Below are 57,671 nucleotides of genomic sequence, written 5' to 3' on the forward strand. Positions count from 1 at the left end.
CATATCTAGCTAAATAGATTTTAAAAAAAATCTTTCTGTAAATAAGATAATAAATACCTAGATTTCGATTATTTTGTTACCTCTCAATTAATTACGTCTTCAATAATTTTCTTCTGTTTAATAGCTTCAACGCTATCTTTATTTTCTATATTGCATAGGACAAACGTTGCTTTCCATAAAGCCCAGGCGCAAGCTCTTAGCCAGGTATCTTTATCTATATTCATTGCATTTATAAATATTTCTTGGGCTTTTCCTTCAAAATAAGTCCATGCTATTACCAGGTCACATGCAGGGTCACCGGTTGCAGTAGAGCCAAAGTCAATTACAGCTGAAAGCTTCCCTTCTTGTATCAAAATATTACCACTTGCAAAATCACCATGAACCCATACCGGGTTATTATTCCATTTAGTGTTACAGGCTCTTTCCCATAAATTCATGACTTTTTCATCGTCTATAATACCAGCTAGCTTTGCTATTTGCTCACGAACATTTTTATCATAAACACTAATGTGGTCACCTCGCCACCAGTTATGTTGACCTGGCACTAAACCTGCTACATTTTTAATAGCATGTAGTTCTTGTAGAAATCTAGCTAGATCAAAAGCTAGAATCTCTTTTTCTTTTGTACTTAAATTTATGAGGTTTAGGCTTTTGCCAGGAAGCCATTTGTATATAGAAAATGGGTATGAATAATCATTAGATGGCTTTCCCATTTTAATAGGCGCAGGAATACTTATGCTTAAGAATGGCGCAAGCTTTGGTAACAATTCTTGCTCTATACTGACTTTTAATGCATATTCATCTGCTGTTGGCATACGGATGAGTATATCATCGCCAAGTCTATATGTGCGGTTATCATGACCTTGCTTCTCTACTTCAGTTATTGGTAAGTGTGAGAATTCTGGAAACTGTTCTTGAATAAGCTTTTTAGCAGTTTGAATTGTTATTTGATTGCTATTCATAATGTTATTTCCATAACCGTTACAGAATGTGATTTAAATTCATCAATGCCAATTTTTTTCCATCCAAGTTTTTCATAATAATCTGGTATTGTAGGCTCCAAAGCAAATAAGTACAACTTTTTAAAGCCCAGTTCTTTTGCTTTTAGGGATGCGACATCAACCAGCATTTTCCCGATTCCTTGATTTTGATATTTCGGATCAACGACTACATCTGCAAGCCAGGGGCCTAAATCTGGACGAAACTCTTCCTTAAGTTTAAATGTGCAGAATCCTATTGGAATATTATTACACAGCGCAATGAATGAAGTTGTTTCATCTGCATAATTGAGCTCATCATATGTTAATGATTCTATCTCCCCAATTGTAAGTTCTGGAAACCAAATTTTACCTAAAACTTCATGCCAGATATTTGCAAGTACTGGTATTGCTTGAGGGTGGTTTTTTAAAAGATCGATTTTAATCATTAAACTTCCCCTACAAACCATTCAGAAGCTATATTTAGTTTTTGGCTTATTAAGAACCTGCGTTTAGACTCATCATGGGCGCCGCATACGACAACTATCTGCACAGCAGCTTTAAATTTTGCCTCGGTCTTAATTTTTTCAAGTAAAGCTCTACCTACTGTTTTCCATAAAGTTTCTGACTTAACACAAAAATCATCAATCATAAGTGTTAGTCCGCCTGGGTTATACACTTCAGGAGCTGACATAAGCCTACCAATAATAAAGCCTATAATTTCTTTATCTTTACTTTCTGCTGTAAATATCAAATAATCTTGCATTTCTAGAAGATCTGCAAACCATTCTTTTTGCGCCTTATCCCCACTTTCACCAGCATAACGCCAGAATATAGGCTGCACCTTTTCATAATCAAGGCGTTTTGCTCTTGATAGTTTTACAAGACTTTCAACGTCTGATTTAATAGAACTTCTAACTGTAAATTTATCAATCTCTAGAATTATATCGTCATTTAGTATTTTTGCTGCTATTTGTTCAGCATTTAATTTTGAGCTATCAAACCAATTATCATATACATCTTTATTCAATTCAAAGACATTATAAACTTCGGTTTGTTGTCTTACGAAGTCTTCTGTTAAATGTAGATTATCAGTTCTGGTTTTAAGTCTTTTAAGTCTTTCTTCTAAAGGACAATAAATTCCTATAAATTTAGTATCATAGTTTTTAAGATATTCTAGATAATATTTCGCTAATTCTTTAGCATCAGGGCCATCTAAAGCTGTATCAATTACTACGCTTATACCTTGATTTAATAATTCTTTACTAGATGCAAGTAATATTGATGCCACCACTTTTCTTCTAGCGAACCGGTTATTATTAAATAAACTTTGGCCATCATCATTACTTTCGGTACCAACTTCATTTTTAGCAAACTCAAAACCTTGCGGAAAAATTGTGCCAGAATATTCAGCAGTTTTATCTATTTGTAGATGGGCAAATTTATTACCAGATTGCTTACATATTTCTTTAGCTATGGTTGTTTTGCCAGCACAAGACGGTCCATTTATGATAATTACTTTATTCATATTGTCTCTCCACTTATGACAGTTCCTTGATGATAGAGTATTTTCCATCTGCCATTAACTTTTCGCCAAATAGTGGATCTTCTAGTACGTCTTGTATGATTTTGGACAAGTATATATGTAAGCAGATAATTACCTTCTGATATTTCCGTAACTTTGAAATCCGAAGTTTCCCATATATCTTCATAATTTGGGTCGTTATAACGCTCTAATAATGTACCAATAGCATCATCTATAGTATATACAGTTCCGGAAGCGCCGACTTCCCAAAATTCATCACATATTTGGTTAAGTATATCCTCTTTAGTTTTCCCAAATTTATCTGGATGGTGGAATATAGGTTCTCTAGCTTTTAATTCATTTAAAATATATTGCATTTATATAAGCACTCCAAGTTTATTTAGCTCAGTTTTTGCAAAAGTCGCATCGGTAAAATGGATGCCATGAAGACCAACTGCTTTTGCTCCTTCAATATTATGTATAGCATCATCCAAGAATACAGATTCAGAAGGTACTAAATTATGTTTATTAATAAGATGGTTATATATTTTGCTATCAGGTTTAAGAACTCCTATATCTGCTGAAACAATAACATCTAAAAAGTAGTCTAGAAGCTGAGAGTTTTTAAGATGATATACTATAAATTCTTTTATATTATCTGTAATTGAATATAGTTTATATCCAGATTGATGAAGCTTATCGAGTAGAGCAACGCTTTCTGGAAGATGAACTTGGTGAGTTTTCAGCCTACCCATCAATTCTTCTATTTTTTGCTTAGGAAAATTAAACTGATTAGCATAGAGTTCTATAGCATTCTCTTCTGTTAGTTTACCTAAGTTTAAATCAATCCATATAGGGCGAAACTTTTGGAATAATTCTGCGGGATTTTCTTCAGGAAAAACATCACTAATCGCTTCATGGGGTGCCCATTTAACCAAAACATTTCCCATATCAAAAATTATATTTTTTATCATATTGTTACCATTTATCTGTTATTTTATTTATACCTTGATATTCTTTAATTCGGCGCAAAGTAGCTGGACTCACGCTTTCAGGAAGATTATCAAGCGCAAACCAACGTTTTTCTTTTATTTCAGCTTTAGAGAAATGTTCTGTTTCGATAAAATCCTTACAAATGTAAAATACAATATAATCATCTCTTTTTTCATTATAACTATAATACACATTAAATAAATCAAGTGAATGTACAGAAATGCCTACTTCTTCAGAAAGCTCTCTTATTATTGCTTCTTTTGGGGATTCTCCCTTTTCAACTGCCCCACCGATAGTATACCATCCAGGCATATATGTATGCTCTACAAGAAGTACTTTTTCATCTTTAATAACTAAAACTCTGGCCCCAATTGTTCTACGGGCTAAAACAGATAAAATAATATTTTTAATAATGCGATAAATTTTCATAACTTAAACCTCTTCTGGGTATGCTTCTTTATTATTAAGATAATACTTAATAAACGGGTTATTTGCCTCAATTTCAACACATTTGTTATATGTCCTCTTATCAAAGCCACCTTTATGCTCTTTCTTATTTATTCTAGCTTTTTCAACAGCTTCAAAATCTATATTTTGCGCCTTACATAAACTTAATAATACCTCACATACATCCGCAAGTTCTTCGGTAATTTCCTCTAAGCTTTTGGCATTAAAAACCTCAGTTGCTTCCTCCACAAGCTTGAGTTTCAGTAAACTTATATATTCATCAACATCTACCGTTCTTTCATCTACCATAAGCCCCATGGATCTCATAATTTCAGGCATTTTATCTCTTATAAGCTTATCTATCTTAAATCTTCGCCATTTTTGCATATCATCCATATATTTTGATCCATATTTTTTATTGTAATAAAACCTGTTTTTTCATACGTTTTTATAGCCCTAACATTATCGGCATCAACATCAACAAAACAAGCATCAAACTCTTTCCAAATATAATCTATAAGCAGTTTTTTTATAATCTCGGACCCTATACCTTTGCCAATGTATTCCTCTTCGCCTATAAATATATCAAAAGCTGCTAGTTTTTCTGGCAATCTTGTTATCATAATGCCGTCATCTCGGGGAAAGTCATATGCATTGTAATATTGGACATAACCTATTTGCTGAGTATCTAAATATACAATAAATGCATAAATTGGTTTTTTAACTCCTGATTCCAGCTTATATCCTTTAGTATAGCTTTCATATTTTTGCTGAACTTTTTCTAAGGTATATTCTATTTCCTTATCATACCATGCTTTAACATGGGGCTTGGAAAGCCACCCGAGAAGTATCTGAAAATCTTGTTTTTCTAGTAGTTTAAAGGTTAAATTCATAAAATTTCATAGCTTTTACGTTAATAAATATGTAATATCATGTAAAACTTAATAAAACCAGATAAAAACCATGAAAGTAATAGATAACCCTCAGCCTCAGAAGCTTTACCCGTTTATATGGCATTTCTTAGAGTCATACAAGCCTATAGTATTTACCTGTATATTTCTTAGCATAGCTGCTGGTTTTTGGGGACCTTTTAATAGTATATTAATCAAGAACCTTATTAACCTTTTAGCTGAAGCAAATAATGGAGATACTTCAGCTTTAATACTTCCTGCAAGTTTGGTGGTGATAAACTTTATAATATTCGACAATTTTACTTGGCGAGGTGTAGGTTATATGTGGGCAAAATATGTACCAATTATCCAGAACAAAATTATTTCTGAAACAATGGATTATGCCCTTTCGCATTCACACAGCTTCTACCAAAATAATCTATCTGGTAAAATTGCAAAGCAAATTACAAGTTTAGTAGATGGTATTACTAAGATAATAACGTCTTGTGCATCTAATTTCCTTAGGGGTGCGTCTTTATTGATTATGGGTTTTATAGCTGCCTATTTTGTAAATCCTATATTTAGTGTAATTTTAATAACCTGGTTTATATTTTTCGCTGGGTTTAGTATTTTTATGTCAAAAAAGCTTGTATCATTATCAGACGTGCAGGCAAAAGAGGAGTCTATTGTTGTAGGTGAGTTGGTGGATAGTTTATCTAACCATACAAATGTAAGAATTTTTGCACGTAAAGTATATGAAAACTCAAGGATGGTGCCATTTTTTGATAGGCAACAAAAAGCTTACACAGCAACTTATATGTATTCGACTATACTTTCATGCATTCAGGGTGGTTTAATAGCTATAATGATGGGATGTTCTACATTTTTCCTTGTCCATTTTTATGGAAAAGGTTTAGTGACAATTGGTGACTTCGCTCTAATTTTAGGGTTATCAATGGAATTAGGACACATGATGTGGTATACAATGAGCGAAGTTGATGAATTCAACAAGGCTGTTGGCAGGTGTAAGCAAAGTTTAATATCGTTAATGATACCGCTAGAAATAATCAATAAACCAAATGCTACTGAATTAAATTGCACTCATGGGCAAATTAATTTTAAGAACGTTAAATTCCATTACAAGGGTACTGAGCCACTTTTTGAAAATAAATCTATTGAAATTAGATCTGGGCAAAAAGTAGGCCTTGTTGGCTATTCTGGTGGAGGCAAGTCCCCCTTTGTTAATCTAATACTTAGGTTTTACGATGTTACAGATGGTTCTATTTTAATTGATGGAGAGGACATACGTGAAGTTACCCAGGAATCATTACGTAAAAATATTGCCATGATTCCACAAGATCCGTCTCTATTTAATAGAAGCTTGATGGAGAATATCCGTTATGGCAGAGCTGATGCAAGCGATAGAGAAGTTATAGAGGCAGCTAAAAAAGCCAATGCACATGAATTTATAGAAAATTTACCTGATGGCTATAATTCACTAGTTGGTGAGCGAGGCGTGAAGCTTTCTGGTGGGCAGCGTCAGCGTATCGCAATAGCCAGAGCAATACTCAAAAACGCCCCAATCCTTATTTTAGATGAAGCAACAAGCCAGCTTGATTCACTGACCGAGAATGTAATTCAGGAAAGTATGTGGGAGCTGATGCAAAACAAAACTACAATTGTAATTGCTCATAGGTTATCTACTTTACTGCATATGGATAGAATACTAGTGTTTGATAAAGGCAAGATAGTAGAGGATGGAACCCATAATGAACTACTTGCCAAATCAGGGCTTTATAAAAAACTCTGGTACGCTCAGGTTGGTGGCTTCTTGGGAGATGAAAGACAGGAGAGTTAAAGTATGAAGAAAACTATTTCAATTCTTCCATATGACCCAAATTGGCCAAATATTTTTGAACAAGAAGCTTTACGTATTAAAGAGGTATTAGCCGAAAATTGTTTAGAAATTCATCATATTGGCTCAACATCTGTACCTGGCTTGGCTAGCAAGCCCATAATTGATATAATAGTTGTGGTTAAAGATTTAAATAACGCAGTAAATCCTTTGGAAGATATAGGCTATATTTATAAAGGTGAATATAATATCCCTATGCGTTATTATTTTAAAGATACAAAAAATTCTATACATATTCATATGTATGAAGAGGGTCATCCAGAAATTGAACTAAACTTAATGTTTAGAGAGTACTTAAGGTCAAATTCTGATGCAAGAGAGGCTTATGCAAAGCTTAAGCATAATATTTTAAAGGATAAGACATCATTTATAAAAGAATCATACCAGTTTGTGAATTATACTCTCTACAAAGGTGATTTTATTAGAAACATTTTGAAAATTGCTGAGTTTAACCGTCTTAGAATTCTTAAGTGCAGCGATGAGACCGAATGGAAAGCTGCTAAATATTTTCGTGACACCTATTTTTTTGGCCCTTATGGTATAGTAGATCCATATACATGGACATTTAATCATAAAAAGCATGCTCATCTGGTTTTCAATTTTGGCCAGATAAAAGGGCAGCTATGAGAATTATTGTTATAGATGAAAATAAACGTGATCAGAATTCTGGAAGTAAGTTTTTAGCATTTATTGAAAAATGGCTTAAAAATTTGGGTATAAAGAGTATACATGCTGAATCGAGAAAAAGTTCATTAAACTTTTATCTTAAAAATGGTTATATAAATATGCCATTTGACGACCCGGAAGAACATGAAACCGATGAAAATGATGTACCTGTAGGTAAAATGCTTAGCTAAGGATAATATTATGGTTGATTTAATTGAACTAGAACCGTTTTTGGATCAATATTTCGGTAGTAATTATAAGAAAAAAGATGTTTTAATTACCCCTTTAAAAAGTGGTCTAAGTTCCACATCCACATACATTTTGCAAGTAAACCAGCAAAAATTTGTTATAAGAGAATTTAACAAAAAATATGATAAAGAAAGAAAACTAAATGAAATTGTTGCACATAAATATGCATCTGATGAAATTCAGATTAGTCCAAAAATTTTGTATATTCATCCCGATGTGAAATTTATGATTATTGAATATATTGATGGTAGAGCAATTACACGTAATGATCTTAAAAACCCAGATATTATTAGAATATTAGCTAAACTCATACGTAACTTACATAATTACAAAGGAGAATTTATCCAATATAGACCACAGTCAGCTAGGGCGGAAAAAGATTATAACAAAGCTTTGAGTAATGACATAGCATTTCCTATGGTCTTCACTGAATTATACAAAGAGTATATTCAAGAAGGGCAAAAAATGTTGTTACAAAAGAAAGATATAGTATTGTGTCACTCAGATCTGAGTCCTGAAAATATCATGATTTCTAACGACAATAAAATATATATTATTGATTTTACTGCTGCATCATGGGATTACAGATATAATGATTTAGGATATTTTGCTCTTTTAAATGGATTAAATGAGAAACAAAAACAGTTATTGTTATCAGAATATTTTGATAATAAAATAGATTCACACAATTTAGAAAATTTTAACAAGGCAATTAGCCGCACATATTTTCTAACCTCTCTGGTATGGTTTGTATTTTCTGAAAAACCAGAAGATAAAGAAGTATCTAAAGAATTAAGAATACAAGTACTAGACGATTTACTACAAAATAATTCTATAAAAGAAGGTGCCGAGTACATAGAAAATAATGAAATTGTTCCTTTATATTCAGAAGATAAAGAATCACTTAGACTATATGCTTTAGGTTTTTTAAAGACATATATTAAAACTAGAACACTTACTCATAATCTCATGCACCTATACTCAAAAAACCCAGCAAGTTAAAGAGATTTATTCTTTTAAAGAAGCAAATTTTGATTTACCTAAAAATACGCTGGTTATATTTGACGTTGATGAAACGCTTATTCAGCCGTTAGATTCCTATTTAATTAATGAACATACTAAGCAAGGTAAGGAATTTCGTAGCAACCTAATAAAGTCTCATCCCGAAGTTAGAGATTGGGACTATTTGGTTTCAATAATCTTGCGAGATGCTAAAAGGCCATTAATTGAGCCATATGTTATAGATATAATAAATAGCCTTAAAAATATCAAGTTTATTGCACTTACCGGCATGAATACTGGTAGGCTAGGAATGTATAGTGAGTTAGCAGAATGGAGATATGAGCATCTTAAAAGTCTTGGGTTTCAAGGAAGTTTCGCTGATAAAGTCATAAAATTTAATGCCGATAATCGTAGCCCAATATTTTTCAAAGGAATATTAGCAACGGATCTTACTCCAAAAGGGCCAGTATTGATAAAGTTTTTAAAAGAGATTGATTACTACCCAAAAGCTATTGTAATGTTCGACGATGATTTGGAACATTTAAATTCAGTATCTGATGCATGCAAAAAGCTAGGTATAAATTTTATGGCATATTATTATAAAGGTGCAAAAAGTAAAGCTTGGAATCAAAATATAATTAATTATCAAACTGAGTATTTATTAAAACACAAAGGATGGCTTAGTGATGATGAGGTAAAAAATCTTAGGTAACTTATAAAATGAAAACAAATATAGAATTTCTAGATTATAGATATGTGGATATGCTCTATGAAGCATTTAATAAAAACAATTGGCATAAACCAAAGTCATTGTTTGAAAAATATCTAGACGAGCAAGAAGATGGAACTAGGAAGGTTCTAGTTGCGACTGTAAATTCTGAGGTTGCCGGATACGCTACACTTAATTTTGAATCACAATATAAACCTTTTCAAGAAGAGAATATCCCAGAAATTCAGGACTTAAATGTTTTGCCTGCCTTTAGAAATAATGGTATTGCTTCAGCTTTACTAGATAGCTTAGAAAACCAGGCTAAATTTTATTCAGATAGAGTTGGCATAGGTGTAGGACTTTATGCAGGAGAAGATGGTGGTTACGGTGCAGCGCAGAGACTTTATGTAAAACGTGGCTATATACCTGATTGTAGAGGCGTTACCTATAATTACAAGCCTGTAATTCCAGGAAATAGCTACCCTATTGATGATGATTTAATATTATGGTTTACGAAAAAGTTATGACTACCATCCCCCAAACTTTAAAAACTGAACGTTTAATCTTAGAATTATTAAAGCGTAGCGATGCTGTAGATATCCATACCAATATAGATGAGAATATTGTAAAGAATATTGGTGGAGGTGCCCCTTGGCCATATACTAAGCATGACGCTGATAATTTTATAAAAATATGCCAAGATAACCTTAAAAATAATTTGTGCTATGATTATGTTATAAGAAACTATAAGACTGTCTTTATTGGTATAATAAGTTTTTATACAAATGGTATGCTTGGATATTGGATAGCTGGTAAACATCAGCGCAACGGGTTTGCTTTTGAGGCGCTTATAAGCATAGAAAATGTAGCCAAAAGGCTAGAATTTAAAGAACTTTGGGCTACTGTGAAACCGAATAATACCCCATCTATTAATTTGCTTAAAAAATTTGGTATGATTATGACTAATGAGGTGTCAGAAGATAATGAAATTATTTTGAGAAAAATATTGTAGATTAATATATTGAAACCTTTTATTAAGTTTTTGCTATTTGTAAATTTAATACTTAGACAAAAATGATATAGTATAGCTAGTAGGAAGTTTTGTAGATAACTTATCATTTTTAAATTTTTATATTACTTAAGCTTTATATATTAATTACTATAATCAATTAAACTAAAAGACATTATTATACAAATAACTTAATAAATACTTTTTAGGCCTTAATTTTAATTCATTTCTTAATAAATCTAAAAATAAAAGTTGAAAATATTTTCTAATATGAGGATAAAACTTTATGTTTTTCCCCCTTTTAAAAATGTCGTTTCTTGTATCTACAGCCCACTTCCACTTTAATTTAATATCTACTTCTTTCTCCGCAAAACCATATATGTTTTGTAAGGTTTTATTAATAGCTAGTGTAGAAGTATCTTTAGTAACAATAGTAATAGCAGTCCAATATAAGTAAAAATTTGTAATGTCATTTGTATCACTTTTTACTTTTTGTATAAAATCCAATGCAAGTTCTATTCTTTGAGCTTTTTCAGTTTCAGCTTTATATAAGTTTTCAAGAGAATTACATAACTCTTTCCAATATTCCATTGACGTAAAAGGGCCATCAAATTCATATAGTAGGTCAATATATGGACCAATAAAATTAATTGTTCCATTTAAACATATCTCTCTTTCAAAGACTAATGAATGTATAGCATTATTACCTATGTATAAACAAAATAGTGCTTCTAATTGGTTTAATAAGCTAAAAATAGCCTTTTCTTCAATTTTTTTTCCATCAATTTGATAAGGACAAGTAAAGGTGATATATGAACTTTTGGGAAGCAAAACTTTTCCGGTTTTTAGAGATAACTGCATTGCCCCATCATCAGGGCTATTAAAAATGAAACTTTGATTTAAAATAGATAGCTCCATTTCTTCGTCTAAGAATATATAACATATTTTAATAGGTATATCATTATATAATAATTCTTTCATTCCGTACGGAAAGAATTCAGCTACTTTATTTGAAGCCATCGCCAAAGTGCTATATATTCTTAGCCAATAAGAAGAATTATCATGTTTAGTAAACCAGTTAATGTTAGCTAAATCATTGAAATTATTCTTGTTTATGATCATTATAAAACCTATAGAATATCTATTATAATTACTTTTCCCAATCCTTAAACATTAAGGCTGTAGCCTTTTCCATTGATTCTTTTACTGGATCATTGTGCAAGCGAGCATATATTTGAGTTGCCTGTTGGGATTTGTGGCCGAGCGACTTACCGATAATAGATAAACTTGAGCCAGCGATTGCTTGATAGCTTCCTAGCGTTCTTCTTATATCATGTATGCGTAAGTCTTCAATACCAGCCTTGGTCAGTACTCGTTTCCATGCTTTTTTAGGATCGGCGAAATGACCTGAGCTGCTAGTTTCACTGGGGAATACCCAGCCATTTATTGCTAAGGCTTTCCTGCGTTGCAACACTTCAATGGCGTCGCCAATGAGTGGTATTATAACACAATCACCATTTTTAGTCTCTGGAATACGCCAAGTATTATGATGCCAATCTATGTCTTTCCATTCCATAGCTAGAACGTTACTTTTTCTAGCTCCTGTAAATAACGATATTAATATAAAGTCCCTAGCGGTTTCATTATGTTCTTCTGATAATGCTTGAAAAAATTTTGGCAACTCATCAGGCATTAAAAACCTTTCTCTTTTTTTTTCTTTATACTTTTTTATACCACTGGTGGGATTTAATCCATTCCATCCCCATTCAATAGCTTTGTTATAAATAGCTCTTATTCGCTCTAGAATCCTGTTAGCTTGATAAATACCATTTTCTTCTGATATCTTCTCATGTAACTGCTGGATTTCTTGTTTAGTAATTCTGGAGATTTTCTTACCAAACCAGTGTGGTAAGAATTTATTTACCTCGCGTTCATCATACTCCCATGATTTTTTAAGCTTTTTACTATATCTCTCCATAAATTGATCAAAAAGCTCTTTGAAAGTCATCTCACTTCTAATCTTATTTTTTTCTTCATTAGGGTTAACGCCCTCTGCCACTTTAGCCTTTGCCTGTAAAGCAAGTTTTCTAGCATTTTCAACGCTTACTTCAGGAAAGTTTCCTAATATCAGCCTTTCATCTTTACCGTGAATTCTTTTGCGCACGAAAAACGTAACCACCCCATTTGAGGTTACATACAAGGAAAGCCCTTTCTCCTTGGTATCTTTATAATATTCCTTACCTTTAGCAGGGAGTTTAAGTTTTTTGATTTCAGTAGCTGTAAAGTTAAACTCTTTTGTCATATCAATCCTTGGTGCCGCACTGGTGCCGCAATATGGGTTAATTAAGATTAAATTTGATTTAATTGTTAAATGATGTATATATAGCAAGTAGTCTGAAAAGTAAAGCGATATTAAATCGCGTTAATCTACATTAAACGCTAGCCCATGAGGCTCATAACCTGAAGGTCGTCAGTTCAAATCTGGCCCCCGCAACCAAATTTTCTTATAAATAACCTCAGGAACCTATCTTTATGTTAGATTCTTCTTTCCTTGAAGAGTATAAGCTTGAGCTAATAGAAGATTTAACAAATTTCTTAAATAAAACAATTGTAAAATTTATTTTACATTCTGATCCATATCAATCTTTAAAAACATTTCCTGTAGAAATTCAGGCTAAAAAAACTACCGATTTATTACAAGGTTTTTTAAATGAATTAAGTTTAAATTTACCTACCCAAAAAAAATTTTCTAATAATTCAACCTCAAGTTATATATTTGAAGACTTTTTCTACAATTTAGTTATCAGATATGATTGCAGTAAAAATAATGAATTATATTTAATTACTCCTTTTGGAGAAATACCTATTACTTTTCTTTTTACTAACAATAAAAAAGAACAAATTAATAAGGAGTATTTAAAAGCCTTTAAGTACGAAAAAGCCTCAGGTTATAAAATATGCTCAAGTTCACGAGCTGAAGAAACAAATTGTGGGGAAATGCTTTTAAGTATTTTATCTGATTACTTTACAATAAATAACAGGGATCTTTACAACATTCACTTTCAAAACGAGAAAGAATTATATAAAACTCAAAGCGAATTATATTTTATAAATAGTGACGACTCTACTTTTTTATATTTAAAAAAAATAAAAACAATTAAATTACCAGCAGAAATTAGCCTCGAGGAAATATGGGAAGCTGCTTTAAAAGAAACTCTAATTTTTTCTCCATTTAAATCCCGAAGAATAAAAACTAGCGATACTTTAATTCCTGCACATGTTGTGAGTCCTCCTATCGTATGTTATAGAACTTTTGTCAAATCTTCCGAGGCAATAACCGATAATGAATTTCATCCAGGCAGCCCTCCTAAAAGTCCTAATATATATAAACAAATTTTACCTAGAGAAATTTAACTTATATATTAGATAAGTACCACTTTACTGTAAATTCGAGCCCTTGAGAAAAATTATACTGCAATTTATAGCCTAGTTCATTATATGCTTTACTATTGTTAATAGCATACCTGAAATCATGGCCTGGCCTATCAGTAACAAAGCTAATTTGCGATTTATAACTCTTTCCATCAGTTTTTGGCTTAATACTATCTAAAGCTTCACAAATTGCATTTACAACTTCAAGATTTTGTTTTTCAGCTTCACCACCAAAGCAATAGGTCTCCCCTATTCTTCCTTTAGTTAAAGCTAGATTTATACCATGGCAATGATCATTTACAAAAATCCAATCCCTAATATTTTTTCCATTACCATATACTGGTAAAGGTTTATTGCTTAAGGCACATTTTATCATATTAGGTATTAATTTTTCAGTATGCTGATTAGGTCCATAATTATTACTACAATTTGTTATAATAGTAGGTAAACCATAGGTATGAAACCATGCTCTAACTAAATGATCACTTGCAGCTTTTGAGGCAGAATATGGAGAATTTGGTTTATATTGAGAATTTTCAGTGAAAGCTTCTTCATCTAAATTTAATGAACCAAACACTTCATCGGTTGAAACATGCAAGAACCTAAATTCGGATTTATTAAAGTTTTTAAAGTAATCAAGGGCGCTATTTAATAAATTATAAGTTCCAACAATATTAGTGTTTATAAATTCCTTTGGCGAATTTATTGAATTATCAACATGCGACTCAGCAGCAAAATTTACAATGGCTTGAATATTATTTTCTTCTAGTAATTTAGTTACTAATGGAATATCTCCAATATCGCCTTTAATTATTTTGACATTTTTGGGTATAATATTTTTTTCATTAGCAGCATAAGTATATTTATCAAGTATAATAATATTATATTTATCACTAAATAAATTTACAAAGTTACTTCCAATGAAGCCTAAACCACCAGTTACTAAAAGATTTGAAATTTGCATTTGACAAAGACTCAAGTTTATTCGATAAATTTTAAAAAAACATATTAGGTAATTACCATGCGTTTCCTCGCCATAATATTTTTAATCCTTACTTCTTGTCAAACAATTAATATTAAAAAGTCACAAGAAGATCATTTGCAAAATGCTAGAACTATGGCTTTGAATCATCAATTTAAATTTGCTGTAGAAGAATATAAAAAAGCTAAGCATCAAAATAAATTTGATTACGAAACAAATTTTGAATACGCAAAAGTTTTACGTGCAGCAAGCGAATTTGATGAAGCTATTAAAGTTTGTAAAGAAATTTTAGCAAGTCTTCCTATAAAAGATTCAATGTATGCAGAAGTTGCAGAGGAAACTGCTCATAATTATTTAACTAAAGCTGATCTTGAAAATGCCGAAAAATATTTTAATGAAGTGATTACAATTGATGGTTATAGGTGGAGGGCAATTAGTCATTTAGGTTTAATTGCTGCGATGGAAGGAAGATACGCTGAGAGTGATAATTATTTTGAAATGGCATTAGACGCAAGTAATAGAAACTATGTTGTATTAAATAATTATGCTAATGCTAAGCTTTTAGCAAATAAATGCAAAGATGCTAAAAAACTCTTACAAGAAGCTTTAACTAAAAAAATTCCAAAAGATTTTAGACTAAAAATTGAGAGAAATTTAAAAGGCCTTAAAAATTGTAAATAATAGTAAACCTCTACAAATAGTAAGTTTCTCATTCGTAGAAGTTTATTATTATTTAGATATTATTTATAAATTGGTGAACGATCAGATGATGAAGAATTACTTTTTTCTTCGTATTTTGTCCTTTTAGATGAAGGTTCATCTTCACTAACTTCAATTTTACGCTTTTGACCTTTCTTCTGATTTTCTAATTGTTCTCTTCTAATAGCCTCAATTTTAATAGGAATAAAGAGACGTAAAAATCCTGCTTTATCGTAATCCATTGCAGCATTATTATTTAAGTCTTTAATTTCATATTTAATTCCATGTTTTGCTAAAACTTCAATTAAATACATTATATTTTGACTTACTATTTTATTATCTGCCTCTTCAACAATTGAATACAAAACTGTTTTTCCATATTTATTCTGAATATTAGGATCAACCCCTAGTTCAAGTAAATCGTTAAAAAGTTTTTTAAATTCATTTGAGTCTTCGGTTATATCTTCAAATAATTCGTGCAATAAACTACCATTATTATTGGTAATATTAATATCAGCTCCATTACTAACTAATTGTTTGATTATATCAATATGTCCCCTTGCTATGGCAGCATGTAAAAGAGAATCATCAACATAATCATCAGCATTTTTTAAATTAGGATTGCAGTCATGCTCTAAAAATATTTTTAAAACTTCTATTTTATTATTTAGTGCTGCTATATAGATAGCAGAGTGATTGTCGTTAGAAGAATAACTTTGTTCAGGATTAGCACCTTTGGAAAGTAAATTTTTTATAATATCTATGTTAAACTCATCCTGAGATAATTGAGCAATTAAACTATCATTTAACCCATTAAAATATTGGAGTACCGTTGCTACTTCTGTTCCTTCTATTTCCGGATTAGTAATATTATTCTCTGTAAAAGCCACCCTTCTTTCTTTAATTAAATGCTCTAATTTTGTAGCATCATTTTCCTTTATACATTTCAATAATTGGAATTGACCTGCAATTACACTTACAGGGTTTTTATGACTTGAAACACCCTTATAATTTTCTAAAAATTCTTTATATTTATCAAAGTAATCTGGGTTATTAGATAAAAATTCTTGAATATACTCAATTTCTCCATAGTACGCAGCACTTATAAGCTGCATAACTGCGTTATTTTTACCTACATAAATACCACTAATAATTTTTATAACTCTATTATTAATAGGTAATTTATTTAATTTTTCTAAATCTTTGCTTTCAATTGCTTCTTTATATAATTGAATAAGCGCTATATGATTAATAAGTGAGTCAACATAACCTTTGTTTAATATTATCTCTTTTGCTGTTTTAATAGCATTATCAAATAAACCTTTGAACTGACTATTGCTTTGCATTAAAGATAAAATATCCTTTGAGCTTAAGCCTTGTTCGTCTATGTAACTTAATTTATTCGAAAGACTTTTAATATAAGCAATGTTTGTATCTTTACTCATCTATTAACCCTAAAATATTATATACCTATATAATAGTTAAAAAAGAGTTAAAAGTCAAGTAAAAGTAAATATTTAAATAATTTATTAATAACTTATTGTAAAAGCGTAATTTTTATTTTTTATTTCTTAGTCTCTCTAAAATTCTTAGCTTCCTAACGTTTTCATTATGTTCTTTAAGTGTTTCTGAAAAATTGTGACCACCACTTCCTGAAGTTACAAAATATATATAATTAGTTTTAGCAGGGTTAAGAGTTGCAATTATTGATGCCTTTCCAGGATTACATATTGCGGTTGGTGGTAAGCCAGAATATTTATAAGTGTTGTATTTTGAATCAATCTGAAGATCAGATCTTAATAATTTTCTATCTAACTTCCCTTTACCATTTGTTAGAGCATAAATTATTGTAGGATCAGCTTGTAATATCATATTTTTCATTAATCTATTATGATAGACACTAGAGACTAAATCTCTTTCCACTCCAAAGCCGGTTTCTTTTTCAACAATTGAAGCAAATATAATAATTTCATCAAACGTTTTAAGAGTTGAAAGTGTAGGATTACGTTCCTTCCAAGCTATATTTAAAAATTCTTTCTGTTTTCTTTCCATTTTTTTAATAAGGTCATTTCTTTTCTCACCATACACATAATCATACGTCTCCGGCATTAAATATCCTTCTTTAGGATTATAAGTAATTTCGCCTTTTAGTTTAGGAAGCGATTCAAGTAATTTATAAATTTCATAATTCGTTAATCCTTCAGGAATAGTTACCATATTTATTTTAACTTTCCCTTCAATCAACTTAGTTATAACATTAAAAATGCTAATTTTATTTTCTGTAAATTCGTATTCACCAAATTTAAGGTACTTACCCTTTAAAGCAAAATAACCAGTTGCTAATTTCCCATGTAACTCTGAAAGAATAATATTTTCTTCTTTTAAAGTATGAACTATTTCACCTGTACTTTTACCAGGCTCAATTATTATAACTGTATTTGATATATTAAAAGGAATAAATATAAGGCTTATAAAAAGCATTATAAATATAAATATTGCTATGAAAAATCTCATCATAATTTAATTAATGAATAAAAATAATATTTATTAAAATTTATCAAATGAATGATTTAATATATTTTTCATGGCTTGCTCATCTAAACTACTGCGGTTTAACATTTCTTTATTAAAAAGCTTAGTAAACTTTGGGGCGCTTTGTAAAGTATTAGAAGAAGTAGATACACTTTCTCTAAATAATTTGCTGACAAGTGGAGCTATATTTTCAACCGCTCCCGTTTTTTTATGTAACATTTTTTACCTAAATTATATTTAAATAATAGCCAGCCTAGCTTAAGGGACAATTTTTAGAGCGTCAAATATTTATCTGGTTTTTAATAATTAAACCTTATTTTAGCTTTAATAAGTTAATAAAATATTTAACTAGATTATTTGTATTAAAAAATCATCAATACATTGTTGACGTCTTATATATCAAATGTTACGATTATTTTACTTGAGGGGAAAATATAACCATTTTTCCTTTGTAAAATCGTCATTTTATCTATTTCTTTTGTTAATAATATAAAACTCTAACTATAACTTTTTGAATTAATACCTCCGTAAAAAATTCTAATTGATTTTATAGTTTTATATTATTTTTAAATAGATATAAGGCAATTGGTTTTCCTCTCAAGTACAATTAAAAAATAGCTTTTTAAAATATACTTTTAATTTGGAACCAAAATTGATTCTTATTATTATCGCCAACAAACTTTTTAGTTCCAGCTTTTAAAGGCCTTGATTGAATTAATTCTAAATTTACATTTTTAAATAAATTAACATTAACTTTGGCCCCATATCCTGCCAAACTATAATCATTATATATATTTGTATCTAAACCTTGCCAACCTGTCCAAACGCTTTTATGTCTTTTAAGAGTTGCATAATCAACAAATGGACCCATTATTACATCTGCATGCTGATTTTTATAAATATTATATAATAATTCACCTTTAAAAAGAGTACCACTATCTACTAATCCTTGTTTAGTTTTAAATCCTCTTACTCCATCTGGACCACTCAAGGAAATTTTTTCAACTGGATCTAAATTATCAAAAGCATGTTGCCCTTTAACTTGTAAATATAAGCCAAATTTATCATTAAATTTTTGAAATTGTTCTGCTGAATAAATAATTTTTGAGAATTGACCTCCAGCTTTTGCTCCTGCATCATCTTGGATTCTATCCGAGTCATCTTTGAAACTTAGCTGACCTGCTGCTACTCCTAAACTCAAATTTGACTGTCCACCATATAATACTTTATTGTCAAATTTACCTGAAACATTTAGTTTTGCTAAATTAATATTTTTATTATTCAACGTGCCTAATGTTGTCACATTTTTAAGCTTTTTATAATCGTAACCAGTACTTATATTTACACTTTTGTTAAATTCAGTAATAATTGGCTGTGATATTCCTGCAGATATTGTATTTGCTTTACCTTCAGGTTGTAAAGAGTCAAAATATTCTTCTGGTAATTTATATTTTACGTGAGTAGCACCTAAATTTACTTTAGTTCCATAATTCCCTATAGGTAATTGATAACCAACTCTTCCATAAATCATTCCTTTATCGCTGCTACTTAAGTCTAAAGTAAAAACATCACCTCTTTTAAAAGGGCTATTAATTTGTACAAAACCATGGCCATTATATCTACCTACTTCATTGCTACCATAATTATTACCACTTAAACCTTTTACTATTTTTTGCGTAGGAGTAGCTTTTACAATAATATCAAATATATCCTTTTCACTGCCTTGCACTATGTCAGAAGTTATTTTTATTCCTGCCATTTCATTAGCTAATAATATAGCTTTCTCAATTTTTTTAACATTTATAAGTTCACCACTCTTGATATATGTTTCTAATATATCTCTTATAAGAGAAGTATTTATGTCTGATGATTCATTATTTATTATTATTTCACCAAATTTAGGTTCGTATATGGTTAAAGTTATGGTATCATCATCAACCATTTGCTTCTGAATATAAACCTTTGCAAAATTATATCCTTCATCGTGGTAAAGTTTGTTAAGTTTCTCAGTTAGTGCTTGTAAATTCTCAATCGTTAAGTCTTCTGTAAGATTATCATCAATTATTGATTGCAATCTTTCTTCAGGGAAAATTGGATTTCCTTCTATTAATAAATTAGTTACTTTAACTGTAGATAAATTTCCTGAGTTTATATTTTTTGTAGATTTTAGTTCATTTATTTCATTATCAAAAGCTAAGGTATTTTTATTATTAAGAATATTACATGCTAAGAAAAATAAAATATATTTAACATAAACTTTCACAAATTACCTGACCGTTTAATTTTTTTAATAAAATCATACACTTATAATTATTAATAATTTAACTAAAAATGTAAATAGTTAATTGTATTACAAAGAAATATTTTTTTTAACTATTTACTTTTAGATAAAAATATTTAATAATTAATATATTAATATTTTAACTTTTTTGAAATATAGTAGTGATATATAAAAAAATACTTTTTACAACGAGTTTATGGTTTTCGTTTTGCAGTAATGTGGTAGCGGATGAAATTCCTGCTCCTTTACCTAATGCCTTACCTACTGGCGCTGATATTGTTCAAGGTAACGCTACCCTTAACTACTCAGATAATAGACTAGATATTAATCAAAACACTCCTTCCCTTACTACTAACTGGAACTCTTTTAACATCGGTGAATCCGCAACTGTTACCTTCCATCAACCCTCTACTGACGCTATCGCTATTAATAAAGTCATTGGCTCAGATATGAGTAAAATATTCGGTAACCTCGAAGCTAATGGTAAAGTTTATCTTATTAACCCTAATGGCGTTATCTTCGGTGAAAATGCTTCTGTCAATGTCGGTAGTATAGTTGCTTCAACATTAGACATGTTAGAAAAAGATTCCTTTAAAGGCAAGGATGGTAAGATAATAAACTATGGCTCGATTAATGCTAAAGAAATAGTAGCATTACTTGGTAAAGAGGTTATCAACGAAGGATTCATTGTCGCTAAAATGGGCGTTGCTCTTGCTTCAGGCAGTAAAATAAAACTTGATTTTGATGGTAAAGGTTTAATCAATGTTGTTGTTGATGAGCCTATTTTAAATGGTTTAATTGAAAATAAGAAAGTCATCGTTGTTGACGGCGGTAAAATCATCATGCGTGCAAGCACTAAAGGTGAATTATTCGATGCCGCTATTAAAAACTCAGGTACCATCCAAGCTAACAGAGTTATGAAAAAAAACGGTAAAATTTATATTGATAGTGAAGATGGTAATTTTAAAAATGAAGGTACAATAGAAGCAAACGAAGGACATATTGAAATTACTAGCAATCGATTATTTAACTCTGGTGAAATTAATACAAATGGCACTAAAGGTGGTGACATTAAGGTTAATGCCAATACTATAATCCAACAAGGTAATATAAGTGCTGACGGTACAGAAGATGATGGCGGTAAAATCGATATTGATTATGAATATAAATATATTGAATCTTCTTATGGGCAAATTAGAGCAAGAGGTAAAAATAAGGGTGGTAAAGTTAAAATCAAAGGAAATGAGAATAGCCACTATTTTACTTCCGGAGAAATTGATGCAAGCGGTGAAAAAGAAGGTGGTACAATAGCAGTAACCGCTGAAGCCTTAAAATTATTCGGCGCAGATATTAAAGCTGAAGGAAAGAATAAAGGTGGCGACATAAAAATAGGTGGTGATTTTAAGGGTCATGGCGCTATTAGTCAGGCCAAAGAAACCATAGTTAATAATTCAACTAATATTTCTGCAAAAGCTACTGAAAATGGTAGTGGAGGTAACATAGTCGTTTGGTCAGATGAAAAAACTGAATTTACAGGTACAATAAACGCAAATGCTGGAATAAATGGTGGCAACGGTGGAAAAGTTGAGGTTTCATCTAAAAATAAATTTTATTATGGCGGTGAAGTTACAGCAAGTGCTCCTAACGGTGAAAAAGGTGAAGTAATTCTAGATCCTAAAAATATAACTATAAGTAATACAGGAGGAGGATTTCCTTATTACGAATTAATTGATCCTTCACCGAGTGGCGGTAACGCATTCGGTACGAATGTTAAAATATTAGGGAATGGGAATGTTGTGGTCGGAGTACCAAATGATGATGCAACAGCTTCTAATGCTGGAGCTGTTCATTTATTCCACGGAACAACTGGGTCATTAATAAGTACTTTTACAGGTGCAAGAGCTGGGGATGCTGTTGGCAGTAACTTATACACTCTTACCGGTAATAATAACTTTGTAACTCAAAGCTCAACTGTAGGTGACGGAATTAATACAAGCGTTGGAGCAGTAACTTGGATAGATGGCACACTTGGTAGGACTGGTTCTGTAAGTGCTGCAAATAGCCTTATGGGAAGCACTACAAACGATCAAATTGGAAATGCTGGGATTGAAACAGGAGTTGTAGCTTTAACTAACGGTAATTATGTAGTTGTAAGTCCAAATTGGGATAATGGTGCCACATCTGATGCTGGAGCAGTAACTTGGGCAGATGGAACTACAGGGAGAATAGGTTTAGTCTCAACTGCAAATAGTTTATATGGAACAACTGCAAGTGATAGAATAGGCTTTAGTGGAGTTACAGCCTTAACGAACGGACATTATGTTGTTGGTTCTCAAAATTGGAATAATGGTGGAGGTGTAGCTTTTGCTGGGGCAGCTACCTGGGGTAATGGTGGTACCGGTATAACCGGGGCTGTTTCTACTCTTAATAGCTTATATGGTAGCACCACTGGTGATTCTGTCGGTTATAAAACATATGCTTTAACTAATGGTAATTATGTTGTAGCCAGCCCATTCTGGGCGAATGGTGGTACATCTTTAGCTGGAGCAGTAACCTGGGGTAATGGTGCCACTGGTACAACCGGAGCTGTTTCTACACTTAATAGTTTATATGGAACAACTGCAAGTGACAGGATAGGTGGCAATGGAATCACAGCCTTAACAAATGGTCATTATGTAGTCGTAAGCTCGTTTTGGGATAATGGTGGAACTGCTGACGTTGGAGCCGTAACGTGGGGAGATGGGGCTACCGCAGGTGCTAGGCTTACTGGAGCAGTTTCTACAACTAATAGTTTATATGGAACAACCTCTAATGATAGAGTAGGTCAAACTGGTATAACTGCACTAACTAATGGCAACTATGTGGTAAGAAGTGCTGACTGGAGTGGTGGTGGAATTAGTTTAGGAGCAGCTACATGGATTAATGGTAGTAATGGACGTACAGTTAATGGAAACACTGGAGAAGCAATTGATAATACTAACAGTTTAGTAGGACAAGTAAATTATGACCAAGTAGGTGTTGATGGTGTTTATGCTCTTACTAACGGTAATTATATAGTAGCAAGTAGCATATGGGATGCCGGTTCTGGCATTTCTAATAGAGGCGCAGTTACTTGGGGAGATGGTACTACTGGTATATTTGGGAATATAACCGCATTAAATAGTTTACTAGGTAGTACGAATGGCGACCAACTTGGTCAATCCATAACTCCTTTAACAAATGGAAATTATGTAATATTAAGTAGAACTTGGCGGAATGGTGGGGTAAACTCATTTGGTGCTGTAACATGGGCTAATGGTAGCGCAGCAATTACAGGAAGCGTTGATACCACTAATAGTTTATATGGTACTACGCATAATGATTTATCAAATAGTAGTGTCGTAGCATTAAATAATGGAAATTATGTTGTAATAGCTCCAAATTGGGATAATGGCGCCACATCTGAAGCTGGAGCAGTTATCTGGGGAGATGGCGCAACAGCTGGAACAAGACTTACTGGCGCAATTTCTACAGCTAATAGTATTTATGGTTCAACCGCAAATGATCAAGTTGGAAGTAATGGTATAGTAGCTTTAGCTAATAATAATTATTTGATTAATAGTCCATTATGGAATAATGGCGCTATAGCTGATGCCGGAGCAGTAACTTGGGCAGATGGAAGTAGTGGTAGCACAGGAGCTGTTTCTTCATTGAATAGCATTATTGGTACAAGCGCAAGTGCAGGAAGCAGCTTAGGAAGTTTGGATAATAATACTGTAAGTAGTTTTTTAGCTCGGTTCCCAAATGATGGTACTGGTAAAGTTTATATTGGGTTTAAAGACCCTACCTTCCTTACTTTTAATAGAGGAAGAGTAGGAAATTTTAACATTCATCCTTCCTTTTTAACTAATATATTGAATGCTGGCACTGCAGTAACATTACAAGCGAATAATGATATTACAATTAATAGTCCTCTTACCGCTAATAATGGTGGTGGGAATGGTGGTAATTTAACCCTACAAGCAGGTAGAAGTGTTCTAATTAATGCAAATGTTACTAGTGATAATGGAAATATTACTATTATTGGTAATGAAACTACAGCTGATGGCGTCATTGATGCTCAACGTGATGCAGGTGCTGCTACTATTACTATGGCTACAGCAACTACTCTTGATGCAGGAGCAGGTAATATCTCTATTACCTTAAAAGATGGTGCAGGTAAAACTAATACTACTAGCGGTGATATAACTTTAAGCTCCCTTAATGCTGCACATGTTTTAGTTCAAAATGATGGGCCAACTAACGGTAGTAATATTTTGAAAAGCGCAGGCACACCTACAATTACCGCAACTTCTGCAGCTTTTGATATTTCTAATGCCACTAATATTATTGGTTCAGTTGGTACTTCCGGAAGTCATATTTCAACAAATATTTCTAATCTTGAAGCAAGTACTCAAGGTGGAAATGTTTATATTAATAATGGCTCAACTGATTTAACTATTGGGGGAGCCACACTTGGTGGATTAACCGGTATCAATACTAATGGCGGTGATTTATTTATTACTTCAGGCTTATTTAATAACACTGAAATTATTTCAGTAAATGATTTAACTATTAACAGTGATGATGATATTAATGATAGCGCAGTTATAACAACCACTGGAAATGCTTCATTTACGACTACTGGAGCTAATAAAAATATTACTCTAGATCAAGTAAGTTCTTATAATGGGGCTGTTAGTTTAAATACATCAGATGGAAATGCATCAATTATAAATTTAACTACCAATCTAGATTTAGGAAATTCTACAGTTAATGGAGATTTAACCATATCTACCGTAGGAAATATTACGGATTCAGGTAATATAAATGTTATAGGAACTAGTAGTTTTACTACTACAGGAATTGGTACCGATATTACTTTAGATAATGCTAGTAGCTATACAGGATCTGTTAGTTTAAATACTAATGACGGAAATGCTACTTTAACTAATGTTACTAGTGATTTAGACTTAGGATCTTCTACAGTAAACGGTGACCTAATTGTATCAACAATAGGTAATATTAGTGATTCTGGATCCTTAAATGTTAGTGGAAATTCTTCTTTTGCTACTACAGGTACAAATAAAAGAATATTACTTGATGATGTTGCAAGTAATTATGGAGGAAGTGTTACATTAACTAATAGATCCAATACGGTTGTCTATTCAAGTGTCACACCTGGAACAACGTTTGACATTACAGCACCATTAGAACCATCAGAACCAGAAACTCCTGCTGTTAACACTTTATTCAACTCTTTTATCTCATTTATTATGAAATTAGAAGACACTTTATTTTCTTCTAATTCAGAAGAAAATTTATATAAAAGCGATAAAAAAGATTTATTAAAAACTTCTAATACAATACAAAAGAAAATTGATAATAACTAATAGTCAAAATTTATAGAAGAATAATAAAAGAGAGAGTTAAAAAAAATACCGGATTATGTATATAAAACAATCCGGTATTTTGAAATAATTTAATGATTATATCTTTTTTAACACTAAAGCTGCGTTTGTCCCACCAAATCCGAATGAATTTGAAAGTGCATATTCAATTTTTCTTTCTTTAGCTTTATAAGGCACTAAATCAATATCACAGCCTTCCGAAGGGTTATCAAGATTTAAGGTTGGGGGTGCAATTTGATCTCTAATTGCTAACGCTGAAAAAATAGCCTCAACTGCTCCTGCCGCTCCTAATAAATGACCAATCGCTGATTTAGTTGAAGACATAGAAAGTTTATAGGCATGATCGCCAAATAATCTTTTAACTCCTCCTAATTCAATTTCATCACCTAGAGGTGTAGAAGTACCGTGGGCATTAATATAGTCAATTTTTTCAGGAGTAATTTTAGCACTTCTTAAAGCACCTTGCATAGCTCTAAAGCCACCTCTTCCTTCTGGATGAGGTGCAGTAATATGATAACCATCTCCAGTTAAACCATATCCTACTACTTCTGCATAAATTTTCGCACCACGCTTTTTAGCATGTTCATATTCTTCTAATACTACTATCCCGGCACCTTCTCCCATTACAAAACCATCACGATCTTTATCCCATGGGCGACTTGCTTTTTCAGGAGTATCATTGAAAGCAGTTGATAAAGCTCTTGCAGCTGCAAATCCGGCAAGACCGATTCTACATACCGCCCCTTCAGTACCACCTGCGACCATTACATCTGCATCATCAAATGCAATTAAACGTGCAGCATCACCAATTGCATGCGCACCTGTTGCACACGCAGTAACTACCGCATGATTTGGCCCTCTAAAGCCATATTTTATTGAGACATGTCCAGAAACTAAGTTTATTAAACTTGCAGGAATAAAAAATGGGCTAAGCCTTCTAGGACCATTTTCATGAACCATTATTGAATTATCTTCAATTGATGGTAATCCTCCAATACCAGAACCGATTAAAACCCCTGTTCTATCTAGACTTTCATCATCTGTAGGCATCCATCCAGAATCTTCAATAGCTTCCTGGGCTGCAGCCATTCCATAAATGATAAATTTATCCATTTTCTTTTGGTCTTTAAATGGCACAAATTTTTCGGCATCAAAACCATTAGGTTGATCTTTAGCTGGGATAACCCCTGCTACCTTTGCTGGTAAATCTGAAACATCAAAATGTTGAATATTTTTTAGGCCAGATTTACCACTAAGGATACCTTCCCATGAATTTTGAGCCCCACTTGCGATTGGGGATACCATACCTATTCCGGTAATTACAACTCGTCTCATTGGACTTACTATTTTAAATGTTAGCTATTTACTTTTTCACGAATGAAATTAATGGCATCAGAAACTCTTTGAATTTTTTCTGCTGCATCATCTGGAATTTCAATCTTAAACTCGTCTTCTAAAGCCATTACTAGCTCAACTTGGTCAAGACTATCAGCTCCTAAATCGTCTGTAAATGCAGATTTATCTTCGATTTTAGATTTATCTACACCTAAATGTTCAGAAACGATTGTAAGAACTTTTTCTCTAACTTCATCCATAATGATTTTCCTTGCTTAAGTTAAAAATGAAAAATTAAACCATGAGCATGCCACCATTCACATGAATGGTTTGGCCGGTAATATACCTAGCCTCATTGCTCGCTAAAAATAACACCGCAGCAGCTATGTCACTTGGTTCGCCCATAAATCCTGCTGGGATATTTTTTGATATTTTATCTTTTTGATCTTGAGTTAATACGTCTGTCATTCTAGTTGCTATAAAACCAGGAGCTACAGCATTTACTGTAATTCCTCTAGTAGCAGCTTCTTGAGCAATTGATTTAGTCATACCAATCATTCCTGCTTTAGAAGCGGAATAATTAGCTTGTCCTGCATTTCCTGACACACCAACAACTGAAGATATATTTATAATCCTTCCCCATTTTGATTTCATCATATATTTTATAGCACCACGATTCATAGCAAAAGCTGAAAACAAATTAACTTTTACTACTTCTTCAAAAGCTTCATCAGTCATACGCATTGCAAGGCCATCTTTAGTAACACCAGCATTACAAATTAATATATCGAGTCCACCCATTGCTTCATATGCTTTATCAATTAATTCACCGGAAGCTTTTGTATCACTTAAATTACAAGCAAAAACATGAGTTTTACCTTTTAAAGTTTTTTGAAACTCAGTTAATTTTTGCTCATTTGTACCAGAGAGGCTAACTTCTGCGTTATGTTCAAGGAGATAAGTAGCTATCTCTGAGCCAATTCCACCTGTGGCACCTGTTAATAATACTTTTTTTCCTGTTAAATCAAAATGCATAAATTTTAATTGTTTAGTTATTTAACACCTTTCAATTTGTCTAAACTAATATAAAAATTTGTCAAGTGATTAGTTATATACAATAAGTGAATATTTTTTTAGATATCCCTTATAACCGCTTGATTTTCTATAAATTATTTAAACAACTTAATCATATTAATGTATAATTTAAAATCTCTTAAGAAATTACTATAATATATGACTGCAATTTACGTCAATATGTATAACTAAAGAAAATATAGTCACTTTAAACCTACTATTTTTTCGGCTCTATTTTATCCATTCCCATAAATGGCCTTAGAACTTTTGGGATTTCAATTCCCCCATCAGCAGTTTGATGATTTTCCATAACTGATATTAAAGTCCTACTTAAGGCCATAGCAGTACCATTAAGAGTATGTACAAATGTATTGTTACCAGTAGAACTATCTTTAAAACGTATACCTAAACGACGAGATTGGAAATCTGTACAGTTACTTGCAGACGTTACTTCCCCATACCCTCCACTTTCACCTTTTCCAGGCATCCAAGCTTCTATATCATATTTTTTATAAGCAGGCGCTCCTAAATCGCCTGAACATACTTTTACTACTTGATAAGGTATTTCTAAATCGCTATAGATTTCCTCTTCCAAAGCTAACATTTCTTCTAAAGCTTGCTCGCTTTCAGAAGGCCTTCTAAATTGATATAATTCAACTTTTGTAAATTGATGAACTCTGTATAACCCTTTACTTTCTTTACCACCTGCTCCAGCTTCAGTTCTAAAGCAATGACTAATAGCTGCATATTTTAAAGGCAGATCATCTTCTTTTAAGATTTCTTCTGAATGTAAACCTCCAACAGCAATTTCAGCAGTTGCAATCAGGCTTAAATCTGTATCTTCAATTCGATAGGTGTTAGATTCATTTCCTCTTGGAGCAAATCCAGAGCCTTGTAAAATTTTATTTCTCGCTAAATCAGGGGTTAATAGTGGTTTATAACCGTTTTGTATAGCTTTTTTAATAGCAAATTGACTTAAAGCCATTTCTAATAGCACTAATTCATTTTTAAGGAAATAGAATTTTGCCCCAGCAACCTTAGCTCCCCCTTCAAAATCAATTAAATCTAAATCTTTTCCTAACTCTAAATGGTCTTTTGGTTTAAATGAAAATTGCCTTGGCGTTCCAACCTTTTTTGTTATAACATTATCTTCATCGGTATTACCTACAGGAGAATCAGAAGATAGCAAGTTAGGAATAGTAAGCAGCTCTTGATTAAGCTCATTTTCAACTTCAATAAATTTTTCATTTAAAGCATTAATTTGAGCTTTAAGGTTTTCACCTTCTTTTACCAAAGCTTGTTTTTCATCAAGGGTTGCTGTAGGAAATTTTTTAGCAATTTGATTAGAAGTTGCTCTTTTTTCTTCTATTTCTAGTTTTAGTTTTTTTGTATTTTGATAAAGATTAATTACTTTATCTACATCTGCTGTAACATTTCTATTTTTAATGCTTTCTTTAACTTTGTCAGGATTTTCAACAATAAACTTAATATCTAGCATTTTAGCGTCTCCTCATATTTATTAACTCCACCTATATTTACTATCTAAAAAAATAAATAGCAACTAGTAAGGTTAATTTTTAAGGACTAATAAAACTTATTTTTCAGAAGAATAAGGATTTTTAGTTTTTCTTAAATTAAATCTTAAAGGTACAGATTTAAGTCCAAAATCTTCTCGTAAATGCCGCATCATATATTTTTGATAAGGTTTACTTACAAGTTCAGGATGGTTTGTAAATAATAAGAAACTTGGAGGACGCGTTTTGATTTGCCTAATATATTTTATCCTAACTCTTTTTCCGCTAGGAGCTAAAGGTAAAGGATGTTCGCTTGTTATATAATCAAGCCATTGGTTAAGCCTTCTCTTATCAAGAGTAATGTTCCACTCCTTATGTAGCTCAATAGCCTTATCAATAAGCTTATAAATATTTATTTCATTTTGAGCAGAAAGAGTTATATAAGGTACAAAATCAAGATATTTATTAAATATCTCTATCCTTTTATCTACTAACTTTTGAATTTCATTATGGTCTTTTATATTGTCACATTTATTAAACCCTAAAATAAGACATCTACCCTCTTCTAGAACTTTTTCAGCAATTTGTAGATCTTGTACTTCAAGAGCATTATTAACGTCCATAAGTAAAATTACAATTTGCGCAAAATTAATAGCTCGTATTGAATCACTAACTGCAAGTTTTTCTAATTCATTTGTAATATTACTTTTTTTTCTCATCCCTGCAGTATCAACAAGCTTAATTTTTTGCCCTTTATACTGCCATTCTATAGCAATTGAGTCACGTGTAATCCCAGGTTCAGGACCAGTAAGCACTCTTTCTTGCTTTAAAAGAGCATTTATTAAAGTTGATTTACCTGCATTTGGCCTTCCCGCAATTGCAATGCTAATTACTTCTTCGTTATTTTCATTATTTTCTTTTGTAATTTCTCTCGATAGATAAGGGTCTATTACATCGAATAAACTCATTAGACCTTCACCATGTTCCGCCGAGATTACCGCATATTCCTTAAATCCAAGCGCAAAAAATTCACTTACATTTTCTTTAGCTTGTTTATTCTCAGCTTTATTAATAAGTAATACTACTGGCTTGTTTTTTTTATGTAACCATTTAGCGAAAGTTCTATCTTCAGGTAATAACCCGATTTGACCATCTACAATAAACAATACCAAATCACAAAAACTAATTGCTTGTTCTGTTTTTAAAGTCATTCTGCTCGCAAGCTCATTTTTAGCAGCTTCTTCAAGGCCTGCTGTATCATAAACAGTAAACTCTATAGGACCAAGTCTTGCGTGACCCTCTTTCCAATCTCGGGTGACACCTGGAGTATCTTCGACTATTGCATGTTTTGAACTTGTTAGCCTATTAAATAATGTGGATTTACCTACATTAGGTCTACCTACTAAGGCTACTTTAAAATTTTTCATTGTTATTATTTTATGGATAAAAATATTAATTTATTTTTGGCAGTTAAAATTATTTTATTATAATCTTTAAGCGCCCCTTTAATTTTGTGCTTTAAATTAATGGTAGTTTTAAGCTTACCATTTAAAGTATCAATTATATAAACCTTACCGCTATCAGCGATAATATTTGCACCTGCATTAGATAAATATAAACCAACCACTTTTTCTTTTTTATCTAATACTTTATTTACATTCCAATAAATTTCTCCCGTAAGAGCATTTAAAATATTTATATTATTGTTTACATCTGAAACTAAAGCTATATTTCCTGATACATCTAATTTGTTTATCATTTTTAATGCAACTTTCCATATAGTATTACCATTATATTTATTTATTGCAAAAAGTCCTGACGAAAAATTTGCAAGGTAAATTATATCTCCATACATTTGAGGGGTTAGAGAAAGATTATAAAAAACTAAACCCGTTGGATCAAATTTTGTTGCTGCAGTAAATTCCCACATTGGTTGTTGGGTCAAAATATTAACCGCCCTTAAAGTACCGTCTTTTGTTGAAAAAAAGGTTATTTCGCCATCATTGAGAAGATTTAAATTTGTTTTAGCAATAATTTCATTAGAAGAATCTTCAATTAAAAAACTTGGCATACCACTTTGTATATCTATGCATGAAACAGAGAAATTAATTAATTGAGTACATACATTCCTATTAATTTCCATCGGGCGTGAGCGAGCAGGATAGTCAAAATTATAAGACCATACCTCATGACCATTAAGAGTATAAGATTTTATGGAGTTTGCATTAGTCAAATAAATACTATTATTAACATAAATTCTAGGATTTTTAAGCTTACTAACTCCTTCTAAAGGAATTTCTGAAATTCCTTCTTGATTTACTAAAGCTATCCTTTTTCCTGCAATGACAAAAGTGTTTTCATATAAATTATGAATAGCTGTCACTTTACCAGAAAAATCGTTTATATTAAGAATTTTTAGGTTATCATAATCAATTGAATAACTCGGCAATTGGAGAGATGTTATATCCGATTTACTATTTTCTACCTCTTCTTCAAAAGGGCTGACTCTTTTTCCTTCTAATTTTTTAGGGGGCTTTGAAAAAAAATCTAATTCAGAAAAAGTAGAACATGCATTTAGCACTAAAATTAATAAAATTAATAATATATTATTTCTTTTTTGAATTCTCATAATTTTTAATTTCCAAAACTTTATTATACGCTTCTACTCTGTGAACAATTGAATTTGGAATTATCTCTTTATTCTTTAATTCGTTTAATTTAGCTGAAGCTTCTTTTATTCTATTAAAAGCTATGTCATTTAAAGCTTTAATTTCCAGATCTTTTAATTTTAAAATTTCATACGTATGATCACTATTAGCATCATGAATGCTTGATAATTCAGCGATTAACTGAAATTTACTATTTTTAAGTTTTTCAATTACTTCATTAGTAAAATTATTTAAGTGACTATTCTTATAATATAGTGCTAAGTCGGAAAGTGTTTTATGTTTAGCTTCAATTATTTCATCTAGAATTAAATTAGCTTCAACAATTTTATTACTTTCAATATGATCAATAGCCTTAATAAATTTATCCCCAAGCATCTCATTTTTTCTATGTTCTCTACTTTCGAACCATAAAAACAGCGCTACTAACAATAGAGAAACACCTATCGCCAATAAGAAACGCGACGCATTATTGATTATAAAGCTATATATCTTCTCTTGCTTAATTTCGTCTTCTAATTCTTTTATTAGGTCGCTCATAAAAGTTTTTAACCTTTGTACTTATGATTCATAAATATTAATTAAACATGTAAGTAGTGTTATGCTCTTAGTATATTTATCATTAATATTAAATGAACTCAACTGCAAAAAGCAAATAATATTAAATAATAGACATTAAGTATTCTCATTAACATATTGAAGAATATAAATAAGCATTATTTACTAAAAGTTAGTAGCTTTAATATTATTTACTATTTATATACCTTGCCATATAATTAAAGTATTAATACTTTAATTTTTATGAAACAATCATGCGCAATTCAAGACAGAAAAATGAAAATTCTGCTACTCCTGAAGAGAAAATTGCCGGTAAATCTTTAAAGGAAAAAATAAATGATATTTGCTTAAGATTTAAATATAAGAGCAATATATTAGATGAGAATATTAACGAAAGAACAAATCAAGAATTTAATAACTCTAACCCTTTTAATAAAAAGAAAATAAGTCATTACAAAATTATAAGTGAAAAAACAGAAGGCCATACCAAAGGAGCTTTTTGTTATGTAGACGATTTTAAAGAGTTCAATGGAATTTGGCTGGTAAAGGAAGCTCCAGACAGAGAAATTGTATGTGAAATTATTGGAAACTCTATTTATAAATATTTATTAAAAAATAAAGCTCCTGATTTAATATTACTCGAGAACGATTTACCTAATAGCAAAACATTTTCCAAAAAGGTAATTATAGGATCAAAATTATTTTATCCTTATATAATGCTTAAGGAATATATTGAAAAAACAAAAACAGGAGATGGTAAAGAAGAAAATAACAACCTTTTATATAATGAGTTCTATGAAATAATTGCCGCTTCATTAATTGGTGGAGATGATGACATACATTCAAAAAATATTTTACTAGTGAATAATCTAAATAATTTTCATTTTGTAAAAGTAGATCAAGGTAACTCTTTACAATTTTATGCCAATACTAACAGCACTCACCCTATGCAGTTACTTAAAAAAGCTATGATAAGATTTGACTATAAACCTAATTGGTTTTTAACGAATAATTTTATAAAAATATTAACTAAGAGCTTTAATATTGCACAGCAAATTGAGTTAAAACAAGGTATTAAGTTATCAATAGAAGAGCTTAAAAAAAACTTTGGGACCAGCTTATTTAATAATAGTGGCTTTAATTTATATGATTACCAAATCGAAAATTATACTGAATTAGAAAAACACGTTTTAAGCTGTTTTGAAAATAATTTAGCAAAAATAAAAGAAGTTATTTTAGTATTAAAATTAGAAATTTTAATTAAAGAAATATCTATTAATTCATCTTCGCAAGATTCGTTAAAAAGGATACAAGCATTAGAAAGTTTAGCTACATTATTGTCAGAATATCCAAATGTAATTGACGCAAAATTAATTTGGTTTTCTGATGAAAAAAACGAAATTATTGACCCACCTCTTGCTTCTAAAATAAGTGTTACAAGGTATAGTTTTTATCCTACCTTTGGTCATCAAATAAATAAAATGACTTTAGCAGAATACGTAGCAAAGTATTATCCACACTCAAAAAATGAAATAACATGTATAATAAACAACGCTCAAACGTTAAATAAAAATCAAAACAATCAAACAAATACTATATTACCTAAAGTCATGAAAAGAATATCATTAAATGAACAAATTGATGGTAGCAGCCTTAGGAGTACTGAAGATAAAAGAAGAGAATCTAAATTTACTAAACACTTATCTATTAGTCCTTATTCTAAAAACAAGAAATAATATATAAAAAGGTATTGATTTTTATATAGTTTACATACTAAGGTAAGTAATACTAACATAAAAATATAAATAGAAAGAATGTCTAAATCAGGTGAAGTAGTTACAGTAGATTTTAATCAAGCATTAAGTGAAAGATACCTTTCTTATGCAATGTCCACAATAATGTCTCGTTCGCTTCCTGATGTACGCGATGGCTTAAAACCTGTACATCGCAGATTATTATATGCAATGCTTCAATTAAAACTCGATCCGAAATCAGGTTATAAAAAATGCGCAAGAGTTGTTGGTGACGTAATAGGTAAGTACCATCCCCACGGAGATGTTGCAGTTTATGATACACTTGTAAGGCTTGCCCAAAGTTTTAGCGTCAGATATCCTCTTGTCGATGGACAAGGTAACTTTGGTTCTATTGATGGAGATAACGCAGCTGCTATGCGTTATACTGAAGCAAAATTAACTGAAGTTGCAATGATGTTACTCCAAGATATTGATAGAGAAACAGTTGATTTCAGACCAACTTATGATTCTTTAGAACAAGAACCTATATTATTTCCTGCTAATTTTCCTAATTTACTTGCAAATGGATCTGAAGGTATTGCTGTGGGTATGGCTACAAGCATTCCTCCACATAATGTTCATGAAATTTGCGATGCTTTACTGGCTTTATTAGATAAACCATCAATTACAATTGAGGAAATAGTTAAAGATATTAAGGGTCCTGATTTTCCTACAGGCGGCATTATAGTAGAGCCTATTGAAAATATAATACAAGCATATAAAACTGGACGCGGAAATTTTAGAGTAAGAGCAAAGTGGGAACAACAAGTTTTAGCACATGGCTTATATCAAATTGTTATCACTGAAATTCCTTATCAAGTACAAAAATCAAGACTTATTGAAAAACTAGCCGATTTATTTAGAGAAAAAAAGTTAGTTCTTATAAGCAATATTCGTGATGAATCTACTGAAACTGTTAGAATAATTATAGAACCTAAAAATCGTTCAGTTGACCCTGCAACGCTTATGGAAGCTTTGTTTAAATTAACTGAACTTGAAACAAAAATTTCACTAAATATGAATGTATTATCTAAGGATTTAGCTCCTAGGGTAATGAATTTAAAGGAAGTTCTTGAATCTTTTATTGAACATAGAAAAGAAGTTATAATACGAAGATCAAATTATAGATTAGGACTAATTAATCAACGTCTTCATATTCTTGAAGGTTTACTTATAGCCTATTTAAATATAGATGAAGTAATAAAAATCATTCGAGAAGAAGATGAGCCGAAAGCTATAATGATGAAAAAGTGGAAGCTAAGTGACATTCAAGTAGATTCCATTTTAAATATGCGTTTAAGGTCTTTAAGAAAGTTAGAAGAATTTGAAATTAAAAAAGAACAAGATAATTTATTAAAAGAAAAAACTGAATTAGAAGAAATTATAAATAAACCAAATACTCTTCTTAAAGTATTAAAAAATGAAATTAAAGATCTTCAAAAAAGATTTGGGAATAATACAGAAATAGGAAAAAGACGCACTGAAATTATTCATGAGCAAATTAATACACAAGTAATTGATATTAATGCATTCGTTGAAAAAGAACCTATAACAATAATCTATTCAAAAATGGGATGGATAAGAGCCGTAAAAGGTCATGGTGATGAGGTAATCGCTGATCTAAAATTTAAAGAAGGTGATGAATTAAGTTATATAGCAAAAGGACATACAACTGATAAACTATTAATGTTCTCAAGTAATGGCAGGTTTTACACTATTCCTTGCGACAAAATTCAAAGAGGTAAAGGTTTTGGCGAGCCTATAAGAATATCAATAGATTTGGAATCAGATCACGATATTGTTTATATGAATGTACATCAAACTGGAAACAAATTATTGCTAGTAGGCAATACTGCAAAAGGCTTTATAGTTGACGAAGATTCGGTTATAGCTCAAACCAAAAATGGTAAACAAGTGATGGACACCGGAAAAGATGGAGTATTTGCTTTAGGAGCACTTCCAATTTATGGAGATCATGTTGCGGTAATTGGAGAAAATAGAAAATTACTCATTTTCCCTGTCCATGAAATTCCTTCAATGCGGAAAGGTCAAGGTGTCACATTACAAAAATACAAACAAGGCACTGTTTCTGATGTAAAAATATTTAATATCAAGGATGGTTTAACTTGGATTAACAAAGGAAAAGAGTATAAAATTGCTGATCTTACACCTTGGATTGCACATAGAGCAACTGGTGGAAGAATGGCTCCTAATGGCTTTCCTATGAATAATAGATTCGAGTTGTAACATATATTAACGTCATCTTGACAATTAACAGATTATTAACTATATTAACAATTATTAATATAGTTAATATAGTTAAATACATATGTTCATAAAACTCTTAAAATCAAATTTTCTTAAACCTATTCTTTTTAAAGCTATAGGTAGTACCTTTTTGATGACTTTTTTAAATATTCGCGCTTCTTTAATGTTACAAAATAACTCTAAAGAACAGAATGAAAATTTTTCACTTTCAAAAATTATTTTATCTGAATTTACTATAAAACTATTATATAGTATAGGAATACAAATTTGCTGCGCGATTTCTTATAATTTATTTTTACTTAATAGTTTTTGGTGTACAGCTCCTTATTTATACGCTGCATTGCGTATAGGGTATGACACTTATAAAGATATAAATAAGGATAACGACACAAAATCGCATAAACCAATATTTCATACCACTAATTTATTTCTTGCGGTCGGTACAGGGATAGCCGTTATAGGTTACAGCCTTGATAATAATTTTAGAGATATTTTTAATGTTAATGATATAAAAAATGTAAGTAATGTAGTATCAATAAGTAATTAATACTACATTACTTACATTGTAATTTCTTTTTATTTATTCCACCTTTTTACTGCTTCAGCTACTCTTTTACCATATTCTTCAGCTGTTCTTATGTCACCTTGCGGAGGATTAGTTTCTGAAGCAGGCGCATTATCTGATTGAGCCATAACTCCAAGCCAACTACCCATTCTATTTAAGTTATTATCATTTTTTCCTTCAGTTAATAAATGATTACTTATCCAAAGCATACCGTGTTGGGAAGCAAATACCGAAAGATACTGAAGAGTTGTAAGCTTATCCCCGCTTAAAGATCCTGAATTTGTAAAACCTCCTGCAAGCTTATCCACCCATTTACGGTTAAACCATGCTTTTGAAGAACTATCTGCAAATATCTTAAATTGCGCTGAGGCACCACCCATATAAGTTGGAGTACCAAATATTATTCCTTGAGCATTTTCTAAATCTTGCCATTCATTTTCTTGAATTTTGCCTTCGGCAGAAATTTTTATTAATTGACCTTGAATTCCAGTTTGCTCCACCCCTCTAGCAACTGCCTTTGCTACAAATTCAGTATGACCAAATCCACTGTGGTATACGATACAGACTTTAGGCATAATAACATCCTTTTATAAAATTAATAATATAGTAATAATATAATCATACTAAAATTAATTTAAAAATCCATTAACACTTTTTACTACCATGGTAAATCTTTCCCATCTTCAACATTTATGAATCTACCACTATCTTTTAATGTGGACTTTTCAATTACAGCTATAATATTTTTTGCACTTTCACTCGGATTTGCACCAGCAAAATTTGTCATACCTGTAGTAACTTTACCAGGGTGCAGCATTAAAACTTCTATATTATATTTATTTAAATCTTGAGCCAGAGCAATCATTCCTGAATTTAAAGCGGCTTTTGAAGTTCTATAAGCGTATCTCCCTTCATATTTGTCAATTATATTTAAAGAATTGCTAGCTCTATTACTTGATATTGCAACTACCTTTTTTACTTGGCTTTTACTTAAATTATCTTGCAAAGCTAATGTTAATTTTATTGGTGCAATTGCATTAATATGGAATGATTCTAACCATTCTTTTGTATCCAAGTCTGGGGTTTTATTTGCTTTCCATGAATAAATGCTATCATTATGTATAATTACATCGATAGGAGTATCTTTAATAACTTTTAATACCCTTTTCTCTGAACCTTCCTTAGTATGATCTACGTTCATTGTTGTAAGTAAAGCATGTTTTAAGCTTAAGAGTTCTTTAGAGCTTTTAGTTGACCGGTAGGTAGTATAAACTTTATGGCCTTTAGCCAAATACTCTTTTACTAGAGCCAAACCAATCCCTTTATTTCCACCAGTAATAAGAACATTGTCAGCTAAAGAAATGTTAGAATTTATTATTGCTAATATTAAATATAAAAACTTTAATTGATTTTTCATCTGCTTACTATTATTAAAATTGCTAATACATTCTGCAATTTATAGTTAAATCTTATTATAAGCAATAATAAATGATAAAACTTAACTAATAGATAATTAATACAAATCAAATATTAGAAAAAAGTTTTATACCATTTCTCTTTTATAGATTTTAGAAGTAATATTTAATACTTGGCTAACAATACCACCTTTATCCAATTTTGCTTCCATTAACATTTCGGCTTGTGTGGCCTGTTCAATGAATTTATCCGGAAGATAAAGAGCGCGATAAATTAATTTACCTTGATCAAAGTAACCCTCATTTGAAAGTAATTCTAGTACTTGAGCAGAAAAACCTCCTATGGCCCCTTCTTCAAGGGTTATTAATACATCATGAGAATTTGCAAGTTTTCTAATTAAGTCTTTATCAATTGGCTTTGCAAATCTTGCATCAGCAATCGAACACATAACACCATATTCTTGTTCTAATTCTTGTGAAGCTTGAATAACATTTTCTAATAAAGTACCTAGTGAAATAAAACCTACCTTAATACTATCTTCCATATTTTCGGTTAGCTTAATAATTCTACCTTTGCCTATTGTAAACATTTCCTCATTTTTATCTAAAGATAGCAAGTTTGATTCACCACGGGGATATCTAAACGCTATAGGACCAAAATTATAATAAGCTGCAGTTTTAACCGCGGATGCAAGTTCATAAGCATCACTTGGTGCCATAACCACGAAATTTGGTAAGCTGCATAAATAAGTCAGATCAAAGCTCCCAGCATGTGTTGGTCCATCTGCCCCAACAAGTCCTGCCCTATCAATTGCAAATCTTACAGGTAGATTTTGTAAAGCAACATCATGCACTACTTGATCATAAGCTCTTTGTAAAAATGTAGAATAAAGAGTACAAAACGGCTTTAATCCTTCGCAAGCTAAACCTGCTGCAAACGTTACTGCGTGCTGCTCTGCGATTCCAACATCAAACATTCTGTCTGGAAAATGTTTAGCAAATGAATCTAACCCCGTACCAGAAGGCATAGCTGCGGTGATCGCTATAATCTTATCATCCTCTTTTGCTATTTTAACTAAGCTTTCAGCAAAAATATTAGTATATGTTAATTTAGAATTTGCGGATTTTTTTTGCTCTCCTGTTTCCAAATCAAATATATTAACTGCATGATATTTTTCTATAGAACCTTGTGATGATGTAAAACCTTTACCTTTTTCAGTTATAATGTGCACCAAAAATGGTGAAGAAACATTTTTATCTTCTTTAATATTAGTTAAAACTGTTATTAAATCTTCCAAATCATGCCCATTAAGTGGGCCAATTGAATAAAATCCCAAATCATCAAAAATATCATTTACTGTGCTTATATTTCTAAAATATTGTTCAGTCTTTTTAACAAAATTTTCTACTCCAGATGGTAAAAATTCTAGAGCCTGTTTCGCAAAATTTCTAAAGGTTAAATATGGCTTAGAAGAGCTAATTTTAGATAAATATTTACTCATAGCGCCAGTTGGTGGCGCAATCGACATATCATTATTATTTAATATAACTATAAGCTTATTTTTTGAATAACCAGCATTATTAAATGCTTCATAAGCCATACCAGCACTAATAGCACCATCACCAATCACTGCTACTACATGTTTATCTTCTTGTTTTAAATCTCTAGCAACGACCATACCAAGTGCTGCAGATACCGAAGTAGAGCTATGTCCTGCTCCAAAATGGTCATATTCACTTTCTAACCTTCTAGTAAAACCAGATAAACCACCCTTCTTCCTAAGGGTAAGCATTTTGTCTTTACGGCCAGTTAAAATTTTATGAGGATATGTTTGATGTCCTATATCCCAAATTACTTTATCAAAAGGTGTTTCAAAAACGTAGTGTAATGCTATAGTTAGTTCAATTACTCCAAGCCCTGCTCCTAAATGCCCACCAGTTTGCGACACTACCTCAATGGTTTTTTGACGTAATTCTTCAGCTAAAGCTTTAAGCTCATCTATACTTAAACCTTTTAAATCTTTAGGGTAATTTATATTATCTAAAATAGGATATTTCATTTTTTATCTTTAAATATAACGATACTATATAAGTAGTTTTGCCAGTAAGATAAAACATTATTTACCTACTTGCAAGTTTTGATATTATGAAATATTACATGTTATTGAAAAATGATATTTTTTGTGTTAATGTTTTAAATAAATAAGTTTAGAATCTTAAAAAATGTTAATAAAATTTACAAAAACCAATATTTTAACCACTCTTATCTTAGTACTATCATTGTACTTTATCTATCACACTATTATAGGCCAACGTGGTATCTTAGCTTTAATGGACCTAACTGGAGAAGTAGAGAATTTACAAAGGGAAATTGAAGATATTAGAGCAGAAAGATTACTTTTAGATCATAAAGTCAACCTTCTTAAGTCTGAATCATTAGATTTAGACTTAGTTGAACAACAAGCTAAAGAGGTTTTAGGGCTTGCAGATCCGAAAGAAGAAGTAATTTTATTAGAGAAAGACAAAAAATGAAGCATATCTTAATATCAGTAATAATTTTTTTATTAAGCACTCAGATCACTTTTGCTAAGGAAAAATTGCCTATACCAAGATTTGTAACTATTAAATCTAATGAAGCTAATGTAAGAACTGGCCCAAATGTTCGTTACCCTGTTAAATGGGTGTTTATTAGTAAAAATGAGCCAGTAGAAATTTTAGCTGAATTTGAGCAATGGAGAAAAATCAGAGATATTAGCGGTGAAGAAGGATGGGTGCATGAATCAATGTTAAGTGGCAAGCGATTTGTTGTAGTTAAAGCTTCCGACAACCAAATTTTATTTAAAAACTCCACTAATAATACTTATCCAGTTGTAATAGTTGAACCCGCTGTACGTGCAAAACTATTAGAATGCACTGGCGAATCGTGTCGAATCCAAGCTAAAGATTATAAAGGCTGGATAAAAAAAGACAAAATTTGGGGTGTCTATAAAAATGAGATATATAAATAATCTTTATTAAAAACTCTTGAATAATAAAGCCTATAAATATTTATAATCAAATAGTTATTTTTAACTATTTACAAATGATCATTTTTAATATTAGACTTCTCTACTAAACTATTTAAATAAACTTTAAGTAATGGTCACCATGGATAAAAATCAAGAAATTGCCGAATTACGAGCAAATACCGCTGAAACTCGTCGCGCTACAGTTCAAAGCTTAGAAGATGTTTTATATACTCCTTTCCCAGTTCTTGATCACGGCTTTGTGAGGGTTATTGATTATATGGGAGATGATAGCGCAATTGTACAGGCAGCTCGTGTATCTTATGGTAAAGGTACTAAAAAAATTAATGAAGATGCAGGCCTTATAAATTATTTAATGAGGCATAAACATACTACTCCTTTTGAGATGTGCGATATAAAATTGCATGTTAAATTACCATTTTTCGTGGCACGTCAATGGATTAGACACAGAACTGCAAGCGTAAATGAATATTCCGCTCGTTATTCTATTTTAAATAATGAATTTTATATCCCAGAAATGGATCATATGGCTGCTCAATCAGCAAGTAATAGACAAGGAAGAGACAAATTACTTCCTTCTGATCTAGCACAAAAATTTAGAGAACTTTTAATTGAAGATTCAGAGAGATGTTATAAAAACTATGAATTAATGTTAAATCAGGATGATCAAGGAAATACTATTGATGAAACAAGAGACGGTTTAGCTAGAGAATTAGCTAGAATGAATCTAACCTTAAATTACTATACAGAATGGTATTGGAAAACTAATTTACATAATTTATTGCATTTCATAAGATTACGCGCTGATTCTCATGCACAATATGAAATAAGAGTATATGCAGAAGTAATCGCAGATATCGTACAGAAATGGGTACCACATACCTTTAATGCTTTCGATGAGTATGCAGTTAATTCTTATAATATATCAAGAACAGGCCTTGATGTAGTTAGAAAAATGCTTAAAGGCGAAGAAGTCACACAAGAAACTAGTGGCATGTCAAAACGTGAATGGAATGAATTTAGTGAAGCATTAGAAATTAAAGAACATGCATGATGATAATGATAATAATTCAAAATATAATAACCCAGATTTAGTTAATGAGACTGAAAATGGAGAAGTAGAAGGTTCAATAAGTGATAGTAAAGCAGAAAAAGGCTTAAACATTGACCCTTCTCATCTCTCTGAGAATTTACAAAAAGCTCCCTTAATTGAGAAAAAAGATAAACTTAATTTATTCAATATGATTAAAAAGTTTTATCTGACTTTTCTCATTGGGTTACTCACAGCTATACTAATAACTAGTATTTGGGCATACCAAAATAGGTCTATTCTTATTGAAAGAGTTACAGAAAAAATTATAAGTCGCTTCTTTTTTCCTGGGAGTCAAACTGATGTTGAACACATAAAGTTATCATTTAATAAAAAAACTAAAACTTTAAATTTAGTTATTGAGAAAGTAAATATTAAAAAAAATGAAACTATTATTTTTCAAGCTAAAAATATCCAAAGTAGTCTTTGTATTGGTGAATTACTCTTAGGTCACTTCTTACCACATTCAACTGTTGTTAATGATGGAAGCATACTTATTGATAATTTTGTAAAAGAAAAAAGAAAATCAAAAGAATCATTTTCATTTGCAGGTTTAAAAAATTATTTAAAGTCAGTACAAGAAGAAGAAAGAAAATTTTTAGAAATTAACAATTTAACATTAATCTCTTCTTATTTTGATGATCTTCTTATTAAAAAAGCAGATTTTACTGTTAATAAAGGAGATAACAATTGGCAATTAATAGGTAAAATCTCTAGTAATTTACATGATGAAAAGTTTATCAATACGCTTAAAATTGATTACGAAAGAAAAAAATCAATAAAAATAGCTGCAGATTTCCCTAAAGTTCCTTTATCTTTCATTTATCACTCATTATCAAAAAAGTATAGACAAACGCTTGGAGAATTTGAAGGGAATTATGAATTTACCCCAAGTTTTAATATCCTTACTGATGCAAAAGGTAATATCACGGAATGGAATATTAATGTTAAAGATGGGAAAGGCCATTACTTTTTTCCCAAATTTTTTCCAACAGAACATATTGTAGAAAGCACTAAATTAACTATTAAATATTTACCTAAAAGTCATGTAGCTAATATCGAAAATTTAGAAATAAAATTAAATGATAAAAGTATAATAAATGCTACTACAGAGCATGACTTTAATAAAGATTCAGATCATAAAGTTGAATTAGAATTAACCAATTATAATATTGAGAATTTATATAAACATTGGCCTTTGACTACAGCTAAGAAAATTAGAGATAGTGTAATTAAAATAATCCCAACAGGTTATATTACTAATGCCAAAGCACGTTTTCATATAAACCAGGATTGGTTTACTCCAAATACAAAATTAAATGAAAATGACATATCTGCTGATTTGGTTCTAAATCACGCAGAAATAATGGCTCATAATAAGCTACCAACTATAAGTAATGCTAATGCGAAAATTAAATTTACTAGTTCTAAAGTAGATTTTTTAATTGATCATGGTGAATTTAATGGCACAAAAATTAATACAGGAAAAGTAAATATTCCTTTTACAAGCGAAAGTATTGTAGCAATTGAAGCTAAGAGCTCAGGACCGTTAAAAGACGTTTTTAACTATATTTTCCCATTTATTGATGAAAAGAAAGAAGAATATAATACTTTACATAAAATTAGTAAGGGTGGAGGTACTTTAGAATCAGAAGTAAGTCTCAATATCCCACTTCATAAAGAAGTCACATTTGAAAATATGGATTTAAAGTATAAAGGCAAATTAGACAACCTTACACTCAATAATTTTATTGAAACTAATAATAAAAAATTTAGCGTTAAAAATGGTTCTTTTGATATTTTATTAAACGGTAATGATTTAAAATTTAGTGGAAAAACAGAGGTAGATAACCTAACAGTTAATATTGAAGCTAATAAAAATTTAAAAGAGGCTGGTTTAAATACTACATATAGAGTTAATTTAAATAAAGATAATTTAATCAAATTATATAAGCAATTTATTGCGGATGATTTTTATCTATATGGATTTGATTTAAATGGAAAGCTTAACTTATCTATAGATTTAGTTAGTGATAATAACTTATCTGGTAAATTTTATGTAAATGGAAAAGAGGCTTTAATTAAGTATAATAAGCTTAATTATACTAAAGAAATAAATCGACCTTTTGAAATAAAAGGTACTTTCTTAATTGATGATAAAAATTTTAAAATTGCGAATACCTCATTAAATGCTTCAGACTTAACGGCAAATATTAACTTAAATTTTAACAAAGCAAAACAAAAACTGGAATTATTAGAAATTAATAACATCAAATCTATAAATAATGATTTCTCATTAAACTATAAGAATTTAGATAAAAGTGAAATTAATGTTAAGGGTAAAAAAGCTAATTTAGGACCTTATATTGAAAATTTTCTATCTTATAAAGGTAAAGAGCGGAAATACGATAAAAATATGAATTTAAACATACATTTAGCTAATAGTATCATGGCGAATGATATTATGTTTAATAGATTTAATGTAGACATTCATTGTAGCGATATATGCCATAATTTGAATTTTTCTTATAATACTTCTAAAAGTTATTTACTTCTTAAAAAGGAAAAAATTCAGGATAAAAATACTATAAGACTTAAAACAAACAGCTTAGAGGAAGCGACGAAAGCTTTTGATCTATCAAAAAATATTAGAAACGGTAGTTTTACTATTGAAGTCACCGAAACAGAATCTAATAAATTCGTTGGGAATGTTGAAGCTAAAAATTTTATGGTTCTTAATAATTCTGTACTTTTCACTATTCTAAGACTTACTTCAATTAGTGGTCTTATGAATATGAAAGCAGACAATGGGATATCATTTAGTTCCTTTGCAGGCGAAATGGAATTTAATGAACCTGATAGAACTATTTTTTTAGATAATGCGTACGGGAAATCTGATAGTTTAGTTATCAGTGTAGAAGGTAATTATAATTTAATTACAACAGAAACTGACTTTAAAGGCGTCCTAACTCCTGACTTATATTTTAATAATCTTGTAAGTGAAATCCCTGTAATAAGCGCATTAACTGGAAATAAAAGTAAGGGTGTGTTTGGTGTAACATATAATATTCGAGGCAATACTAGTAATAGAAAAATTAGCGTTAATCCACTCTCTATTCTTACCCCTGGCTTTTTAAGGAATATTATCAAATAAACACTTTTTATTAAGCAAAAATAAGGATAAAATAAATATAGCTTAATAAAAAATTAAGGCTGTGCGTATGAGTACCTTACCTAAATCTTTATATAAATTTATTTTATATTTTTTAAAACCCATAAAATGGTATTTTTTAGTATTAATATCTTTAACTATTTTAATTAGCACACTTCCTGCTGTTGATGGGTACATTACAAAATATTTTATTGAATATCTTACTTATGATAGCATAAATCATTTATCAGTTTTCAAATATCCAATTCTTTTTGCAGTATGGTGGGGCTTTTTAAATATTTCACACAATATATGCGAATACTGTCTAATGAAAATTATTCCAACAACCAGAATCAATATTATAAGTCATTTAACAGATTACGCTGTCAATCATTCCCATAAATATTTTCAAGAAAATTTTACAGGTAGTATAGCAAATAAAATTTCTGAAATGTCTAAAAGCACTTCAAAAATTATTGAAATATTTACTTCGAAAATTTTGATTAAATCTTTAATGTTAATCTTTTCAATAATAGCTGCTTATACAACTCATAAAACCTTTGCAATTCTTTTTAGTACTTGGAACGTAGTGTTTATTCTAGGTAATATTTACCTAATGAAATATATAGAAAATTATTCTAAAATTTTTGCTAAAGAAAAAAGTAAAACTTTTGGAAGAAATGTTGATTTAATAACTAATATAGCAAATGTAAGATATTTTGCTAACAAACTATTTGAAATAAATTACTTAAATAAGCAATTAAACAAAACCAGACAAGCTGATGTTAATTTAAGAAAGTTTGAAATAAAAACTTCCCTAATTAAAGGCTTAATAAATAATATTTTTATCGGACTTGTAATTTATTTTATTTCCACTTTATATATTAATAAGCAAATAAGTATAGGAGATATATCCTTAATTATTATTATTTCTTTAAATTTAAGTGATAACACTTGGACACTTGTAGAAGCCATAAGCGATTTAACTGAAGAAGTGGGAACATGTAATCAAGCATTAACCCTTATATCCAAAGAACATGACATTAAAGATGCAACAAATGCTACAAAGTTAGTTGTTACTAAAGGCGAAATAGAATTTAAAAATGTTCATTTTAAGTATCTTCAAGATGATTGGCTATTTGAAGATTTATCTGTAAAAATTAATCCAGGTTCTAAAGTAGGGTTAGTTGGTTATTCAGGTAGTGGAAAATCTACATTTATTAATTTGATTATAAGGTTATTTGATATTAATAAAGGTCAAATTCTTATTGATAGTCAAAATATAAGTAAAATTACTCAAGATTCTTTACGTCAAAACATTTCTTTTATACCTCAAGATCCTTTACTCTTTCATAGAAGTTTAATGGATAATATCAGGTATGGTAAATTAAGTGCAAGTGATGATGAAGTCATTGAAGCTGCAAAACTTGCTAATGCGCATGAATTTATTATTGAAACAGAACAAGGATATGCTTCCCTTGTAGGAGAAAGAGGGATTAAACTTTCAGGTGGTCAAAGGCAAAGAATTGCAATTGCAAGAGCGATACTTAAAAATGCTCCAATTCTAATATTGGATGAAGCTACTTCAAGTTTAGATAGTTTAACTGAAAAAACTATACAAGATAGCTTAGCTTATTTAATGAAAGATAAAACAACAATAGTCATTGCCCATCGTCTTTCAACCCTTCTTAATATGGATAGAATTTTAGTATTTGATAAAGGTAAAATAATAGAAGATGCAAATCACGAAGAATTATTAGCTAAAAATGGATTATATGCAAATCTTTGGAATTCACAAATTAATGGCTTTATTACTCCAAGTGTAATTTGATTTTAAATAATGTATTTAATTTAAAAGCAATTTATATTACCATATAATAACAATTCATTATTAACATTTATTTACTTCCATGCAAATTAATGACAAGGCTCTAATTTTAACCAGAAAAAAATTTGGTGAGAGCAAATATTTACTAAGTCTTTTAACAAAAGAAAACGGTAAATTACTTGCTTATACAAATGCTAGTCGTAAAAACATGGCAAGTTATGAAATTGGAAGTTTAGTTAGTGTTAATTACTCATTTAAAGAAAATAGCAAATATGGATTTGCATCCGTTGAATTAATCAAACCTTTTGCACTTTTAGTGTTAGATAACCAAGCTAAACTTTATGCAATTACATCTGCTTGTGCTATAGTTGATCATATTATAAATGAAGGCGAGCAAAATGTTGTATTTTATGTCGCTCTATCTAAATTATTAGAAGAAATCACACATGATCAAACTTGGTTACAAACTTATTCAAAATTTGAACTTTTAGCGCTTTCAGAATCAGGATTTGGTTTAGATCTTTCTAAATGCGGTGCTACAGAAAAATGTGAAAATTTAGAATATATTTCTCCAAAAACTGGCGCTGCCATTTCACTTGAAGCGGGTAAAGAATATTCTGATAGATTATTTAAATTACCTAAATGGTTATTAGGAAAAGGAGATTATAATTTAGAAGAAGTTTATTCTACTTTAAAAATTTCTGAATACTTTTTAAATAAACATTTCTTTATAAATAAAAATCAAAATATTTCGATTAATAGAAATTGTTTAATGAAATATTTAAAGAAAGAATTAACTCCCTCATCAATTATGACTTAAAGTTAAAATATATTGTATTGAAAACTGCATTGAAGAGCTAAAATAAGGAATATAAGCTTCTGCAAGTCAGCGGTATTTACTTGTTTAAATAACTTTACCATGTTATTCTCCTTTTGAAAAACTTATAACAATAATAATAACTTATTAACATTATTTGTAAAATAAATTTTATGCATGTTGATATCGACCATAGCTATCCTTCTCAAAATTTTAGTAACCGAAATAATGATCAAATTGATACAATTATTCTTCATTATACAGTCACGAACTTTGAGAAAAGTTTAAGTCTACTAACTCAACCTGAATTTAAAGTAAGTAGTCATTATTTAATTCGAGAAGATGGTAAAATCTTTAATTTAGTTGACCCAAACAAAAAAGCTTTCCATGCAGGCATGAGTTTCTGGCGTGGCAAAGATAATTTAAATGAAAATTCTATAGGAATAGAAATAGTAAATAATGGCAACGCTCCTTTTACAAATGCTCAAGTTAATTCAGTAATAGCTTTATGTCTTCATTTAAAACAGTTGTTTCCATTAATAAAAGATCAAAATATTATTGGTCATAGTGATATAGCTATTGGGAGAAAACTAGATCCTGGTAAATTTTTCCCTTGGGAAAAATTAGCAGAAACAGGAATAGGGCTTTGGACTAATTTAAAATTTACTAGTACTGACTTTGAAATTTTATATAGATTAGGTCATAAAGACTCTGAAATTTATAGACTTAAAGAGCTTTTAAAACATGTAGGTTATAAAGTTAATAATCTCAACAATGAATTTGATTTAGAATTAAAAATGGCAATTTATGCGTTTCAGCTTCACTTCAACCCTACTCAGGCAAATGGTGAATTTAATCAAGCTACTGTAAAACTTGCCACTGCTCTAAATAATTACATTTAACTTCCTATACGTACTTATAACTTGTTTTTGCTGTAGTTTTCCCTTATTATAAGGCCAAATTTTCTAAATTGAACGGAGCTTCTAGTGTTTGATAGTTTAAGTAGCAGTTTAAGTAAAATCTTTGATAAAATTACCAGAAAGGGAAAGATTTCTGAAGATGATTTTAACCAAGCAGCTAGAGAAATAAGAATAGCTATGCTTGAGGCAGATGTTGCCTTACCTGTTATTAAAGAAATAATAGAAAAATTAAAAGAAAAGGCTTTAGGTGCAAACGTAATTGCGACCGTTTCTCCTGCTCAAATGATTATCAAAATTTTAAACGATCTTATTGTTGAAGTTTTAGGTTCTGAAAAACAAGATTTAAATTTAAATACCACTCCACCTGCAGTAATTTTAATGGTAGGTTTACAAGGCGCTGGTAAAACAACCACAACTGCAAAACTTGCCCTTAAACTTAAAAATGAACGTAAGAAAGTTCTTTTAGCTTCAATTGATACCTATCGTCCTGCAGCTCAGGAGCAATTGCAAATTTTAAGTAAAAAAATCGATGTAGCATGCACTCCTATTATTAGTGATCAAAAACCAATTGAAATTACCAAACGAGCTTTAAAAATTGCTAAAGAAGAATCTTATGATGTATTAATTCTAGATAGTGCTGGCAGACTTCATACAGATCAAGAATTAATTGATGAATTAAAAGAAGTTAAAGCGATCACTACTCCAGTAGAAACGCTTTTAGTAGCAGATAGTATGACAGGTCAGGATGCTGTTAATATTGCTAAGGAATTTAATGAGCAAGTTGGCGTTACAGGAATTATCCTTACTAGAATGGATGGTGACGCTCGTGGAGGAGCTGCACTCAGTATGCGTATGGTTGCAGGAAGCCCTATAAAATTTATGGGTGTAGGCGAAAAGATTGATGAATTTGAAACATTCCATCCAGATAGAATAACCTCTCGTATTTTAGGTATGGGTGATATCGTTTCGCTTGTTGAGCGCGCTGCTTCGCAAATTAATGAGAAAGAAGCAGAAAAAGTTGCTAAAAAAGTAATGCAAGGTCATTTTGATATGAATGATTTAGCTTCTCAAATTAAAAACATGAAGAAAATGGGAGGAATGGGTACAATTTTAAATCTTCTTCCTGGCATGAAGCAAATTAAAGAAAAAGTAAATGAAATGAATGTAAACGAAAAAGTATTCGATCATCAATTAGCTATCATTTCATCTATGACCAAACAAGAAAGACGTGACCCTAAAATCATTAATGGCTCTCGTCGCAAAAGAATCGCTCAAGGTTCTGGCAGAACTATTCAAGAAGTTAATAAACTTCTAAATAATTTTGAGCAAATGCAAAAAATGATGAAGCAATTTAAAAACTTTGACCCTAAAAAATTAATGAGATCAGGGCTTGGAAACTTATTTCCAAAAAACTAACTTTAGTTAGCTTTCTATTTATTGTCTAACCCTGATGAAGGTTACGAAATGAAATTAGAAGAATTAAAAGAACAAATAGCCACATATGTAGAAAATGATCCTTTAGCACCTAAAGGCTCTTATCCTATATTACAAATAAGTACAAGCGCAAAATTATTAATTATAGGACAGGCGCCAGGTGTAAGAGCGCAAGTTTCAGGGCTTCCTTTTAATGACGCCTCAGGGAATAGACTTAGATCTTGGTTAAATATTTCAAGAGAACAATTTTATGATAAAAACCTGGTTGCAATAGTTCCTATGGGTTTTTGCTATCCTGGACCTGATAAATATGGTTATGATAAAGCACCTAATATTCAACATGCAAAACTTTGGCACAAGCTACTTTTTGATTTAATGCCAAACATTGAACTTACTTTACTAGTTGGCGGATATTCACAAAAATATTATTTAGGCAATAAAGCTAAAGCAACAATGACTGAAACACTTCACTATTGGCGTGAATATTTACCAAAATATATTGTATTACCCCATCCAAGCTGGCGTAATACCGGTTGGCTTAATAAACATACATGGTTTGAAAAGGAATTAATTCCTGAGTTAAGAAAGCGTGTTCAAAAAGCCTTAAGTATATAATTTCAATTTCTCTTTCTTTGCTTTCCAATCAGGTATATAAAATTTTAACAAAGCATAAAATTTAGGGCTATGGTTAAAATGATATGTATGACATAACTCATGCATAATAACATATTCGATACATTCAAAATGGGTATGAATCAATCTTCTATTTAATGTCATTTCACCTTTTTTTGACATACTGCCCCATCTAGCTTTCATAAGTCTTGTCTTAAGAGAAATTTGAATTTTAGGTGGCAATACAAAAGTTTGTAACGCCTTTACAATTAATTCATTGAAAACAGTAGTTAGAAAATTTTCATACCAATTAGAAAATAACTTTATAATTTTTTCCTTATTATAAAAACCAACGTAATCAATATAAAGGTTAGAATTTTCAAACCTAACACTATTTCTAACACTTGAATTAAGCTTTAAATTACATTCTTTACCTAATAAAAGAAATACTTCCCCATTTTGAAAATTAATTGGCAAAATTGGGGTTTTAATTTTAAAACTATTTTCTTTTAACTTTTTAAAAATCCAAGCCTCATACTTATTAATTAAAGATACGACTTCAGTTTGATTAAATCTTTTTGGAACTTTGATAGTTATAGAACTTTTAGAACAAATTGATATAGAATAAGTTTTTCTACGTGAAGGTAGTAGCTTAAAGTTAATTACCCTTTCACCATTTACCCAATCAAACTTATCTTCTTCTGTTTTAACTAACATTAAATAACCTAAAACTTTATGAAGAACAAGAAACCCATAAATTTCTTAAATGGCTTGGTGCTTGAGATGCAAAATGATTAAACTCCTCATGTTCATCAAATGGGTTTTGTAAAATATTAATTAAATTATCTATAATTGAATAATTACAATTATCTTCGGCTGCTCTAATAGCAGTTTCAGCTATCCAGTTTCTAAAAACATATTTAGGATTTATTTTATTCATTCTTAATTTTCTTTCTTCATTATTTTGATTTAATACTTTTAACTTTGCAAAATATTTACTTAACCATTCTTTTGCTTTTTCGGAATTATCCAATATATTAAGCCAAAAATTATTATCATTTTTTTCATTAACATCTGATAACTTTCTAAACGTTAAAGTATAATCTGCTTTTGATTCTTGCATTATTTCTAATAATTCAACCCATAGATTGTTATCTTTAAATTCTTTTTCTACTAAACCTATTTTTTTTAACATTAAATTACTATAAGTCTCACCTAAAATTGTTTTATATCCCTTTATTATTTCATTAGTTTCTTCAATGGGGATAATATCTTGAAGTGAGTAAGCTAAAGCATATAAGTTCCACATTCCGATTGAGGGTTGTTGGTTAAAGGCATATCTTCCAGAATGATCTGAATGATTAGCTATCCAATTCTCATCATATTCTTCCATAAACCCGAAAGGTCCATAATCAATTGTAAGCCCTGTAATTGACATATTATCAGTGTTCATTACACCATGCTGAAATCCTACAGCTTGCCAATTGGCTATCAATTTTGCTGTTCGGCTTACCACTTCTTTAAACCAATCGATATAATAATTACCATTAGGAGAAATGTGAAAATATTCTGTGATAACATGATCGATTAATTGTTTTAAAGCTTCTGGTTTACCTGAATAATAAAAATATTCAAAATGACCAAAACGAATATTTGAACCTGTCGAAATACGGGTAACAATCGCTCCTGGCTCAAGCCCTTCGCGCATTACCGGTTCATTTGTTCCAATTACACATAGAGCTCGAGTTGTAGGTATGCTTAAACCAAACATAGCTTCACTACACAAGTATTCTCTAATTGATGAACGCATAACCGCTCTACCATCTGCAAAACGTGAATAAGGGGTTTTACCAGAACCTTTTAATTGTATATCTACTAATTCACCATTTTTATTTCTAACTTGCCCAAGTAAAATTGCTCTTCCATCTCCTAACTTAGGAACATAGTAACCAAATTGATGCCCCGCATATACCATTGCAAGATTTTCACTTCCCTGTAATTGCTTATTTCCTGCAAAATATTCAACAAAATTTTTATCTAGGAAAGTAGCTGGATCGAGGTCAATTAATTTTGCTGCTTCTTTATTTGCATGAACTAAAAAAGGTTTTTTAGAGACTTTTTCAGGGAGCATTTTAGTATAAAAATCTGACGGCAAGCTTGCATACTTATTTTCAAAATTTAAACAAAACTTTTCCATAATACTACTTAATTATTAAACGCTCACTTCGTCTATGAGTAATATAATTCCATATCCATTTAATAAAAACGATAATACGATTACGAAACCCTATTAAAAAATATATATGAACAACATCCCATATCAACCAAGCTAACCAACCTTTAAGCTTAATCTTACCAAACTCATATATAGCAGAATATCTTCCTATAATAGCTAAATTTCCCCTATTATTATATATAAACTTTTTTGGAGCATCTTTATTATTTATTTTAGCAAATATAACTTTAGAAATAAATTTACCTTCTTGGCTTGCAACGGCAGCAAGTCCCGGTAAAGATTCCCCTTTTTTATCTAAATATTCTGCTGAATCTCCAATAACAAAAATATTTGGATAATTTTCAAGAGAAAAATTAGGTTCTACCTTAATCTTATTTCCATGACTAAATTCAACATCATTTCCTAAAATGTCTTTACTTAAGCTTGCTTTAACCCCTGCCGCCCAGATAATTAATTGGGTGTCAATAATTTCTCCATTTTCAAGAATAACTAAATTCTTGGTTAAATCTTTTACCCTTATACCTAATTTCAATGTAATTCCTTTTCTTTCTAACGAATCAACTGTGAAATCGGATAGTTTCTTATTAAAAGAGGAAAGAAGTTTTTCAGATGCTTCAATTAAGATAATTTTACTATCATTAGGATTAACATAATTAAATTCGTCTTTCAGAGTCTGTTTAATTAATTCATATAATGAACCTGCTAGTTCAACTCCTGTGGGACCACCACCTATTATAGTAAATGTAACAAAATTCTTTTTATCAATTTCTGCTTTTTCAAAAGCTTCAAGGACTTTTGTTCTTATTAAAAGAGCATCATTAATTGTTTTTAAACTTACTACATATTTGCTCCATTCAGGATGGTTAAAATAATTAACCTCACTTCCTGTTGCAATTATAAGATAATCATAATTGATTATCTTTCCGTCCTTTAAACAAATTTCTCTATTTTCTTTATCAACTCTTGTAACCTCTCCCATAATGACATGTACATTTTCATATCCTTTAAATTCAGATCTTATTGGTATAGCAATATCAGAGGGTGCAAGATCAGCTGAAGCAACCTGATATAAAAATGGTTGAAAAGTATGATAATTATTTTTATCAATTAAAGTAATTTCAATATTTTTATTCTTTTTAAGTTCATGCGCTGCTGTCAGACCTGCAAATCCTGCCCCAATAATTATTATACGAGGTTGTGTACTAGTTTTAGAATCCATCCCTCTATCCTTTTCTAAAAATTACTCTTCATCCTGTTTTTCTTCAGCCCAATGTAATGCTTTTTCTAATTGCTCTTCTGTCATTTCCATAATACTAGTTATACCTAGCCTTCCACACATTCTTCTCACTCCCTCTTCTATTTTCTGGTTAAGAGATAATTGAAGAAGTTTTTCAACTAATTCATCTTTTCCGCTATTTGCTTCTAACAATTCAGGTTTAACGTTATCTTGCTCATTTACTACATTACTTATTTTAGGATAATCTTGTGCCTCTTCTGCAGTTATAACTCCTCCTAAAGCGTCCGCAAATTTATCTCGAATTGCAAAACCTCGTGCTCTCATTTGCAGCATTCTATTTGGATATGTAGACCACGGTCCCGGTTTACCCCATAATCCTGCTTTTTTTGCATCATCAATTGAAAAAGTTACTGTATGTGGCGTTTGACCTTTTCTTTTAATGGTACAGGTAGCTACACCATCTTTTATAAATTCCTGAATATCTTCAAATGCAGGATGCGCTTGTACAATTGCCATTAAAGCATCGCCCCAAACACATGGACGACCATTAATAACAGCAATATATTGTAATGCTTGTACTGGTTTTAACCCGAGGTCAGTTCCCATTTGAACTGCTACTAAAATATCTCCAGGTCGACCTTGATAAGGTTTAGGTATAACTGTACTTTTTGAAATAATTTCTGCAAATTTAATTGCTTCATCTAAATTTTGGGGAATTAACGAAAAACTATTCTTCTTTGTAGCTTTACTCATCACTACCTCCTCAATTAAAAAGGTTATCAACTCTATTAAATTATTATTGATTAGTAATTAATGATTTATAATACTAATATATAGTTAATTATATTTTAATAAAAATTACGAGAAATTAAAAGCTTTTTAAAAAAAATAAGTAAAAATTTATTATTTTTCTAAGTAAATATAGACTTCAGCATGATGTGACCATTTAAATTGATCAATAATGCAAGTTTTTTTTAACCTAAATCCTGCTTTATATAAATATTTTAAATCCCTTTCTAAGGTCACAGGATTGCAAGAAATTATATGTATAAATTTAACATTAGAATTTGAAATTTCTTTAAATTGTGGTTCTGCACCATTTTTAGGTGGATTAATAATTATAGTGTCATAATTATTTAGCTCATTACAGGTAAGAGGATGCTTAAAAATATCCCTTAAATTAAAAGTAATGTTATTAATATTATAATTTAAAATTACTTCATTAATAGAAGATTCTACTTTCTCATCGCCTTCAATAGCCAGAATAGAATGTACGTAGTCGTGAAGCAATAAACTATAAGCTCCAACTCCTGAAAATAAATCGAGTAATTTATTAGATTTATTAAGCGATTCCTTTATTAAATTTGCAACAATTTGATTCGTATCAAAGGAGGATTGTAGAAAATAGTCATTATATTTTACTAAATATTTTCCTATTTCAATATGATCATTTTCAGTTAAAACTATTTCAACATCATTATTAGAATTAAATTTTATTTCTCGTAGTTTTTTTAATTTTTCAATAATTCTATCGTGTAAAACTTCACAGCTTTCAATAGATATAATATTGTGACTATTTTTACGATAAAATCCTATTTCTCCATCTTTAACATGAAACCTAGCTTTCCTCCGAGACTTTTCTGTAACCGGAATAAATTTTATATTAGTATCATTAAATCCAGCCCTTCTTATAACTTCTTTAACTTGATTAACTTTAGTTTTTTGATAAAGTTCAGGGCTTAAATGCTGCATATCGCACCCACCACATATAGTAAAATATTTACAAGGCGGTGAAACTCTATCTTTACTTGAACAAAGAATATTTATAATTTCAGCTTCAATTATTTTACTATTTTCCTTGAGTAACTTTACTTCTAATACATCTCCAATTACTGCAAAAGGGACTATAACTTTTTTGTTACGATATAATCCTATACCATCTCCTTTATATCCTTGTTTTTCAATTGTAATTGTAAATATTTCAGCCATAATATTTTAACTAATTGCTCTTAAAATTTTTTCAATTGCTTTTGGCACACCATTATTTATTACTGAAGATATTATATAATCAGCTACTGACTTAGCCGCTTCATCTCCATCTTCAGTAATAAATAAATGCGCACCTGGTAAATAATCTTTTATTGAACAATCGTTAGTAGATAAATCTGCACTATCTCCAAAAGAAAATATATTTTCACCATTAACCCCTAATTCCTCTGCAAATATCTTTAACCCTAGACCTTTATTTACATAATGATTATTAAATAATAATTTTATAGTTACAATATTATCTAATGTCCTAGTTTTAGGTGAAGTAAGCATTGAAAAATGTAACGGATATTCTTGTGGTAAATTTAAAAGTTTATATAATGCATCTTTAGCGCTTAAGAAATTT

At 30.5% G+C, this 57,671-nt stretch carries 52 protein-coding genes and 1 pseudogene (2 of these 53 only partly in view); 22 read left to right on the plus strand and 31 right to left on the minus strand.

Going from position 1 to position 57,671, the window contains the following annotated elements; genetic code table 11:
• Nucleotides 1-9, plus strand: the 3' portion of a protein-coding gene (locus tag J0H68_04575) for a hypothetical protein (GenBank protein MBN8827961.1). Its footprint begins 201 nt before the window's first position; 9 of the gene's 210 nt are visible here — the last part of the coding sequence; its start codon lies off the left edge, out of view; its stop codon occupies nt 7-9.
• 74 nt (nt 10-83) lie between these two features.
• Here J0H68_04575 and J0H68_04580 read toward each other — a convergent pair whose 3' ends face one another.
• From J0H68_04580 to J0H68_04615, 8 genes are read right to left on the minus strand one after another with little or no spacing between them, the layout of a single operon-like run.
• Nucleotides 84-962: an aminoglycoside phosphotransferase family protein gene (locus J0H68_04580; GenBank protein MBN8827962.1), complete on the minus strand. Its 879-nt coding sequence runs from the start codon at nt 960-962 to the stop codon at nt 84-86.
• Nucleotides 959-1,426 (minus strand): GNAT family N-acetyltransferase, encoded by a 468-nt coding sequence (locus tag J0H68_04585; protein ID MBN8827963.1) that lies wholly within the window; start codon nt 1,424-1,426, stop codon nt 959-961. The genes J0H68_04580 and J0H68_04585 overlap by 4 nt, the downstream gene beginning before the upstream one ends.
• Nucleotides 1,426-2,505, minus strand: a complete 1,080-nt coding sequence (locus tag J0H68_04590) for a GNAT family N-acetyltransferase (GenBank protein ID MBN8827964.1) — start codon at nt 2,503-2,505, stop codon at nt 1,426-1,428. The genes J0H68_04585 and J0H68_04590 overlap by 1 nt, the downstream gene beginning before the upstream one ends.
• Entirely contained in the window at nt 2,502-2,879 is a 378-nt protein-coding gene (locus J0H68_04595) for a DUF4440 domain-containing protein (protein MBN8827965.1), read from the minus strand. The genes J0H68_04590 and J0H68_04595 overlap by 4 nt, the downstream gene beginning before the upstream one ends.
• Nucleotides 2,880-3,452 carry an HAD family phosphatase gene (locus J0H68_04600; protein ID MBN8827966.1) on the minus strand — a complete coding sequence of 191 codons (573 nt, stop codon included), beginning with the start codon at nt 3,450-3,452 and terminating at the stop codon, nt 2,880-2,882.
• Nucleotides 3,453-3,480: 28 nt separating this feature from the next.
• Nucleotides 3,481-3,924: an NUDIX domain-containing protein gene (locus J0H68_04605; protein MBN8827967.1), complete on the minus strand. Its 444-nt coding sequence runs from the start codon at nt 3,922-3,924 to the stop codon at nt 3,481-3,483.
• A gap of 3 nt (nt 3,925-3,927) precedes the next feature.
• Nucleotides 3,928-4,338, minus strand: a complete 411-nt coding sequence (locus J0H68_04610; protein ID MBN8827968.1) for a nucleoside triphosphate pyrophosphohydrolase — start codon at nt 4,336-4,338, stop codon at nt 3,928-3,930.
• Nucleotides 4,302-4,835: a GNAT family N-acetyltransferase gene (locus J0H68_04615; protein ID MBN8827969.1), complete on the minus strand. Its 534-nt coding sequence runs from the start codon at nt 4,833-4,835 to the stop codon at nt 4,302-4,304. Before J0H68_04615 ends, J0H68_04610 begins: the two co-directional genes overlap by 37 nt.
• A gap of 70 nt (nt 4,836-4,905) precedes the next feature.
• Between J0H68_04615 and J0H68_04620 the strand changes: the two genes are divergently transcribed.
• The 6 genes and pseudogenes from J0H68_04620 to J0H68_04645 all read left to right on the plus strand — a co-directional run bounded on the left by J0H68_04620 (nt 4,906) and on the right by J0H68_04645 (nt 10,385).
• Nucleotides 4,906-6,690: an ABC transporter ATP-binding protein gene (locus J0H68_04620; GenBank protein MBN8827970.1), complete on the plus strand. Its 1,785-nt coding sequence runs from the start codon at nt 4,906-4,908 to the stop codon at nt 6,688-6,690.
• A 3-nt stretch (nt 6,691-6,693) separates the two neighbouring features.
• Nucleotides 6,694-7,604, plus strand: a pseudogene (locus J0H68_04625) (GNAT family N-acetyltransferase).
• A gap of 10 nt (nt 7,605-7,614) precedes the next feature.
• On the plus strand, nt 7,615-8,664 hold the full coding sequence (locus J0H68_04630; GenBank protein MBN8827971.1) for a phosphotransferase: 1,050 nt from the start codon (nt 7,615-7,617) through the stop codon (nt 8,662-8,664).
• Nucleotides 8,600-9,376 (plus strand): DUF2608 domain-containing protein, encoded by a 777-nt coding sequence (locus tag J0H68_04635; protein ID MBN8827972.1) that lies wholly within the window; start codon nt 8,600-8,602, stop codon nt 9,374-9,376. The genes J0H68_04630 and J0H68_04635 overlap by 65 nt, the downstream gene beginning before the upstream one ends.
• A gap of 8 nt (nt 9,377-9,384) precedes the next feature.
• Nucleotides 9,385-9,900, plus strand: a complete 516-nt coding sequence (locus J0H68_04640) for a GNAT family N-acetyltransferase (protein ID MBN8827973.1) — start codon at nt 9,385-9,387, stop codon at nt 9,898-9,900.
• Nucleotides 9,897-10,385: a GNAT family N-acetyltransferase gene (locus J0H68_04645; GenBank protein MBN8827974.1), complete on the plus strand. Its 489-nt coding sequence runs from the start codon at nt 9,897-9,899 to the stop codon at nt 10,383-10,385. Before J0H68_04640 ends, J0H68_04645 begins: the two co-directional genes overlap by 4 nt.
• A gap of 162 nt (nt 10,386-10,547) precedes the next feature.
• Here J0H68_04645 and J0H68_04650 read toward each other — a convergent pair whose 3' ends face one another.
• Both J0H68_04650 and J0H68_04655 read right to left on the minus strand, forming a co-directional pair.
• On the minus strand, nt 10,548-11,504 hold the full coding sequence (locus J0H68_04650) for a hypothetical protein (protein ID MBN8827975.1): 957 nt from the start codon (nt 11,502-11,504) through the stop codon (nt 10,548-10,550).
• Between the two features lie 28 nt (nt 11,505-11,532).
• The gene (locus tag J0H68_04655) at nt 11,533-12,684 is read right to left on the minus strand and encodes a site-specific integrase (protein ID MBN8827976.1); all 1,152 of its coding nucleotides are present in this window, start codon (nt 12,682-12,684) and stop codon (nt 11,533-11,535) included.
• 230 nt (nt 12,685-12,914) lie between these two features.
• On the opposite strand from J0H68_04655, the gene J0H68_04660 reads away from it, so the two are divergent.
• Entirely contained in the window at nt 12,915-13,796 is an 882-nt protein-coding gene (locus J0H68_04660) for a hypothetical protein (protein MBN8827977.1), read from the plus strand.
• Nucleotide 13,797: 1 nt separating this feature from the next.
• Here the strand turns inward: J0H68_04660 and rfbB are convergent, their stop codons facing one another.
• Nucleotides 13,798-14,778, minus strand: a complete 981-nt coding sequence (rfbB, locus tag J0H68_04665) for a dTDP-glucose 4,6-dehydratase (protein MBN8827978.1) — start codon at nt 14,776-14,778, stop codon at nt 13,798-13,800.
• A gap of 57 nt (nt 14,779-14,835) precedes the next feature.
• Here rfbB and J0H68_04670 point away from each other — a divergent pair, with 57 nt between their 5' ends.
• Nucleotides 14,836-15,477 (plus strand): hypothetical protein, encoded by a 642-nt coding sequence (locus tag J0H68_04670; GenBank protein MBN8827979.1) that lies wholly within the window; start codon nt 14,836-14,838, stop codon nt 15,475-15,477.
• 59 nt (nt 15,478-15,536) lie between these two features.
• Here the strand turns inward: J0H68_04670 and J0H68_04675 are convergent, their stop codons facing one another.
• From J0H68_04675 to J0H68_04690, 4 genes are all read right to left on the minus strand, one after another.
• Complete coding sequence (locus tag J0H68_04675; GenBank protein ID MBN8827980.1) at nt 15,537-16,940, minus strand: ankyrin repeat domain-containing protein; 1,404 nt, start codon at nt 16,938-16,940, stop codon at nt 15,537-15,539.
• A 112-nt stretch (nt 16,941-17,052) separates the two neighbouring features.
• The gene (mltG, locus tag J0H68_04680; protein ID MBN8827981.1) at nt 17,053-18,012 is read right to left on the minus strand and encodes an endolytic transglycosylase MltG; all 960 of its coding nucleotides are present in this window, start codon (nt 18,010-18,012) and stop codon (nt 17,053-17,055) included.
• 30 nt (nt 18,013-18,042) lie between these two features.
• Nucleotides 18,043-18,246 carry a hypothetical protein gene (locus J0H68_04685; protein MBN8827982.1) on the minus strand — a complete coding sequence of 68 codons (204 nt, stop codon included), beginning with the start codon at nt 18,244-18,246 and terminating at the stop codon, nt 18,043-18,045.
• A gap of 403 nt (nt 18,247-18,649) precedes the next feature.
• Nucleotides 18,650-20,290: a ShlB/FhaC/HecB family hemolysin secretion/activation protein gene (locus J0H68_04690; GenBank protein MBN8827983.1), complete on the minus strand. Its 1,641-nt coding sequence runs from the start codon at nt 20,288-20,290 to the stop codon at nt 18,650-18,652.
• Between the two features lie 236 nt (nt 20,291-20,526).
• Between J0H68_04690 and J0H68_04695 the strand changes: the two genes are divergently transcribed.
• Nucleotides 20,527-25,719 (plus strand): filamentous hemagglutinin N-terminal domain-containing protein, encoded by a 5,193-nt coding sequence (locus J0H68_04695; protein MBN8827984.1) that lies wholly within the window; start codon nt 20,527-20,529, stop codon nt 25,717-25,719.
• Between the two features lie 96 nt (nt 25,720-25,815).
• On the opposite strand, the gene fabF is transcribed toward J0H68_04695, so the two are convergent.
• From fabF to J0H68_04730, 7 genes are all read right to left on the minus strand, one after another.
• The gene (gene fabF / locus J0H68_04700; GenBank protein MBN8827985.1) at nt 25,816-27,072 is read right to left on the minus strand and encodes a beta-ketoacyl-ACP synthase II; all 1,257 of its coding nucleotides are present in this window, start codon (nt 27,070-27,072) and stop codon (nt 25,816-25,818) included.
• 20 nt (nt 27,073-27,092) lie between these two features.
• Nucleotides 27,093-27,332 carry an acyl carrier protein gene (locus J0H68_04705; GenBank protein ID MBN8827986.1) on the minus strand — a complete coding sequence of 80 codons (240 nt, stop codon included), beginning with the start codon at nt 27,330-27,332 and terminating at the stop codon, nt 27,093-27,095.
• Between the two features lie 34 nt (nt 27,333-27,366).
• Nucleotides 27,367-28,107, minus strand: coding sequence for a 3-oxoacyl-[acyl-carrier-protein] reductase (gene fabG / locus J0H68_04710; protein ID MBN8827987.1), 741 nt, complete (start codon nt 28,105-28,107; stop codon nt 27,367-27,369).
• A gap of 256 nt (nt 28,108-28,363) precedes the next feature.
• Nucleotides 28,364-29,644, minus strand: a complete 1,281-nt coding sequence (serS, locus tag J0H68_04715) for a serine--tRNA ligase (GenBank protein ID MBN8827988.1) — start codon at nt 29,642-29,644, stop codon at nt 28,364-28,366.
• A gap of 96 nt (nt 29,645-29,740) precedes the next feature.
• Complete coding sequence (gene der, locus J0H68_04720) at nt 29,741-31,087, minus strand: ribosome biogenesis GTPase Der (GenBank protein MBN8827989.1); 1,347 nt, start codon at nt 31,085-31,087, stop codon at nt 29,741-29,743.
• Nucleotides 31,088-31,092: 5 nt separating this feature from the next.
• Nucleotides 31,093-32,289, minus strand: a complete 1,197-nt coding sequence (locus tag J0H68_04725; protein ID MBN8827990.1) for a PQQ-binding-like beta-propeller repeat protein — start codon at nt 32,287-32,289, stop codon at nt 31,093-31,095.
• Nucleotides 32,267-32,866: a hypothetical protein gene (locus tag J0H68_04730; GenBank protein MBN8827991.1), complete on the minus strand. Its 600-nt coding sequence runs from the start codon at nt 32,864-32,866 to the stop codon at nt 32,267-32,269. The genes J0H68_04725 and J0H68_04730 overlap by 23 nt, the downstream gene beginning before the upstream one ends.
• A 272-nt stretch (nt 32,867-33,138) precedes the next feature.
• Here J0H68_04730 and J0H68_04735 point away from each other — a divergent pair, with 272 nt between their 5' ends.
• From J0H68_04735 to J0H68_04745, 3 genes are all read left to right on the plus strand, one after another.
• On the plus strand, nt 33,139-34,620 hold the full coding sequence (locus J0H68_04735) for a hypothetical protein (protein ID MBN8827992.1): 1,482 nt from the start codon (nt 33,139-33,141) through the stop codon (nt 34,618-34,620).
• 78 nt (nt 34,621-34,698) lie between these two features.
• Nucleotides 34,699-36,924 carry a DNA topoisomerase IV subunit A gene (parC, locus tag J0H68_04740; protein MBN8827993.1) on the plus strand — a complete coding sequence of 742 codons (2,226 nt, stop codon included), beginning with the start codon at nt 34,699-34,701 and terminating at the stop codon, nt 36,922-36,924.
• A gap of 82 nt (nt 36,925-37,006) precedes the next feature.
• On the plus strand, nt 37,007-37,492 hold the full coding sequence (locus J0H68_04745; GenBank protein ID MBN8827994.1) for a hypothetical protein: 486 nt from the start codon (nt 37,007-37,009) through the stop codon (nt 37,490-37,492).
• A 29-nt stretch (nt 37,493-37,521) separates the two neighbouring features.
• Here J0H68_04745 and J0H68_04750 read toward each other — a convergent pair whose 3' ends face one another.
• The 3 genes from J0H68_04750 to J0H68_04760 form a co-directional block, all read right to left on the minus strand.
• Complete coding sequence (locus J0H68_04750) at nt 37,522-38,085, minus strand: flavodoxin family protein (protein MBN8827995.1); 564 nt, start codon at nt 38,083-38,085, stop codon at nt 37,522-37,524.
• Nucleotides 38,086-38,168: 83 nt separating this feature from the next.
• Complete coding sequence (locus tag J0H68_04755) at nt 38,169-38,927, minus strand: SDR family NAD(P)-dependent oxidoreductase (protein MBN8827996.1); 759 nt, start codon at nt 38,925-38,927, stop codon at nt 38,169-38,171.
• Nucleotides 38,928-39,053: 126 nt separating this feature from the next.
• Nucleotides 39,054-40,985 (minus strand): 1-deoxy-D-xylulose-5-phosphate synthase, encoded by a 1,932-nt coding sequence (locus J0H68_04760; GenBank protein MBN8827997.1) that lies wholly within the window; start codon nt 40,983-40,985, stop codon nt 39,054-39,056.
• 220 nt (nt 40,986-41,205) lie between these two features.
• On the opposite strand from J0H68_04760, the gene J0H68_04765 reads away from it, so the two are divergent.
• The 9 genes from J0H68_04765 to J0H68_04805 all read left to right on the plus strand — a co-directional run bounded on the left by J0H68_04765 (nt 41,206) and on the right by J0H68_04805 (nt 51,806).
• The gene (locus tag J0H68_04765; protein MBN8827998.1) at nt 41,206-41,457 is read left to right on the plus strand and encodes a septum formation initiator family protein; all 252 of its coding nucleotides are present in this window, start codon (nt 41,206-41,208) and stop codon (nt 41,455-41,457) included.
• Nucleotides 41,454-41,933 carry an SH3 domain-containing protein gene (locus J0H68_04770; GenBank protein MBN8827999.1) on the plus strand — a complete coding sequence of 160 codons (480 nt, stop codon included), beginning with the start codon at nt 41,454-41,456 and terminating at the stop codon, nt 41,931-41,933. The genes J0H68_04765 and J0H68_04770 overlap by 4 nt, the downstream gene beginning before the upstream one ends.
• Before the next feature lie 139 nt (nt 41,934-42,072).
• Complete coding sequence (locus tag J0H68_04775; GenBank protein MBN8828000.1) at nt 42,073-43,005, plus strand: FAD-dependent thymidylate synthase; 933 nt, start codon at nt 42,073-42,075, stop codon at nt 43,003-43,005.
• Nucleotides 42,998-46,195, plus strand: coding sequence for a hypothetical protein (locus J0H68_04780; GenBank protein MBN8828001.1), 3,198 nt, complete (start codon nt 42,998-43,000; stop codon nt 46,193-46,195). Before J0H68_04775 ends, J0H68_04780 begins: the two co-directional genes overlap by 8 nt.
• A 67-nt stretch (nt 46,196-46,262) precedes the next feature.
• Nucleotides 46,263-48,023 carry an ABC transporter ATP-binding protein gene (locus J0H68_04785; protein ID MBN8828002.1) on the plus strand — a complete coding sequence of 587 codons (1,761 nt, stop codon included), beginning with the start codon at nt 46,263-46,265 and terminating at the stop codon, nt 48,021-48,023.
• Between the two features lie 79 nt (nt 48,024-48,102).
• The gene (gene recO, locus J0H68_04790; GenBank protein MBN8828003.1) at nt 48,103-48,840 is read left to right on the plus strand and encodes a DNA repair protein RecO; all 738 of its coding nucleotides are present in this window, start codon (nt 48,103-48,105) and stop codon (nt 48,838-48,840) included.
• Between the two features lie 170 nt (nt 48,841-49,010).
• Nucleotides 49,011-49,739, plus strand: a complete 729-nt coding sequence (locus J0H68_04795; protein ID MBN8828004.1) for an N-acetylmuramoyl-L-alanine amidase — start codon at nt 49,011-49,013, stop codon at nt 49,737-49,739.
• 84 nt (nt 49,740-49,823) lie between these two features.
• On the plus strand, nt 49,824-51,173 hold the full coding sequence (ffh, locus tag J0H68_04800) for a signal recognition particle protein (protein MBN8828005.1): 1,350 nt from the start codon (nt 49,824-49,826) through the stop codon (nt 51,171-51,173).
• Nucleotides 51,174-51,221: 48 nt separating this feature from the next.
• Nucleotides 51,222-51,806 (plus strand): uracil-DNA glycosylase family protein, encoded by a 585-nt coding sequence (locus J0H68_04805; GenBank protein ID MBN8828006.1) that lies wholly within the window; start codon nt 51,222-51,224, stop codon nt 51,804-51,806.
• On the opposite strand, the gene J0H68_04810 is transcribed toward J0H68_04805, so the two are convergent.
• The 6 genes from J0H68_04810 to J0H68_04835 form a co-directional block, all read right to left on the minus strand.
• Nucleotides 51,795-52,520, minus strand: coding sequence for a M48 family metallopeptidase (locus J0H68_04810; protein ID MBN8828007.1), 726 nt, complete (start codon nt 52,518-52,520; stop codon nt 51,795-51,797). The genes J0H68_04805 and J0H68_04810 overlap by 12 nt on opposite strands.
• Before the next feature lie 16 nt (nt 52,521-52,536).
• Nucleotides 52,537-54,000: a YdiU family protein gene (locus J0H68_04815; GenBank protein MBN8828008.1), complete on the minus strand. Its 1,464-nt coding sequence runs from the start codon at nt 53,998-54,000 to the stop codon at nt 52,537-52,539.
• 4 nt (nt 54,001-54,004) lie between these two features.
• Entirely contained in the window at nt 54,005-55,258 is a 1,254-nt protein-coding gene (locus J0H68_04820) for an NAD(P)/FAD-dependent oxidoreductase (protein MBN8828009.1), read from the minus strand.
• Nucleotides 55,259-55,279: 21 nt separating this feature from the next.
• Entirely contained in the window at nt 55,280-56,029 is a 750-nt protein-coding gene (locus tag J0H68_04825; GenBank protein MBN8828010.1) for a hypothetical protein, read from the minus strand.
• Nucleotides 56,030-56,179: 150 nt separating this feature from the next.
• Entirely contained in the window at nt 56,180-57,265 is a 1,086-nt protein-coding gene (locus J0H68_04830; GenBank protein MBN8828011.1) for a class I SAM-dependent RNA methyltransferase, read from the minus strand.
• Nucleotides 57,266-57,271: 6 nt separating this feature from the next.
• Nucleotides 57,272-57,671 carry the 3' end of an HAD hydrolase family protein gene (locus J0H68_04835; GenBank protein ID MBN8828012.1) on the minus strand. It continues 638 nt past the right edge of the window, so the window shows 400 of its 1,038 coding nt (coding positions 639-1,038); the start codon falls outside the window, past its right edge — the gene reads right to left on this strand; the stop codon is at nt 57,272-57,274.

This window comes from Sphingobacteriia bacterium, from assembly GCA_017304685.1.
Classification (GTDB): Bacteria; Pseudomonadota; Alphaproteobacteria; order Rickettsiales; family 33-17; genus JAFKLR01.

Bases quoted from the DNA above. Each gene is read 5' to 3' on its own strand.
- J0H68_04580 (MBN8827962.1), bottom strand. From the start codon at position 962: ATGAATAGCAATCAAATAACAATTCAAACTGCTAAAAAGCTTATTCAA.
- J0H68_04585 (MBN8827963.1), bottom strand. From the start codon at position 1,426: ATGATTAAAATCGATCTTTTAAAAAACCACCCTCAAGCAATACCAGTA.
- J0H68_04590 (MBN8827964.1), bottom strand. From the start codon at position 2,505: ATGAATAAAGTAATTATCATAAATGGACCGTCTTGTGCTGGCAAAACA.
- J0H68_04595 (MBN8827965.1), bottom strand. From the start codon at position 2,879: ATGCAATATATTTTAAATGAATTAAAAGCTAGAGAACCTATATTCCAC.
- J0H68_04600 (MBN8827966.1), bottom strand. From the start codon at position 3,452: ATGGGAAATGTTTTGGTTAAATGGGCACCCCATGAAGCGATTAGTGAT.
- J0H68_04605 (MBN8827967.1), bottom strand. From the start codon at position 3,924: ATGAAAATTTATCGCATTATTAAAAATATTATTTTATCTGTTTTAGCC.
- J0H68_04610 (MBN8827968.1), bottom strand. From the start codon at position 4,338: ATGGATGATATGCAAAAATGGCGAAGATTTAAGATAGATAAGCTTATA.
- J0H68_04615 (MBN8827969.1), bottom strand. From the start codon at position 4,835: ATGAATTTAACCTTTAAACTACTAGAAAAACAAGATTTTCAGATACTT.
- J0H68_04620 (MBN8827970.1), top strand. From the start codon at position 4,906: ATGAAAGTAATAGATAACCCTCAGCCTCAGAAGCTTTACCCGTTTATA.
- J0H68_04630 (MBN8827971.1), top strand. From the start codon at position 7,615: ATGGTTGATTTAATTGAACTAGAACCGTTTTTGGATCAATATTTCGGT.
- J0H68_04640 (MBN8827973.1), top strand. From the start codon at position 9,385: ATGAAAACAAATATAGAATTTCTAGATTATAGATATGTGGATATGCTC.
- J0H68_04645 (MBN8827974.1), top strand. From the start codon at position 9,897: ATGACTACCATCCCCCAAACTTTAAAAACTGAACGTTTAATCTTAGAA.
- J0H68_04650 (MBN8827975.1), bottom strand. From the start codon at position 11,504: ATGATCATAAACAAGAATAATTTCAATGATTTAGCTAACATTAACTGG.
- J0H68_04655 (MBN8827976.1), bottom strand. From the start codon at position 12,684: ATGACAAAAGAGTTTAACTTTACAGCTACTGAAATCAAAAAACTTAAA.
- J0H68_04660 (MBN8827977.1), top strand. From the start codon at position 12,915: ATGTTAGATTCTTCTTTCCTTGAAGAGTATAAGCTTGAGCTAATAGAA.
- rfbB (MBN8827978.1), bottom strand. From the start codon at position 14,778: ATGCAAATTTCAAATCTTTTAGTAACTGGTGGTTTAGGCTTCATTGGA.
- J0H68_04670 (MBN8827979.1), top strand. From the start codon at position 14,836: ATGCGTTTCCTCGCCATAATATTTTTAATCCTTACTTCTTGTCAAACA.
- J0H68_04675 (MBN8827980.1), bottom strand. From the start codon at position 16,940: ATGAGTAAAGATACAAACATTGCTTATATTAAAAGTCTTTCGAATAAA.
- mltG (MBN8827981.1), bottom strand. From the start codon at position 18,012: ATGATGAGATTTTTCATAGCAATATTTATATTTATAATGCTTTTTATA.
- J0H68_04685 (MBN8827982.1), bottom strand. From the start codon at position 18,246: ATGTTACATAAAAAAACGGGAGCGGTTGAAAATATAGCTCCACTTGTC.
- fabF (MBN8827985.1), bottom strand. From the start codon at position 27,072: ATGAGACGAGTTGTAATTACCGGAATAGGTATGGTATCCCCAATCGCA.
- J0H68_04705 (MBN8827986.1), bottom strand. From the start codon at position 27,332: ATGGATGAAGTTAGAGAAAAAGTTCTTACAATCGTTTCTGAACATTTA.
- fabG (MBN8827987.1), bottom strand. From the start codon at position 28,107: ATGCATTTTGATTTAACAGGAAAAAAAGTATTATTAACAGGTGCCACA.
- serS (MBN8827988.1), bottom strand. From the start codon at position 29,644: ATGCTAGATATTAAGTTTATTGTTGAAAATCCTGACAAAGTTAAAGAA.
- der (MBN8827989.1), bottom strand. From the start codon at position 31,087: ATGAAAAATTTTAAAGTAGCCTTAGTAGGTAGACCTAATGTAGGTAAA.
- J0H68_04725 (MBN8827990.1), bottom strand. From the start codon at position 32,289: ATGAGAATTCAAAAAAGAAATAATATATTATTAATTTTATTAATTTTA.
- J0H68_04730 (MBN8827991.1), bottom strand. From the start codon at position 32,866: ATGAGCGACCTAATAAAAGAATTAGAAGACGAAATTAAGCAAGAGAAG.
- J0H68_04735 (MBN8827992.1), top strand. From the start codon at position 33,139: ATGCGCAATTCAAGACAGAAAAATGAAAATTCTGCTACTCCTGAAGAG.
- parC (MBN8827993.1), top strand. From the start codon at position 34,699: ATGTCTAAATCAGGTGAAGTAGTTACAGTAGATTTTAATCAAGCATTA.
- J0H68_04745 (MBN8827994.1), top strand. From the start codon at position 37,007: ATGTTCATAAAACTCTTAAAATCAAATTTTCTTAAACCTATTCTTTTT.
- J0H68_04750 (MBN8827995.1), bottom strand. From the start codon at position 38,085: ATGCCTAAAGTCTGTATCGTATACCACAGTGGATTTGGTCATACTGAA.
- J0H68_04755 (MBN8827996.1), bottom strand. From the start codon at position 38,927: ATGAAAAATCAATTAAAGTTTTTATATTTAATATTAGCAATAATAAAT.
- J0H68_04760 (MBN8827997.1), bottom strand. From the start codon at position 40,985: ATGAAATATCCTATTTTAGATAATATAAATTACCCTAAAGATTTAAAA.
- J0H68_04770 (MBN8827999.1), top strand. From the start codon at position 41,454: ATGAAGCATATCTTAATATCAGTAATAATTTTTTTATTAAGCACTCAG.
- J0H68_04775 (MBN8828000.1), top strand. From the start codon at position 42,073: ATGGATAAAAATCAAGAAATTGCCGAATTACGAGCAAATACCGCTGAA.
- J0H68_04780 (MBN8828001.1), top strand. From the start codon at position 42,998: ATGCATGATGATAATGATAATAATTCAAAATATAATAACCCAGATTTA.
- J0H68_04785 (MBN8828002.1), top strand. From the start codon at position 46,263: ATGAGTACCTTACCTAAATCTTTATATAAATTTATTTTATATTTTTTA.
- recO (MBN8828003.1), top strand. From the start codon at position 48,103: ATGCAAATTAATGACAAGGCTCTAATTTTAACCAGAAAAAAATTTGGT.
- J0H68_04795 (MBN8828004.1), top strand. From the start codon at position 49,011: ATGCATGTTGATATCGACCATAGCTATCCTTCTCAAAATTTTAGTAAC.
- J0H68_04805 (MBN8828006.1), top strand. From the start codon at position 51,222: ATGAAATTAGAAGAATTAAAAGAACAAATAGCCACATATGTAGAAAAT.
- J0H68_04810 (MBN8828007.1), bottom strand. From the start codon at position 52,520: ATGTTAGTTAAAACAGAAGAAGATAAGTTTGATTGGGTAAATGGTGAA.
- J0H68_04815 (MBN8828008.1), bottom strand. From the start codon at position 54,000: ATGGAAAAGTTTTGTTTAAATTTTGAAAATAAGTATGCAAGCTTGCCG.
- J0H68_04820 (MBN8828009.1), bottom strand. From the start codon at position 55,258: ATGGATTCTAAAACTAGTACACAACCTCGTATAATAATTATTGGGGCA.
- J0H68_04825 (MBN8828010.1), bottom strand. From the start codon at position 56,029: ATGAGTAAAGCTACAAAGAAGAATAGTTTTTCGTTAATTCCCCAAAAT.
- J0H68_04830 (MBN8828011.1), bottom strand. From the start codon at position 57,265: ATGGCTGAAATATTTACAATTACAATTGAAAAACAAGGATATAAAGGA.